At 59.4% G+C, this 57,671-nt stretch carries 46 protein-coding genes and 2 pseudogenes (1 of these 48 running past the window's edge); 31 read left to right on the forward strand and 17 right to left on the reverse strand.

Annotated features, from left to right (window positions below; translation table 11 throughout):
- From HKK55_RS04455 to HKK55_RS04470, 4 genes are all read left to right on the forward strand, one after another.
- On the forward strand, positions 1-819 hold the 3' portion of the coding sequence (locus HKK55_RS04455; protein ID WP_169353541.1) for an alpha-D-ribose 1-methylphosphonate 5-triphosphate diphosphatase. It extends 327 nt beyond the left edge of the window; the window shows 819 of its 1,146 coding nt (coding positions 328-1,146); the start codon falls outside the window, past its left edge; it ends in the stop codon at positions 817-819.
- Positions 819-1,382 carry a phosphonate metabolism protein/1,5-bisphosphokinase (PRPP-forming) PhnN gene (gene phnN / locus HKK55_RS04460; RefSeq protein ID WP_169353542.1) on the forward strand — a complete coding sequence of 188 codons (564 nt, stop codon included), beginning with the start codon at positions 819-821 and terminating at the stop codon, positions 1,380-1,382. The genes HKK55_RS04455 and phnN overlap by 1 nt, the downstream gene beginning before the upstream one ends.
- Positions 1,373-2,122, forward strand: coding sequence for a phosphonate metabolism protein PhnP (gene phnP / locus HKK55_RS04465; protein ID WP_169353543.1), 750 nt, complete (start codon positions 1,373-1,375; stop codon positions 2,120-2,122). Before phnN ends, phnP begins: the two co-directional genes overlap by 10 nt.
- Before the next feature lie 110 nt (positions 2,123-2,232).
- On the forward strand, positions 2,233-2,667 hold the full coding sequence (locus tag HKK55_RS04470; protein ID WP_169353544.1) for a hypothetical protein: 435 nt from the start codon (positions 2,233-2,235) through the stop codon (positions 2,665-2,667).
- Here HKK55_RS04470 and HKK55_RS04475 read toward each other — a convergent pair.
- Positions 2,630-3,370 carry a helix-turn-helix transcriptional regulator gene (locus HKK55_RS04475; RefSeq protein ID WP_169353545.1) on the reverse strand — a complete coding sequence of 247 codons (741 nt, stop codon included), beginning with the start codon at positions 3,368-3,370 and terminating at the stop codon, positions 2,630-2,632. The genes HKK55_RS04470 and HKK55_RS04475 overlap by 38 nt on opposite strands.
- Before the next feature lie 74 nt (positions 3,371-3,444).
- Here HKK55_RS04475 and HKK55_RS04480 point away from each other — a divergent pair, with 74 nt between their 5' ends.
- Together HKK55_RS04480 and HKK55_RS04485 are read left to right on the forward strand one after the other, a co-directional pair.
- On the forward strand, positions 3,445-4,587 hold the full coding sequence (locus HKK55_RS04480) for a cytochrome P450 (protein WP_169353546.1): 1,143 nt from the start codon (positions 3,445-3,447) through the stop codon (positions 4,585-4,587).
- Positions 4,584-4,928 carry an antibiotic biosynthesis monooxygenase gene (locus HKK55_RS04485; protein WP_169353547.1) on the forward strand — a complete coding sequence of 115 codons (345 nt, stop codon included), beginning with the start codon at positions 4,584-4,586 and terminating at the stop codon, positions 4,926-4,928. Before HKK55_RS04480 ends, HKK55_RS04485 begins: the two co-directional genes overlap by 4 nt.
- 18 nt (positions 4,929-4,946) lie before the next feature.
- Here HKK55_RS04485 and HKK55_RS04490 read toward each other — a convergent pair.
- Positions 4,947-5,525, reverse strand: a pseudogene (locus tag HKK55_RS04490) (substrate binding domain-containing protein); the annotation flags it as partial.
- Here HKK55_RS04490 and HKK55_RS04495 point away from each other — a divergent pair.
- Both HKK55_RS04495 and HKK55_RS04500 read left to right on the forward strand, forming a co-directional pair.
- Positions 5,526-5,810: pseudogene (locus tag HKK55_RS04495) on the forward strand (type II toxin-antitoxin system HicB family antitoxin); the annotation flags it as partial.
- Positions 5,811-6,345: 535 nt separating this feature from the next.
- The gene (locus tag HKK55_RS04500; RefSeq protein WP_169353549.1) at positions 6,346-7,854 is read left to right on the forward strand and encodes a M10 family metallopeptidase C-terminal domain-containing protein; all 1,509 of its coding nucleotides are present in this window, start codon (positions 6,346-6,348) and stop codon (positions 7,852-7,854) included.
- Positions 7,855-7,865: 11 nt separating this feature from the next.
- On the opposite strand, the gene HKK55_RS04505 is transcribed toward HKK55_RS04500, so the two are convergent.
- Positions 7,866-9,062, reverse strand: coding sequence for an MFS transporter (locus tag HKK55_RS04505; RefSeq protein WP_169353550.1), 1,197 nt, complete (start codon positions 9,060-9,062; stop codon positions 7,866-7,868).
- A 178-nt stretch (positions 9,063-9,240) separates the two neighbouring features.
- Between HKK55_RS04505 and HKK55_RS04510 the strand changes: the two genes are divergently transcribed.
- A complete protein-coding gene (locus tag HKK55_RS04510; RefSeq protein ID WP_169353551.1) occupies positions 9,241-9,855 on the forward strand; it encodes a DUF5666 domain-containing protein in 615 nt (204 codons plus the stop codon).
- A gap of 135 nt (positions 9,856-9,990) precedes the next feature.
- On the opposite strand, the gene HKK55_RS04515 is transcribed toward HKK55_RS04510, so the two are convergent.
- The 8 genes from HKK55_RS04515 to gcl all read right to left on the reverse strand — a co-directional run bounded on the left by HKK55_RS04515 (position 9,991) and on the right by gcl (position 19,506).
- Positions 9,991-10,995: a sulfate ABC transporter substrate-binding protein gene (locus HKK55_RS04515; RefSeq protein ID WP_169353552.1), complete on the reverse strand. Its 1,005-nt coding sequence runs from the start codon at positions 10,993-10,995 to the stop codon at positions 9,991-9,993.
- 93 nt (positions 10,996-11,088) lie between these two features.
- A complete protein-coding gene (locus HKK55_RS04520; protein ID WP_169353553.1) occupies positions 11,089-11,913 on the reverse strand; it encodes an ion transporter in 825 nt (274 codons plus the stop codon).
- 31 nt (positions 11,914-11,944) lie between these two features.
- Complete coding sequence (locus HKK55_RS04525; RefSeq protein WP_169353554.1) at positions 11,945-12,820, reverse strand: urea transporter; 876 nt, start codon at positions 12,818-12,820, stop codon at positions 11,945-11,947.
- 119 nt (positions 12,821-12,939) lie between these two features.
- A complete protein-coding gene (gene pyk, locus HKK55_RS04530; RefSeq protein WP_169353555.1) occupies positions 12,940-14,355 on the reverse strand; it encodes a pyruvate kinase in 1,416 nt (471 codons plus the stop codon).
- Positions 14,345-15,640 (reverse strand): glycerate kinase, encoded by a 1,296-nt coding sequence (locus HKK55_RS04535; RefSeq protein WP_169353556.1) that lies wholly within the window; start codon positions 15,638-15,640, stop codon positions 14,345-14,347. Before HKK55_RS04535 ends, pyk begins: the two co-directional genes overlap by 11 nt.
- Positions 15,641-15,829: 189 nt before the next feature.
- Positions 15,830-16,720 carry a 2-hydroxy-3-oxopropionate reductase gene (locus HKK55_RS04540; protein ID WP_169353557.1) on the reverse strand — a complete coding sequence of 297 codons (891 nt, stop codon included), beginning with the start codon at positions 16,718-16,720 and terminating at the stop codon, positions 15,830-15,832.
- A gap of 117 nt (positions 16,721-16,837) precedes the next feature.
- Positions 16,838-17,659: a hydroxypyruvate isomerase gene (gene hyi, locus HKK55_RS04545; protein WP_169353558.1), complete on the reverse strand. Its 822-nt coding sequence runs from the start codon at positions 17,657-17,659 to the stop codon at positions 16,838-16,840.
- Positions 17,660-17,730: 71 nt separating this feature from the next.
- The gene (gene gcl, locus HKK55_RS04550) at positions 17,731-19,506 is read right to left on the reverse strand and encodes a glyoxylate carboligase (protein WP_155583247.1); all 1,776 of its coding nucleotides are present in this window, start codon (positions 19,504-19,506) and stop codon (positions 17,731-17,733) included.
- 268 nt (positions 19,507-19,774) lie between these two features.
- Here gcl and HKK55_RS04555 point away from each other — a divergent pair, with 268 nt between their 5' ends.
- Positions 19,775-20,215, forward strand: coding sequence for a heme-binding protein (locus HKK55_RS04555; protein ID WP_155583246.1), 441 nt, complete (start codon positions 19,775-19,777; stop codon positions 20,213-20,215).
- 132 nt (positions 20,216-20,347) lie between these two features.
- Here HKK55_RS04555 and HKK55_RS04560 read toward each other — a convergent pair whose 3' ends face one another.
- Complete coding sequence (locus HKK55_RS04560; RefSeq protein ID WP_169353559.1) at positions 20,348-20,806, reverse strand: transposase; 459 nt, start codon at positions 20,804-20,806, stop codon at positions 20,348-20,350.
- Between the two features lie 210 nt (positions 20,807-21,016).
- Positions 21,017-21,622 carry a TetR/AcrR family transcriptional regulator gene (locus tag HKK55_RS04565; RefSeq protein ID WP_155583244.1) on the reverse strand — a complete coding sequence of 202 codons (606 nt, stop codon included), beginning with the start codon at positions 21,620-21,622 and terminating at the stop codon, positions 21,017-21,019.
- Between the two features lie 376 nt (positions 21,623-21,998).
- Between HKK55_RS04565 and HKK55_RS04570 the strand changes: the two genes are divergently transcribed.
- The 6 genes from HKK55_RS04570 (at position 21,999) to HKK55_RS04595 (ending at position 33,797) form a co-directional block, all read left to right on the forward strand.
- A complete protein-coding gene (locus HKK55_RS04570; protein ID WP_169353560.1) occupies positions 21,999-23,126 on the forward strand; it encodes an efflux RND transporter periplasmic adaptor subunit in 1,128 nt (375 codons plus the stop codon).
- Positions 23,127-23,139: 13 nt separating this feature from the next.
- The gene (locus HKK55_RS04575; protein WP_169353561.1) at positions 23,140-26,202 is read left to right on the forward strand and encodes an efflux RND transporter permease subunit; all 3,063 of its coding nucleotides are present in this window, start codon (positions 23,140-23,142) and stop codon (positions 26,200-26,202) included.
- Complete coding sequence (locus tag HKK55_RS04580; RefSeq protein WP_336604605.1) at positions 26,202-29,333, forward strand: efflux RND transporter permease subunit; 3,132 nt, start codon at positions 26,202-26,204, stop codon at positions 29,331-29,333. Before HKK55_RS04575 ends, HKK55_RS04580 begins: the two co-directional genes overlap by 1 nt.
- Positions 29,330-30,739, forward strand: coding sequence for an efflux transporter outer membrane subunit (locus HKK55_RS04585; RefSeq protein ID WP_169353563.1), 1,410 nt, complete (start codon positions 29,330-29,332; stop codon positions 30,737-30,739). Before HKK55_RS04580 ends, HKK55_RS04585 begins: the two co-directional genes overlap by 4 nt.
- 67 nt (positions 30,740-30,806) lie before the next feature.
- Complete coding sequence (locus HKK55_RS04590; RefSeq protein ID WP_169353564.1) at positions 30,807-31,721, forward strand: DUF808 domain-containing protein; 915 nt, start codon at positions 30,807-30,809, stop codon at positions 31,719-31,721.
- A gap of 66 nt (positions 31,722-31,787) precedes the next feature.
- A complete protein-coding gene (locus HKK55_RS04595; protein ID WP_169353565.1) occupies positions 31,788-33,797 on the forward strand; it encodes an FUSC family protein in 2,010 nt (669 codons plus the stop codon).
- 32 nt (positions 33,798-33,829) lie between these two features.
- Here HKK55_RS04595 and HKK55_RS04600 read toward each other — a convergent pair whose 3' ends face one another.
- A complete protein-coding gene (locus HKK55_RS04600; protein ID WP_169353566.1) occupies positions 33,830-34,618 on the reverse strand; it encodes a VacJ family lipoprotein in 789 nt (262 codons plus the stop codon).
- Complete coding sequence (locus HKK55_RS04605; protein ID WP_169353567.1) at positions 34,611-35,909, reverse strand: serine/threonine protein kinase; 1,299 nt, start codon at positions 35,907-35,909, stop codon at positions 34,611-34,613. Before HKK55_RS04605 ends, HKK55_RS04600 begins: the two co-directional genes overlap by 8 nt.
- A gap of 236 nt (positions 35,910-36,145) precedes the next feature.
- On the opposite strand from HKK55_RS04605, the gene HKK55_RS04610 reads away from it, so the two are divergent.
- A complete protein-coding gene (locus HKK55_RS04610; protein ID WP_169353568.1) occupies positions 36,146-36,517 on the forward strand; it encodes a hypothetical protein in 372 nt (123 codons plus the stop codon).
- Positions 36,518-36,692: 175 nt separating this feature from the next.
- Here the strand turns inward: HKK55_RS04610 and HKK55_RS04615 are convergent, their stop codons facing one another.
- On the reverse strand, positions 36,693-38,243 hold the full coding sequence (locus HKK55_RS04615; RefSeq protein ID WP_169353569.1) for a glycosyl hydrolase family 17 protein: 1,551 nt from the start codon (positions 38,241-38,243) through the stop codon (positions 36,693-36,695).
- A gap of 332 nt (positions 38,244-38,575) precedes the next feature.
- Between HKK55_RS04615 and HKK55_RS04620 the strand changes: the two genes are divergently transcribed.
- From HKK55_RS04620 to HKK55_RS04630, 3 genes are all read left to right on the forward strand, one after another.
- Positions 38,576-39,427 carry a glycine betaine ABC transporter substrate-binding protein gene (locus HKK55_RS04620; protein WP_155583238.1) on the forward strand — a complete coding sequence of 284 codons (852 nt, stop codon included), beginning with the start codon at positions 38,576-38,578 and terminating at the stop codon, positions 39,425-39,427.
- 216 nt (positions 39,428-39,643) lie between these two features.
- Positions 39,644-39,955: a DUF485 domain-containing protein gene (locus HKK55_RS04625; RefSeq protein ID WP_155583237.1), complete on the forward strand. Its 312-nt coding sequence runs from the start codon at positions 39,644-39,646 to the stop codon at positions 39,953-39,955.
- Positions 39,952-41,610 (forward strand): cation acetate symporter, encoded by a 1,659-nt coding sequence (locus HKK55_RS04630; protein WP_169353570.1) that lies wholly within the window; start codon positions 39,952-39,954, stop codon positions 41,608-41,610. Before HKK55_RS04625 ends, HKK55_RS04630 begins: the two co-directional genes overlap by 4 nt.
- A 256-nt stretch (positions 41,611-41,866) precedes the next feature.
- Here HKK55_RS04630 and gltA read toward each other — a convergent pair whose 3' ends face one another.
- A complete protein-coding gene (gltA, locus tag HKK55_RS04635; RefSeq protein WP_169353571.1) occupies positions 41,867-43,156 on the reverse strand; it encodes a citrate synthase in 1,290 nt (429 codons plus the stop codon).
- 364 nt (positions 43,157-43,520) lie between these two features.
- On the opposite strand from gltA, the gene sdhC reads away from it, so the two are divergent.
- From sdhC to HKK55_RS04690, 11 genes are all read left to right on the forward strand, one after another.
- The gene (gene sdhC, locus HKK55_RS04640; RefSeq protein WP_008433998.1) at positions 43,521-43,895 is read left to right on the forward strand and encodes a succinate dehydrogenase, cytochrome b556 subunit; all 375 of its coding nucleotides are present in this window, start codon (positions 43,521-43,523) and stop codon (positions 43,893-43,895) included.
- Positions 43,889-44,257: a succinate dehydrogenase, hydrophobic membrane anchor protein gene (gene sdhD / locus HKK55_RS04645; RefSeq protein ID WP_003210573.1), complete on the forward strand. Its 369-nt coding sequence runs from the start codon at positions 43,889-43,891 to the stop codon at positions 44,255-44,257. The genes sdhC and sdhD overlap by 7 nt, the downstream gene beginning before the upstream one ends.
- A gap of 3 nt (positions 44,258-44,260) precedes the next feature.
- Positions 44,261-46,036, forward strand: a complete 1,776-nt coding sequence (sdhA, locus tag HKK55_RS04650) for a succinate dehydrogenase flavoprotein subunit (protein ID WP_155583235.1) — start codon at positions 44,261-44,263, stop codon at positions 46,034-46,036.
- Positions 46,037-46,047: 11 nt separating this feature from the next.
- The gene (locus tag HKK55_RS04655; RefSeq protein WP_155583234.1) at positions 46,048-46,752 is read left to right on the forward strand and encodes a succinate dehydrogenase iron-sulfur subunit; all 705 of its coding nucleotides are present in this window, start codon (positions 46,048-46,050) and stop codon (positions 46,750-46,752) included.
- 259 nt (positions 46,753-47,011) lie between these two features.
- On the forward strand, positions 47,012-49,843 hold the full coding sequence (locus HKK55_RS04660) for a 2-oxoglutarate dehydrogenase E1 component (protein WP_169353572.1): 2,832 nt from the start codon (positions 47,012-47,014) through the stop codon (positions 49,841-49,843).
- Positions 49,844-49,887: 44 nt separating this feature from the next.
- Entirely contained in the window at positions 49,888-51,114 is a 1,227-nt protein-coding gene (gene odhB / locus HKK55_RS04665; RefSeq protein ID WP_155583232.1) for a 2-oxoglutarate dehydrogenase complex dihydrolipoyllysine-residue succinyltransferase, read from the forward strand.
- Between the two features lie 97 nt (positions 51,115-51,211).
- A complete protein-coding gene (lpdA, locus tag HKK55_RS04670) occupies positions 51,212-52,648 on the forward strand; it encodes a dihydrolipoyl dehydrogenase (RefSeq protein WP_169353573.1) in 1,437 nt (478 codons plus the stop codon).
- A 214-nt stretch (positions 52,649-52,862) separates the two neighbouring features.
- The gene (gene sucC / locus HKK55_RS04675; protein ID WP_094950711.1) at positions 52,863-54,029 is read left to right on the forward strand and encodes an ADP-forming succinate--CoA ligase subunit beta; all 1,167 of its coding nucleotides are present in this window, start codon (positions 52,863-52,865) and stop codon (positions 54,027-54,029) included.
- A complete protein-coding gene (sucD, locus tag HKK55_RS04680; protein WP_048729999.1) occupies positions 54,029-54,910 on the forward strand; it encodes a succinate--CoA ligase subunit alpha in 882 nt (293 codons plus the stop codon). Before sucC ends, sucD begins: the two co-directional genes overlap by 1 nt.
- Before the next feature lie 370 nt (positions 54,911-55,280).
- Positions 55,281-56,594 (forward strand): branched-chain amino acid transport system II carrier protein, encoded by a 1,314-nt coding sequence (gene brnQ / locus HKK55_RS04685; protein ID WP_169353574.1) that lies wholly within the window; start codon positions 55,281-55,283, stop codon positions 56,592-56,594.
- A gap of 283 nt (positions 56,595-56,877) precedes the next feature.
- Entirely contained in the window at positions 56,878-57,618 is a 741-nt protein-coding gene (locus HKK55_RS04690) for a DUF599 domain-containing protein (protein ID WP_169353575.1), read from the forward strand.
- The last annotated feature ends 53 nt before the right edge of the window (positions 57,619-57,671 follow it).

A 57,671-nucleotide genomic window follows, 5' to 3' on the forward strand; every position in this document is an offset into this window, starting at 1 on the left:
AATCGCATGCAGAAATTACCGGCGATGCTCAATGCCATTGCCTCGGCAGAAGGTGCCGGCCTGACCCGCGCCGAGCACCGTCTGCACCTGCGCTGCGAGCTGTGCCACCCGGATACGCTGAGTGTGTTCCGCGACCTGGTGGAAAACCCGTTGGTGCAACTGGTATCGGTGATGGACCACTCGCCGGGCCAGCGCCAGTTCGTGCTGGAGTCCAAGTACCGTGAGTACTACATGGGCAAGTACCACTTGAACGACGAGACCATGGATGCCTTTATCGTGCTGCAAATGGCCAATTCCAAGGAATACAGCGACCGCTACCGTGCCGCCATCGTCGAGCACTGCCTGGCGCGCGGCCTGTCGGTGGCCAGCCATGACGACGCCACCTTGGCCCATGTCGAGGAGTCGGCCCGCTACGGCATGACCATCGCTGAGTTCCCCACCACACTGGAAGCCGCCCGCGGCTGCCAGCAACTGAACATGAAAGTATTGATGGGGGCGCCCAACGTGGTGCGTGGCGGGTCGCACTCGGGTAATGTGGCTGCCGCCGGCCTGGCTGCGCAAGGATTGCTGGATATACTTTCCAGTGACTACTACCCGGCCAGCTTGTTGCAAGCGGCTTTTGCCCTGGCGGCACTGGACAATCATTGCGATCTGCCCCAGGCGGTCAAGATGATCAGCCTGGCGCCCGCACGAGCGGCGGGCTTGAGTGATCGCGGCGAAATTGCCATTGGCCTGCGAGCGGATCTGGTACAAGCCAGGACCCAAGACGGCCTGCCAGTGGTCCAACAAGTCTGGCGACAAGCGAAGAGGGTGTTTTGATGGCGGGCAGGTTGATCTATCTCATCGGGCCATCGGGTTCGGGCAAGGACAGCCTGCTGGATGCTGCACGTGCGCGGTTGGCCGAACGTGGCTGGCGCATTGTACGTCGGGTTATCACCCGCTCGGCGGAAGCGGTAGGCGAGGCGGCTCAGGGTGTCAGTCCTGAACAATTTGTCGCGATGGACGCTGAGGGCGCGTTTGCCCTCAGTTGGCATGCCAACGGCTTGTCCTATGGGATTCCACGGGAAATCGATGATTGGCTGGCGGCGGGGGAAGACGTGCTGGTCAACGGCTCCCGTGCCCACCTGGCGCAAACCCGGTTGCGTTATCCGACGTTGCTGGTGGTGTTGCTGACGGTCGATCAGGCGGTGTTGCGCCAGCGGTTGCTGGCGCGGGGCCGCGAATCCATCGCTGATATTGACGAGAGGCTGGCGCGCAATGTGCGGTTCAGCGACAGCCTGACCGCTGCGCCAGACGTGTTCCTGCTCGACAACTCCGGCGCGCTGGCGCTCACCGTCGAGCGATTGCTAGGTTGCCTCGATGGACATCCCGCATGCGCCTGACTCTGCTGGGCACGGGTGACGCCCGCCAAGTTCCGGTCTATGGCTGTGACTGCGCTGCCTGTGGGTTGGCCCGCAGTGATGAAAGCCTGCGCCGTCGGCCGTGCAGTGCGCTGATCGAGTGCGGCGACCAGCGTTGGCTGATCGACAGCGGGCTGCCGGACCTGACCGAGCGTTTCCCGCCGCGCAGCTTCAATGGGATTTTGCAGACCCACTACCACGCTGACCATGCCCAAGGCCTGCTGCATCTGCGCTGGGGCCAGGGCCTGATCATCCCGGTCCACGGCCCGGTGGATCCCGAAGGCCTGTCGGACCTCTACAAACACCCCGGCATCCTCGATTTCAGCCAACCCTTTGCCGAGTTCGAAACCCGTCAGTTTGGCGAGATGAACGTCACCGCGTTGCCACTGCAACACTCCAAACCGACCCTCGGTTATTTGTTCGAAGGCCAGGGCCGGCGGATCGCTTATCTGACCGACACCGTCGGCCTGCCACCGGCCACTCGTGCCTGGTTGCAACGCGAACCGTTGGACGTGCTGGTGCTCGACTGCTCCATGCCGCCACAGCCCCAGGCACCGCGTAATCACAACGACCTGACGTTGGCGTTGCAGTGCATTGACGAAGTGAAGGCCGAGTTGGGGGTGCTGACCCATGTTGGGCATACGTTAGATGCCTGGTTGATGCAGCATCGCCGCGAGCTGCCGAGGCATGTCACGGTGGGTTGGGATGGGCGGGTGATCTAGCGGACTTCCAGGCAGCGCCTGCAGTTGATCTTCACTTCTCCGGTTAGATCTTCAGCCTTTTGTCGCCCCTGTTTCCCGTTTACTCTCAGCATCTTTTCGGGAGAAAACCCATGGACGAACTGTTTTCCCACATCGCCCAATGGTTAGGCGAGTCCCATACGTCGTGGCGGGGGCGGACGTCTTATAACGTCGAGATAGTGTTGGCCATTGCGATGAGTATCGGCGGAGCCATCATTGCCAAGGACTATGCGGCGCAACGCAAAGCCAACCGGGAACGTACGCTTCTGGCCCTGTCATCGATTGAGTTAGTGGCGACTTCGTTCTCCGGACAAGACGGCCAACGGGTCAAGTATAGGGGGACGTTGCGTCAGGAGAATGAAGCCTATACCGTCAGCATCCTTCGGCAAAGTGACCTCGAACGTACCGAAACACACAGCCAGCCTTTGCCGTCATTGGAGGCCGTTGAGGCCTATCTCACCAGCCAGACGGTCTTCGTTCTGGCCGATTTCAAAGAACCGCCTGCATCTCACCCGCAGGCCGGGTGACGTCCACTCGGTCACTCCCTACCTCAATTCCAAACTGCTTGGCCAATGCTCTTTTTCCCTTGGCCGTCACTCCCAGTGCCCGACTATCCAGATCCTGCGTCAGCCATTGGCGGTCGAGGGTTATCTGCAGAAACGCCGCCCCCAGGGCCCCGGCCAGATGAGGACGACGCATGCTCCAGTCCAGGCAGGAACAGGCGAAGCGTCGGCGTTGTGCGCTGATAGTGGGAAGGTCTAGCCCGAGTCCGCTCATGGCTACTTCACCTTTTTGGGTCAACTGATAGGTACTGTCGCCAACCAGCCAGCCGGCGTCGATGAAGTGGTCGTGCAGGCGCACCGCCAAGCTGCCGGCCATGTGGTCGTAGCAGGTGCGGGCGAGTTGCAGGCGGCTGGGTGTCGCGGAGACGAATCGGGAGGCAGTGTTGGCGCTGAGTACCATCAAGGTTTCCAGTGTCTGGGCCACCTGAGAACTGGCCAGGCTGTAGTAGCGATGCCGGCCCTGAGTGTAGAGCTTGACCAGGCCATCGTCCTTGAGCCTGGCCAGGTGGGCGCTGGCGGTTGAGGCGCTGATGTCGGCAATAACGGCCATTTCGGTGCTGGTGCGGGCGTGCCCGTCCATCAGCGAACAAAGCATTTTGGTCCTGGCAGGCTCGGCAATCGCGCCGGCGATCCGGGACATGGCAGCATCATTGTCGTGGGAATCCATACTTCGCTCCTGGGCGAATCGTTACCGTGAAAGGTAGCTGATAGTAGCGGTTCTTTGTGAACAGGACGCCCGGAATGACACCGCTGGAAGCTGCGACCCATGCTGATCCTTACCCCTATTACGCACGCCTGCGGCAGGAGGCGGGCTTGCGGTTCGACACCGAGCTTGGCTTGTGGGTGGCCAGCCGCGCCGAGACGGTGCAGGCTGTTTTGGCTCATCCCGATTGTCGGGTGCGCCCGACCGGCGAGCCGGTACCGGGGGCCATTGCCCAGGGCACGGCGGGGCAGGTTTTCGGCCGTTTGATGCGGATGAACGAAGGCGAGCGGCACCAATGTCCCAGGAGGGTGATCGAGCCAGCCTTGTCTGCCATGGCGACTGACACCATCGCCGACTCCGTGACGCACCTTGTAAGTACAGCCGATAGCCTGAACGAGCTGATGTTCAGCGTGCCGGTTTCGGTCATGGCGGTGCTGCTGGGCTTTGCGCCCAAGCAACTGCGGGAAGTCGCACAGCGCACACGGGACTTTGTCGCCTGCCTATCGCCGCTGAGCAACGCGCTTCAACTGCGTAACGCCGATACCGCAGCGTCTCGCCTGGGCCAGATGTTCAGCGTATTGCTCGGGGACCCGGTGCAGCAAAGTGGCCTGCTCAAGGCGATCTGCCGCAACGATGCTGTCAGCACTTGGCAAGACCCTGAAGCCCTGGTCGCCAACCTGATCGGTTTGCTGTCCCAGACCTGCGAGGCCACCGCTGGCCTTATCGGCAATAGCCTGGTGGCGCTCCAGCGCCAACCGCAACGGTTTGAGGACATTCGACGGACACCCACCCTCGCCGTGGCATGGGTGGAGGAAGTGGCGCGCTACGACTCACCGGTACAAAACACCCGGCGATTTGTTGCCGAGCGTTGTGTGATTGGGCAGAGCGTGCTGGAAGCGGGGGATACCGTGTTGTTATTGCTGGCATCTGCCAACCGGGACCCTGATGTGAATCCCGATCCCGATCGTTTTTTGCTCGAGCGCCAGTCACGGCGAATCTTCAGCTTCGGGTCGGGAAAACATCAGTGCCCAGGCCAGCATCTGGCGTTTACCATCGCCTCGCAGGTCCTCCAGGCATTACTGCATCGCCAGCCGGCCTTACTGGCTCGTCCCTTTAGTTATTGGCCGTCGCTGAATGGCCGCATCCCGCGGTTCCACGATGGTCAGGAGACCGCACAATGATTGCCGTCATTTTTGAAGCTTGGCCGCATGAAGAGCAGTACGAGCGCTATCTGGACTTGGCTGCGGAGCTGAAGCCGTTGCTGGCGCAAATCGAGGGTTTTATTTCCATTGAGCGGTTTCAAAGTTTAAGTGAACCGGGGAAGGTTCTGTCGTTGTCCTTTTGGCGTGACGAGGACGCTATCCAGCAATGGCGCAGCGTTGAGTTACACCGCGCTGCCCAGGCCGCAGGGCGCGGGCGAGTTTTTGAGGACTACCACCTGCGCATTGCCCAAGTGGTACGAGATTACAGCCTTGAGGACAGGGCGCAGGCGCCGAAGGACAGTCGGCAAGCTCATGGGTAAGGGGAGTTGGCGTGAGCGTTAAGCCAGCAACCCTTGCACATACTCGACAAACGCCCGTGCCTTGGCGCTCGCCATCCGCCCGGTGGGGAACACCGCCCAAAGATCCCTGGGCGGCAGTTCCCAGTCGGTCAATACTGCCTTGACCTCGCCGCTGGCCAGCTCCGGAGAAAACATCCATTGCGATGCCATGGCCAGGCCCTGATGCGCCAGGACCGCAGCCCGCACGCCCTCGGCCGCCGTTACGCGCACACGACCCTTGGCGATCACTGGTTGCTCGTCCTTGCCTTGGGTGAAGTCCCAGCGTGCACCGCCGCCCAGGCTGTAGATCACTGCTTGGTGCTTGAGGATGTCTACCGGCGTCTGCGGCTCACCGAAGCGCTCGAAGTAGGTCGGCGTGCCGAGGATCAGGCAGGCGCTCTGGCCGATCTTGCGGGCGGTTAGGCTGGAGTCGCTCAGCGTGCCCATGCGCAGTGCGACGTCGATACCTTCTTCCACCAGATTCACGCTGTGATCGTTGAGGATTACGTCGATATTCAGGCCCGGGTGTTGGTCGAGGAACGGGCCCAGATGGGGAATGATGTGCAACCGGGCGAAGGTGTCGAAGTCGCTCACATCATGCTGCAAGAGATAGCCGCCGAAGGCCGGGCGATTCCGATGCCAACCTCGGTTGCCGCACACCACAGCAACGAGGAGTACGCCGGGATGGGCTGGGGAATGTTGGAGCTCGACATTTCGCCTTATCTGGGCAAGACCGAGAAGGTCAATGTGACCCTGCCGGGGTATGTCATCCAGCGCATTGACCGTTATGTGCGCGAGCACAAAGTGAAAAGCCGCTCGTCATTTCTGGCGGATGCGGCATTGGAGAAGTTGGTTCGATCGTAGTTCGGCATAATATTTCAGTATTTAGAGGCGTTTTTGGTTGTTGGAAAAATCTTTGGTTGAAGTATGAGCGGTGAATAGTATGTGTAAGGAGTTTTACTAGGATTTAATTTTAAGGAATACAACTTTTTAAGTGTATGAATTTTCCGGTGCAGATGTGATTCTTTGTTTTTTTGAGTGTATGACCAATGCGTGAAATGCAGGTGCCGAAATAGAGAATGTAGAGTTTGTGTTTCCTTATGGGTGATCTTGATATTTTTATTGGTGTTAGTTTTTTGTTTTAAATCAATGTTATATTTTATTGTTTTTATTAATGGCTCTGGAAAATATTGCAAGGGTAAATGTATTTTGTTAGTGGGGAAAACAAATGGGTAGGCACGTTTCAGCAAGAACTAAATATAAGGTGGTGTGATAGTTTTCTGCATGAAAGATTAAATGGGTATAGGAATTCTCTGATAGGAACCTGCCGCTGAGTGGTCAGCTATCAGCCTTGAATCCTGTCGTTTCAACCCTTTACTCGATGCGGAGAGTTACAGTTATGAATGAAGTAGGCAAAACCTCCATTAAACTGGCTTCATATCCTGCGGTAATAGACGAATCAGATAACCAGCTGTTTTCGTCGGCCCCAACGTTCACTGATAACTATGCAAGGCGCTCTTTCACCACGGATCAAGCAGCGACTCACCTCACTCGAAGCGGCGCACGCTTCTACGACCGTAACGGCGACAGTAAAACGGATGTCTCTTTCCGGCTCGAAGGCTTTAACGAGCAACAGAAACACTGTGCCCGGCGGGCTTTGCAGTCTTGGCAGGACGTCGCCACTATCCGTTTTCAGGAGAACGCCCAAGGGCCTGACGGATCGATCCAACTGACCGGCAGTAATCGAATGACCAGTGGTGTCGCCTGGGGGCCTACTCGGCAAAATCCTGCGGCCAGGGCGATGATCGGCACGCAGCCAGCGGAGAATGCCAACAAAATTGGCAGTTACTTCACGAATCTGCTTGTGCATGAGATCGGTCATTGCCTGGGCCTGGCCCACCCAGGTGAGTACAACGGCGGTGGCTCCTATGAGCGGGATGCGGTCTTTGTGCAAGACACCAGGGCCGGCAGTGTCATGAGCTACTGGTCCGAGAGAAAGCAGGCGGGCCACAATTTCAAGAACATGCAACCTTCGGCTCCAATGATGTATGACATTGCCGCGATTCAGAAACTGTACGGAGCCAACCTCAAGACCCGCGATACGGACACCACCTACGGCTTCAACTCCAATAGCGGGCGTGAAGCCATGAGCCTGGCAAACGCCGCAGACTCTGCGGTTTTCTGCGTATGGGACGGTGGTGGAAACGATACGCTGGATTTTTCCGGGTATCGGCAGGATCAGAGCATCAACCTCAATGCCGAGTCGTTCTCCGATGTGGGCGGGATGAAAGGCAACGTTTCCATTGCCAAGGGCGTTACGCTGGAAAACGCCGTGGGAGGGGCAGGCAACGACACGCTGACAGGCAATGAGGCGAATAACCGACTCAAAGGCGGTACCGGTGCGGACCGGTTACGAGGTGGGGGCGGCGCCGACACGTTTGTGTATGACAAGATCGCCGACTCTACACCGCTGAATACCGACCTGATCCTGGATTTCACCAGTGGCACCGACAAAGTCGATGTCTCTGGAGCGATGAAAGAGGCAGGGATCAAGGCCCTTAATTTCACCGACCGATTCAGTGGTCGTGCCGGTGATGCGGTGCTGAGCCACGATCCGAAGACGGGTCGCTCAAGCCTGGCCATTGATATGTCTGGCAGTGGCAAGGCCGACTTGCTGGTGGCAAGCCAGGGGGAAATGAAGTCGACGGATATCCTGGGGGGCGACCAGGTACCGACCCCGACCCCAGGCCCGGTGCCGCCCCATCCAGCACCGGAGATGGACCTGCTCGCGAGGTTGGTGAACTTTGTCGATGATGCGCTTGCGACGATTCAGCCGATATTGAGCATGTTCGAGAAGGTCCTGAGGCTGTTCTCTGGTAGTGGCGCTGGTAGAGAGCAGCACCCATAAGTGGGTTGCTGTCAGGCACTCACCGCGGCGGCCAGTCGGGGGGCACTCAAAAACCGCAACAACGCTACCAGCGGGAACGCACTGCCCACCAGCATCACTCCCAGCCAGCCGCCGTGTTCGTACACGCTGCTGGCAATCGCTGAACCGAAGGCGCCGCCGATGAAGATGCTGGTCATGTACAGCGCGTTCAGGCGGCTGCGGCTGTGGGCGTCGAGGGCGTAGACGGCGCGTTGGCCGAGGACCATGTTCATCTGCACGCAGAAGTCCAGGACCACGCCGGTCACCGCCAGGCCAATCACGCTGTAGAGCGGATGGATGAAAGCCGGCAGGAAGCTCAAGGCGGCAAACAGCATCGCCAGCAGTGAGGCTTTGTGGGTGTGGCCGGCATCCGCCAGGCGTCCGGCGATGGGGGCGGCGATGGCGCCGATGGCACCCACCAGGGCGAAGATGGCTATCTGGGTTTGGCTCAGGCCGTGGTTGCGTACCAGCTCCAAAGGGGCGGCGGTCCAGAACAGGCTGAAGGTGGCAAACAGGCAGCCTTGATAAAACGCGCGCTGGCGCAGTACTGGCTGTTGACGCAACAGCGTGCCCAGAGAGCGCAGCAACTGGCCGTAACTGGCGGAGTGATCGGGTTGGCGCTTGGGAATGGTCAACAACAGCACCACGCTGATCACCGCCATCAAGGCCGCTGCCGCCATGAACATCGCACGCCAGCCGAAGTGGTCGGCCACCACGCTGGACACGGGTCGTGCCAGCAGGATACCCAGCAGTAGGCCACCCATGATGCTGCCGACCACCCGACCACGGGATTCAGCCGGTGCAAGGTGCGCCGCCAATGGGATCAGGATCTGCACCGAGACTGAACTGAAGCCGATCAGCAACGACACCAGCAGGAACAGATTCGGCTGTTCGGTGAACGCCGCACCCAACAGGCTGGCGATAGCCACCACGGTCGTGATGATCATCAACCGGCGGTTTTCCAGCAAGTCGCCCAACGGCACCAGGAAGAAGAGGCCCAGGGCATAACCGATCTGCGTCAGGGACACGATCAGGCTGGCCAGCGTCGGGCTTATACCGATGTCCGGGGCGATCAGTTCGATGATCGGTTGTGCGTAGTAGATGTTGGCGACGATGGCGCCGCAACAGAACGCAAACAGCATCACCATTCCTCGGGTCATGGTGCTTGCAGTGTGAGGCGTGGCGTTCATGGCGTTCTCATAAAAGCGAAGGGAGATGGCGAGCGAGAATAGAGGCTGGACCCTGACGGGAGTAGGCCGTTTACGGTGATAACACTCATGCCGGGCATTAATGACTGAAACGTTAACTTTCGGGCCGTAGCTCAATGATACATTCAGTCACAACTGCAAAAACAGGAAATCGACTGCCATGAAGATGACATTCAACACAATGCTCCTGGCCTCAAGCCTGGCCGCGTTCATGACCCTGGGCGTCGCCCAGGCCCAGGACGCCCCACGTATTGGCGTACGCGGTGCCATTACGGCAATGGACGGCGATGCCATGCACGTCAAGGTCAACAGCGGTGAAGACGTCACCGTGCACCTGACCAAAGACACCCAGGTGCGTGCCGTGACCCTGGCCAAAATCGAAGACATCAAGCCTGGCAGTTACATTGGCTCGGCGGCCATGCCTAACGCAGATGGCACCCTGACCGCGCTGGAAATTCATGTGTTCCCACCCGCGATGGCGGGCACGGGGGATGGTCACCGGGCCTTCGACCTGAAAGAGGGCAGCAGTATGACCAACGGCACCGTGGGTGATCTGGTGGTCAGTAACGGCCGCACCCTGACTGTGAAGTACAAAGGTGGCGAGCAGAAAATTGTAGTGCCGGATGATGTGCCGATCGTCAACCTGGAACCTGGGGATCGCAGTTTGTTGAAGGCGGGGGTGAAGGTGGTGATGTTTGCGGCCAAGGGCGCTGATGGGACGATCACCGCTCAGGCTATCTCGGCTGGCAAGGATGGCGTGACGCCGCCGATGTAACGGCCAGGCCCGGAAAAAATGTGGGAGCTGGCTTGCCTGCGATAGCATCACCTCGGTCTACCTGATACACCGAGGTGATGCTATCGCAGGCAAGCCAGCTCCCACAGTGGACTGCATTTCTTCAGTTAGAGCTGATTATTGCCCGGTGTAGATCTGGTCAAACACCCCACCATCATTGAAGTGGGTCTTCTGCACCGTGCGCCAGTCACCAAAGGTCTTCTCCACCGACAAAAAGTCGACTTTCGGGAAGCGGTCGGTGTACTTGGCCAGCACTGCCGGGTCACGTGGACGCAGGTAGTTGTTGGCAGCGATTTCCTGGCCTTCTGGTGACCACAGGTACTTCAGGTAGTCCTCGGCGGCAGCGCGAGTGCCTTTCTTGTCGACCACCTTATCGACCACCGACACCGGCGGCTCGGCTTCGGCGGAGACGCTTGGGTAGATCACTTCGAACTGATCACGGCCGAATTCACGGGCAATCATTTCTGCTTCGTTTTCAAAGGTCACCAGCACGTCGCCGATCTGGTTGGTCATGAACGTGGTGGTGGCTGCGCGGCCGCCGGTGTCCAGCACTGGTGCGTGTTTGAACAGGTCGCCCACAAACTTCTTGGCCTTCTCCTCGTCACCGCCGTTCTTCAGCACGTAGCCCCAGGCCGACAGGTAGGTGTAGCGGCCGTTACCCGAGGTTTTTGGGTTAGGCACGATGACTTGCACGCCATCCTTGAGCAGGTCCGGCCAGTCTTTCAGGGCTTTGGGGTTGCCCTTGCGCACGATGAATACGGTGGCCGAAGTAAACGGCGCGCTGTTGTTCGGCAGGCGGGTGACCCAGTTGTCCGGCACCAGTTTGCCGTTGTCCACCAGAGCGTTGATGTCGGTCGCCATGTTCATGGTGATGACGTCAGCCGGCAGGCCGTCGATCACCGAGCGCGCCTGTTTGCTCGAGCCGCCAAAAGACATCTGCAAGGTGAGCTTGTCGTCCGGGTGTTCGGCTGCCCAGTGCTTCTGGAAGGCGGCGTTGTAGTCTTTGTAGAAGTCGCGCATCACGTCGTAGGAGACGTTGAGCAGGGTGGTCGGTGCGGCCTGGACGGCGCCAGCCAAGGCGAGGCCGGCGGTCAGAAGAGAGGCGCTAAGGAGTTTTTTCACTGCTCATTCCTTGTTGTTGGGTTACGTGAGGGCAATATGCCACCGACTATAGCTGTGCCTGCATAGTCGTTTAAAGATTAAAAAGAACTTTGCTTATTCCATTTTCTTGAAAAGCCCATTACCGCAGCGCGAACAAAACGCTGCGTTCGGTTCGTGGGTGTCTTTCTTGCACACTGGGCAGTCGTGTTGCAGCAGTTCGCCGCGCATGGCATTGGCCAGTTCGGCGGTGAAAATCCCGGTGGGCACGGCGATGATCGAGTAACCGGTGATCATCACCAGCGACGAAATCACCTGGCCTAGCGGGGTGACGGGCACGATGTCGCCAAAACCCACGGTGGTCAGGGTGACGATTGCCCAATAGATGCCCTTGGGGATGCTGGTAAAGCCGTGCTCCGGGCCTTCGATCACGTACATCAACGTGCCGAACACCGTCACCAGGGTGCAGACGCTGAGCAGGAACACCACGATCTTCTGTTTGCTGCCTCGCAGCGCCGACATCAGGTAATTGGCCTGCTTGAGGTACGGGCCGAGCTTGAGCACGCGGAAGATCCGTAGCATCCGGATGATGCGGATGATCAGCAGGTACTGGGCATCGCTGTAGTACAGCGCGAGGATCCCGGGGACGATCGCCAGCAAGTCCACCAGGCCATAAAAGCTGAAGGCATAGCGCCACGGTTTGGGCGAGCAATACAGCCGCAGCCCGTACTCGATAGCGAAGATGATGGTGAAGCCCCACTCGATGTAGGCCAGCACGTTGGCGTAGTTATCGTGGACCGACTGGATGCTGTCGAGGATCACGATCACAAGGCTTGCGAGGATGATCAGCAACAGGGTGCTGTCAAAACGTCGGCCGGCCGCAGTGTCGCTTTGGAACACCATCACGTAGAGCCGTTCACGCCAATGTTTGTTGCTGTCCATGAAAATCGCCTGAATCGAAGATCCGAGAAGCCTAGGGGGATTCGAACGGGCTGTCCACGCTGGCCCGCTGCATCAGCCTGCGGCTGGCGTGGACGAGCCAGCAGGCGAGGATAAACGGTGCGGTCAGCGCAGGTAGATTCAGGGCGGCGAAGCCAGGGGTGAGGATGATTGACAGGAGGATGCCGATCAGCGGCAGCCAGGGTTGGCGGCGTTGCTGACTGAGGGCCAGTGCCGCCAGTGCCGGGTTATAGCTGTTCAGGCCGAGCAGGGCGCTGGCGGGTTCGCCCAAGAGCAGGGCGATCAGTACGCCGAGGCTGGCGCCGATCAGCGCCCACAACGCGGCGCGGCGGTTGGCGAGCAGCAAACCGAGGGCGATCAGCAGCCCGGCCAAGGGTTGATCCAGCAGGATGATTTGCGCAAGCCCAGTGAATGGCGCACTGAGCAACGTCCATGTGTCAGGCTCAATGGCTACCAAAGCCGTCGCCGGGGACGCGCCGAGCAGCAACCAACCCAATGCGACAAAGGGCAGGGTGTAGGCGGGCAAGTCATCGGGATGCTTCGCGCGTTTGAGCCACTGGCGAATGAGGATCGCACTGAGGCCGCCGCTGGCGAGAATCAACGGCGGCAACAGGGCAGACCAGGCGAAATGCTGGCTGATCAGCAAACCCAGCAGCACACCGTTGTAGCTATAGAGCCCGGCCTGGCGCTCTGCTTTGGGATAGCCTCGGCGCTGGGCGGTGAGCAGGCCGGCAACCCCGCCCAGCAGTGCGCCGCCGAGTAAGCCCGGGGCGCCTATCAGGATGGCCAGCAAACAGAGCAAACCGCACAGGGGGTGACGCTGGAGGAAGATCTGGCTGAAGCCGTTGAGCAAGGCTTCGGCCCAGTCGGGGCAGGATTGGTTGGGCATGGTGGTGAGTCTGTGAGACCGAGTTGTCCCCTTCGCGAGCAAGCCCGCTCCCACATTTGATTGGGTTTACAAATCAAAATGTGGGAGCTGGCTTGCCTGCGATGAGGCCTGAGCAGGCGCTAAACCAATGTCTCTATACGCAACGAGTTAGTAGACCCGGGCTGCCCAAACGGCACCCCTGCGGTAATCACCAACGTATCCCCACGCTTCGCCATGCCTTGGGCCTGGGCAATTTCCAGCGCCGTGGAGCACACCTCGTCCACCTGCCGCAGCCGATCATTGACCACCGAATGCACGCCCCACGCCACGCTCAAGCGACGCGCCGTCGACAGGTTTGGCGTCAGGTTGAGGATCGGAACCGACGGCCGTTCCCGTGCCGCCCGCAGGCTGGATGCACCGGACTCGCTGTAGTTCACCAACACCGCCACCGGCAGGATGCTGCTGATACGGCGGATCGCACAGCTGATGGCGTCGGACACCGTGGCATCGGCCTTGGGCCGGCTGACATCCAGTTGAGTCTGGTAGTCCGGGCCGTTCTCTACCTGACGGATGATCTTGCTCATCATCTCCACCGCTTCCAACGGGTAATCCCCGGAAGCGGTTTCCGCCGACAGCATCACCGCATCGGCGCCTTCGGCCACGGCGTTGGCCACGTCGGTGACTTCGGCGCGGGTCGGGGCCGGTGAGAAACGCATGGATTCGAGCATCTGCGTCGCCACCACCACCGGTTTGCCCAACTGGCGACAGGTGCTGATGATGTCTTTCTGGATCTGCGGCACACTTTCGGCCGGGACTTCCACGCCCAGATCCCCTCTGGCGACCATAATCGCGTCGCTCAACGCGGCGATTTCCTGTAGGTGCTCAACCGCCGAGGGCTTCTCGATCTTCGCCATCAAGAAGGCCTTGTCGCCGATCAATCCGCGGGCCTCACGAATATCTTCCGGGCGCTGCACAAACGACAGCGCCACCCAGTCCACGCCCAGCTCCAGGCCGAAGCTCAGGTCGCGGCGGTCCTTGGCGGTCAGCGGGCTTAATTCCAGCAAGGCCTGGGGCACGTTCACCCCTTTGCGATCCGACAGCTCGCCACCATTGAGCACCGTGGTGTCGATGGCGTCGGCATATTTGGTGATCACCCGCAGGCGCAGCTTGCCGTCGTCCAGCAGCAGGTCCATGCCGGGTTCAAGGGCGGCGATGATTTCCGGGTGGGGCAGGTTGACCCGGCGCTGGTCGCCGGGTGTTTCGTCCAGATCCAGGCGCAGGGCTTGGCCACGAATCAGTTGCACCTTGCCGGCGGTAAAACGCCCGACCCGCAACTTTGGCCCTTGCAGGTCCATCAAGATGCCGAGAGGATAGTTGAGCTGTTTTTCCACCTCGCGAATCCACTGAAAGCGCTGGGCATGGTCGGTGTGTTCGCCATGGCTGAAGTTGAGGCGAAAGATGTTCACCCCGGCTTTTACCAGGTCGCGGATGTCTTCAAGGCTGTCGGTGGCCGGGCCCAGGGTGGCGAGGATTTTGACTTTCTTGTCAGGCGTCATGTTCAGGGGACTCTCTTTCAGGGCTCTCGAGGATCAAAATGGCGCGGAAGTCGTTGACGTTGGTACGGGTCGGCTCGGTGATGATCAACCCGTCGAGTGCGGCGAAGTAGCCATAGCCATTGTTGTTGTCCAGCTCGTCGCTGGCCGACAGGCCGAGGGCTTCGGCGCGGGCATAGCTGGTTGGGGTCATGATCGCCCCGGCGTTGTCTTCGGAGCCGTCGATGCCGTCGGTGTCACCGGCCAGGGCGTAGACGCCGGGCAGGCCCTTGAGGCTGTCGGTCAGGCTTAGCAGGAATTCGGCGTTACGCCCGCCACGGCCATTGCCGCGCACGGTGACGGTGGTTTCGCCGCCGGACAGAATCACGCAAGGCGCCGCCAGGGGCTGGCCGTGCAGGATGATTTGCCGGGCAATACCGGCATGCACCTTGGCCACGTCCCGGGCTTCGCCTTCCAGGTCGCCAAGGATCAGCGGGCTGAAACCGGCCTGGCGGACTTTGACCGCCACCGCTTCCAGGGACTGTTGCGGGCGGGCGATCAGTTGGAAGTGACTGCGCGCCAGGCACGGATCGCCGGGTTTGACGGTTTCCGATTCCGGGCTCTGCAACCAGCTGCGCACGGACGCGGGGATTTCGATCTGATAGCGCTTGAGAATCGCCAGGGCTTGTTGCGAGGTGCTCGGGTCGCCGACGGTGGGGCCGGAAGCGATGACCGTGGCCTGGTCGCCCGGCACGTCGGAAATCGCGTAGGTGTAGACCGTTGCTGGCCAGCAGGCCTTGGCCAGACGCCCACCCTTGATCGCCGAGAGGTGCTTGCGCACGCAATTCATCTCGCCGATGGTGGCGCCGGATTTGAGCAGGGCTTTGTTGATGGCTTGCTTGTCGGCCAGGGTGATGCCTTGGGCCGGAAGGGCGAGTAGTGCAGAGCCACCGCCGGAGAGCAGGAAGATCACCCGGTCGTCTTCCTCAAGGTGGCTGATCAGTTCCAGCACACGCTTGGCGACGGCCTGGCCTGCGGCATCCGGCACTGGGTGCGCGGCTTCGACCACTTCGATTTTCTTGCAGGGTGCGCCGTGGCCGTAGCGGGTGACCACCAGGCCTGAGACTTCGCCTTGCCAGGCGTTTTCCACCACCTGGGCCATGGCTGCCGCGGCTTTGCCGGCACCGATGACAATCACGCGGCCTGTGCGGTCGGCGGGCAGATAGGATTCGAGGACTTGCCGGGGGTGGGCGGCGTCGATGGCTGTGGCAAACAGCTCGCGAAGCAGGTGTTGCGGATCGACCGACATGAGCGGGCTCCCGGATTCTTGTTATTAGAGATGCATCCATTTCAAGCTTGGAATGCAATCAAGAATGTGGGAGCGGGCTTGCTCGCGAAGGCGGTGTGTCAGTCGACATCAATGCTGAATGTCAGACTGCATTCGCGAGCAAGCCCGCTCCCACATTTGGAGTGCATTCCAGGGTAGGAGCGGTGCCGCTTACTTATCGCGAATCGAAAAATTCGCCATATGTTCCAGGCCCTTGATCAGCGCCGAGTGGTCCCAGTTGCCGCCACCCAGACCTACGCAGGTGCTGAACACTTGCTGGGTGCCGGCGGTGTTCGGCAGGTTGATCCCCAGCTCCTTCGCACCGGCCAGGGCCAGGTTCAAATCCTTCTGGTGCAGGTTGATGCGGAAACCCGGATCAAAGGTGCCCTTGATCATCCGCTCGCCATGCACTTCCAGGATCTTCGATGAGGCGAAGCCTCCCATCAGTGCCTCACGTACCTTGGCCGGGTCTGCGCCGTTTTTCGAGGCGAACAGCAGCGCTTCGGCCACCGCCTGGATGTTCAGCGCAACGATGATCTGGTTGGCCACTTTGGCGGTCTGGCCGTCGCCGTTGCCGCCCACCAGCGTGATGTTCTTGCCCATGCTCTGGAACAGCGGCAGGGCGCGTTCAAAGGTCTGTGGCTCGCCGCCGACCATGATGCTCAAGGTCCCGGCCTTGGCGCCGACTTCACCACCGGACACCGGGGCGTCGAGGTACTGCGCGCCGGTTGCGTTGACTTTGGCCGCGAAGGCCTTGGTGGCAGTGGGTGAGATCGAGCTCATGTCGATCACCACTTTGTTTGGCGACAGGCCGGCCGCAACACCGTCGGCGCGGAACAGCACGTCGTCGACCTGCGGGGTGTCGGGCACCATGACGATGATGAATTCGGCTTCCTGCGCAACCTGCTGCGGGTTGGCCAAGGCTACTGCGCCGGCAGCGACCAGCGCTTCTGACGCCTTGCCGTAGTGCTCGGAAAGGAACAGTTGATGACCTGCTTTTTGCAGGTTTGCGGCCATGGGCTCACCCATGATGCCGGTGCCGATAAATCCGATTTTAGCCATGAAGAAATCCTCTTGTTTTTAGATGTAGGAGCTGAGCACGGTCTGCCAAACACAGCTGATCCAAATGTGGGAGCGGCGGTGCGACGATTCGACTTGCTCGCGAAGGCGGTGTGTCAGTCAAACAGGTGTTAACTGACCCGCCGCTTTCGCGAGCACCGCCGCTCCCACATGGCTTTTCAGCCAACCTAAACCTGCTTCAGTGGTGGTCAACGGCTTGTACTCACACCCAACCCAACCCTGATAACCAATGCGGTCCAAATGTTCGAACAGGAAGCGGTAGTTGATCTCACCGGTACCCGGCTCATTACGCCCTGGGTTGTCCGCCAACTGGATATGGTTGATCTCACCCAGGTGTGCCGACATGGTCCGGGCCAGGTCGCCTTCCATGATTTGCATGTGATAGATGTCGTATTGCAGGAACAGGTTGGCACTGCCCACTTGCTCGCGAATCGACAGGGCTTGCGCCGTGTTGTTGAGGTAGAAACCTGGAATGTCGCGGGTGTTGATGGCTTCCATCACCAGCTTGATGCCCACCGCTTGCAGCTTGTCGGCAGCGTATTTGAGGTTGGCGACGAAGGTTTTTTCCAGGGTCGCCTCGTCAACGCCTTGTGGACGGATACCCGCCAGGCAGTTGATCTGGGTATTGCCCAGCACCTGGGCATAGGCGATGGCCAGGTTCACACCGGCACGGAACTCCTCGACACGATCCGGGTGGCAGGCCAGCCCGCGCTCACCCTTGGCCCAATCACCGGCTGGCAGGTTGAACAGCACTTGGGTCAGGCCGTTGGCATCGAGTTGCGCCTTGATTTCGGCAGAGCTGAATTCGTAGGGAAACAGGTATTCCACACCACTGAAACCGGCGTCGGCGGCAGCTTTGAAACGGGCAAGGAAGTCCTGTTCAGTGAACAGCATGGACAGGTTGGCAGCAAAACGCGGCATGGGAGTCTCCTCAAAAGCGTCAGCGTTCCCGCGCTTTACACGGGAACGCATACTCTTTAATAAAGCGTCATTTAATCGAGCAACGAAATCGCGGTAGGGGCATCGTTACCCACCAGCGCCAGGTCTTCGAACTCGTTGACGGCGTTGATCTCGGTGCCCATGGAAATATTGGTCACCCGCTCCAGAATAATCTCAACGATCACCGGAACCTTGAACTCTTCCATCATTTCCTGGGCGCGGCGCAAGGCCGGCTGGATCTGATCCGGCTCGAAAACCCGCAGGGCCTTGCAACCCAGGCCTTCGGCGACGGCGATGTGGTCGACACCATAACCGTTGAGTTCCGGGGCGTTGAGGTTATCGAAGGACAACTGCACGCAGTAGTCCATCTCAAAACCGCGCTGCGCCTGGCGAATCAACCCCAGGTAGGAGTTGTTCACCACCACGTGGATGTACGGCAGCTTGAACTGCGCACCTACCGCCAACTCTTCGATCATGAACTGGAAATCATAGTCGCCAGACAGCGCGACAACCTTGCGCGTCGGGTCGGCCTTGACCACACCGAGTGCCGCCGGAATGGTCCAGCCCAATGGGCCGGCCTGGCCGCAGTTGATCCAGTGCCGTGGCTTGTAGACGTGCAGGAATTGCGCACCGGCAATCTGCGACAAACCGATGGTGCTGACGTAGCAGGTGTCTTTGCCGAACACCTGGTTCATCTCTTCGTACACGCGCTGCGGCTTGACCGGCACGTTGTCGAAGTGGGTCTTGCGGTGCAGGGTGGCTTTGCGCTGCTGGCAATCGTTGAGCCAGGCGCTGCGGTCCTTGAGCTTACCGGCGGCTTTCCATTCGCGTGCTACTTCAATGAACATGGTCAGGGCTGCGCCGGCGTCGGAGACAATGCCCAGGTCCGGGGTGAACACACGACCGATTTGCGTCGGCTCGATATCGACGTGAATGAACTTTCGGCCAGCGGTGTAGACATCTACCGAACCGGTGTGGCGGTTGGCCCAGCGGTTACCAATGCCCAGCACCACGTCCGATTTGAGCATCGTCGCGTTGCCATAACGGTGGGAGGTCTGCAGGCCGACCATGCCCACCATCAGCGGGTGATCGTCGGGGATGGTGCCCCAGCCCATCAGGGTCGGGATCACCGGGATACCGGTCAGTTCGGCGAACTCCACCAGCAACTCGCTGGCGTCGGCATTGATCACGCCACCCCCGCTGACCAGCAGCGGACGCTCGGCCTGGTCCAGCAGGGCCAGGGCTTTTTCCACCTGGATACGGGTGGCCAGCGGTTTGGCCAGCGGCAGTGGCTGATAGGCGTCGATATCGAATTCGATCTCGGCCATTTGCACGTCGAATGGCAAGTCGATCAGCACTGGGCCGGGACGGCCGGAACGCATTTCATAAAAGGCTTTCTGGAACGCGTAAGGCACTTGGCCGGGTTCCATCACCATGGTCGCCCACTTGGTCACCGGCTTGACGATGCTGGTGATGTCGACGGCCTGGAAGTCTTCCTTGTGCATCCGGGCCCGTGGTGCCTGGCCGGTAATGCACAGGATCGGGATCGAGTCAGCCCAGGCGCTGTACAGGCCAGTGACCATATCAGTACCGGCTGGGCCGGAAGTACCGATGCACACGCCGATATTGCCGGCCTTGGTGCGGGTGTAACCCTCGGCCATGTGCGAAGCGCCTTCAACGTGGCGAGCAAGGACGTGATCGATGCCACCGACCTTCTGCAAGGCCGAATACAGCGGGTTAATCGCGGCGCCCGGGATGCCGAAGGCGGTGTCGACCCCTTCACGGCGCATCACCAGAACGGCGGCTTCGATTGCTCTCATTTTGCTCATGGTTTTGGTGCCTCTTGCGTTTTGTAATTGTATACAAGTTGTGTTGCATTGAAGTGTATTCACGGCGAGCCGCGCAGGTCAATCCATTTTCTTCGTTGGCCTAGGCGTTCGTCGGAAGCCTTTTATGCAGGACTATTTCGACGCGTGGTGTGTATGTTTCGAAATATTGTATACAAAAAATAAATCTATTGTGTTCTATTTGTTTTATCCGGCTTCTGATCAATCAGAGCCCAACGGCTTTCCCAATAACAAGATAAGGACGGCACCCATGAGCGCTTTAACCTTGAAAGTCGCAGTCAACCTGGCCAGCCAGGCCATCGCCGCAGGTCGCACGATTTCGGCGGCACCGCTGACCATCGCGGTACTCGACAGCGGCGGGCACTTGATCACCTTGCAGCGTGAAGACGGCGCCAGTTTGCTACGCCCGCAAATCGCCATCGGCAAGGCCTGGGGCGCGATAGCTCTGGGCAAAGGGTCACGGCTGCTGGCGCTGGATGCGCAGCAGCGTCCGGCGTTTATCGCGGCATTGAACAGTCTGGGGCAGGGCAGCGTGGTGCCGGCACCGGGTGGGGTATTGATTCGGGATCAGGATGGAAAGGTGTTGGGGGCAATCGGGATCAGCGGGGATACGTCGGACATTGACGAGCAGTGTGCGATCAGCGCGATTGAAGGGCAGGGGTTGTTGGCGGATGCGGGGGTTTCTGCTTGATTTTGCAGTGACGATGCGGGCCTCTTCGCGAGCAAGTCCGCTCCCACATTTGATTGGGGTCACACATCAAAATGTGGGAGCGGCGGTGCGACGACTCGACTTGCTCGCGAAAGCGGCGACTCGCTCTCGAATCTATACCCAAATCGCATCCCACAGCGGATAGTCGCCAACTCGCTTCACCAGCCCCGCTCGCAGAGGATTGGCCACTACATACCTGGCAACTTTCACCAAATCCTCTTCCTTACGCAGCGCGTGATCATGAAAGCTGGTTTGCCAAAGTCGACCTTTGCGGCCTGTGGTGCCGTTCACGGATCGAGTGCTTTTGGATTTCACTTGGCACATCAAGTCGCCCAGTGAGCCTCTTTGTAGTTCGATGAGCCCGTGGAAGTGGTCAGGCATCACCACCCAGGCGAGAGAGTTCGCCAACCCTTGATACTGGGCCAGCCTGAATTGCCAAACCACCAGGCGGCCCAAGTGAAAGTCACTGAATATAGGCGCGCGTTCGTGGGTGTTGGTGGTGATCAAGTAGATACGATTGGGTTCGCTGAACCGACCGATGCGCAGGCGGTGTGAGGTGGCTAGGTCAGGCATTCCGTTGCCTCTCTTCAGAAGGTGTGCTGAGAGGCTAGATCGGGGAGTTTGAGGCTGATGGGCAGGCTTTTGGCAGGATGTGTCTGAGAGGGCGCTTTCGCGAGCAAGCCCGCTCCCACAGAGGGTCGGCGGTGTTCATACATTGTGTGTCAGGCACGGACCAAGTGTGGGAGCGGGCTTGCTCGCGAATCTTGGCCGCACCACGGTCTATCAGTCCGGCTCACATCCTTTAAGCACCAACCGAATAATCGTCTGCGCCGCCGCCTCGTAATCGGCCTCATCCAGCTTGGCCTTGCCCGTTATCGCCGAAATCTGCCAATCAAAATCAGCATACGTCTGCGTCGCGGCCCAGATGCTGAACATCAGGTGATTGGGATCAATCGCCGCAATCAGTCCTTTATCCACCCAGCTCTGGATGCAGTCGATGTTGTGCTTGGCCTGGGCGTTGAGCTGCTCGACCTGCTCGGGGCTAAGGTGCGGGGCGCCGTGCATGATTTCGCTGGCGAACACTTTGGAGGCGAAGGGCAGGTCGCGGGAGATGCAGATTTTCGAGCGGATGTACCCGCTCAGCACTTCCTTGGGATCACCGTCCGGGTTGAACGGCGTAGAAGCCGCCAGGATCGGCTCGATGATGCTTTCGAGCACCTCGCGGTAGAGGTTGTCCTTGGACTTGAAGTAGTAGTAGACGTTGGGCTTGGGCAGCCCGGCCTTGGCGGCGATGTCGCTGGTTTTGGTCGCGGCGAAGCCCTTGTCGGCAAACTCCTCACTGGCAGCCCGCAGGATCAGTTCTTTGTTGCGCTCGCGAATGGTGCTCATAGGGTGTCCAGTCTCACAGATACAGTTTCTTTTTGACGGCGTCTGTTGCCGCCATGCTGCGTCGCCGCTCCTCCCCATAGCGAGCTATGAGTCGTCGCGGCTCCTTGCCTGGCGACAACAGCCACTCGCCAAAAGAGAAACGTATCTATGAAACTGGGCACTAGGTATTTCCTTGCCGAGACAGGCGGTTGCGCATGGTAGCACCGGCTTTGCACAGGGCTCAAGAATCCCGCCTGAGCCCTTGCTTGGCGGGGGTTGTAGCTGACTTTGTCTGTCTTGATGCTGAACGCATTCACGGTCGTACAGGCATACACCAGGCACGCTGCTAGAGTTCAGTCAGTGATCAATCCTGATTTCGGCGTTCGAGAGAGTAACTGTGGAGAAAAGCAGACGACGTACGTTCGCCTGGGTAGTCGGCAGTGTGTTGCTGATAGCGTTATTGATTGCCTTGGGTTTGCACTTCTTTGCAGGTGGGCACAAAGGCAAGCCACCCACGCCGGGCGAGCCGGTGGCTGTGGTGCCCGTTGCCTTGCAGGACGTGCCGGTGTACATCGATGCCCTTGGCACTGTCACCCCGACCCGCAGCGTGACGGTGGTGACCCAGGTCGATGGCATCCTCAGCAGCGTGGAATTCAAGGAAGGCCAGCGGGTCAGCAAGGGTCAGGTGATTGCACGGATCGATGATCGCGCATTAAAAGCTCAACTGGCCGTGGCCAAGGGCAACCTGGCGCACGACCAGGCGGTGTTGAGCAATGCCCAGCGCGACCTGGCACGCTACCGTGAACTGGTCAAGGCCGGTTCCACCAGCCAACAAACCGTCGACACCCAGGCCTCGTTGGTCCAGCAGCAGTTGGGCACCGTGGCTGCCGACCAGGGCAATGTGCAGAACCTTGAGGTGCAGGTGGGTTATTGCACCATCACCTCACCGGTTGACGGTGTGGTCGGCCTGCGCCAAGTGGACCCTGGCAACTACGTCACCACCGCCAGCACTACCGGTATCGTGGTGATCACCCAAATGAATCCCGCCACGGTGGTGTTCGCGGTGCCCGAGGATGACTTGGGCTCGATCAACCAGGCCCTGTCCCATGGCCCGGTGACGGTATTGGCCTACGACCGCAACAAAAAATCCCTGTTGGCCACCGGCAGCCTGTTGGCCCTGGATAACCAAGTCGACACCAGCACTGGCACGATCAAGGTCAAGGCGCAGTTCGACGATTCGGGCAATGCGCTGTTCCCCAACCAGTTCGTCAACGCGCGCCTCAAGGCCGATACCCTGGCGCAAATTACCGTGGTACCGACCCGCGCGATCCAGCATGGCAGCAAGGGCGACTTCGTGTTCGTGGTGAACGGCGACAAGGCCACCTTGCGTAACATCAAGACCGGTCCAGCCATGGGCGATGTCTCGGTGGTTCTCGAGAATGGCGTCAAGCCGGGCGAGCAAGTGGTCACCGAGGGCGCCGACAAACTGGATGATGGCTCGCCGGTGAAGGTCGTCGCCCAGTGAGGAGCTGCCGTTCATGAACGTCTCGCGGCCCTTTATTGAACGCCCGGTGGCGACCACCTTATTGATGGTCGCGGTGCTGTTGCTGGGGATGCTGGGGTATCACTTGTTGTCGGTGTCGGCGCTGCCCGAGGTGGATTACCCGACCATTCAGGTCTTCACCCAATACCCTGGCGCCAGCCCGGATGTGGTCAGTTCCTCGATCACCGCGCCCCTTGAGCGTCAGTTAGGGGAAATGCCCGGCCTTAAATCCATGAACTCCACCAGCTCCGATGGCGCCTCGGTGGTGACCCTGCAATTTGACCTGTCGCTGTCCCTGGATGTTGCCGAGCAGGAAGTGCAGGCGGCGATCAATGCGGCCGGTACCTTCTTGCCGGCCAACCTGCCGTATCCGCCGGTGTACAGCAAGGTCAACCCGGCGGATGCGCCGGTGCTGACCCTGTCCCTGACGTCCGATGTGTTGCCACTGACCAAGGTCGAAGACCTGGCTGACACCCGTCTGGCGCAGAAAATCTCGCAGATCACCGGCGTCGGCCTGGTGAGCATCAGCGGTGGCCAGCGTCCAGCGGTTCGGGTTGAAGCCAACACCTCGGCGCTGAACAGCCTCGGCCTGTCCCTGGATGACTTGCGCACGTCCCTGGGCACAGCCAACGTCAATCAGGCCAAGGGCAATATCGACGGCAAGTTCCAGGCCTATTCCATTGGGGCCAACGACCAATTGCAGTCGGCCGAGGAATACCGCGATCTGGTGATCGCCTACAAAAACGGCGCGCCGATTCGGCTGTCGCAGATCGCCAGTTCTACCCAGGGCCCAGAGAACCCACGTCAGGCAGCGTGGACCAACAGCACACCGTCAATTGTGCTGAATATCCAGCGCCAGCCCGGCGCCAACGTGATTGAAGTAGTCGACCGCGTGCAGCAATTGCTGCCCAAGTTGCGGGCCAGCCTGCCGGGCACCTTGAAGGTCGCGGTGCTCACCGACCGCACCCAAACCATCCGTGCCTCGGTCACCGATGTGCAGTACGAACTGGCGCTGGCAATCTTGCTGGTGGTGATCGTGATTTTCATCTTCCTGCGCAATATCGCCGCCACGATCATTCCCGCCGTCACGATACCGCTGACGCTGGTGGGTACCCTGGCGGTGGCCTATGCGCTGGGGTTTTCCCTGAACAACCTGACGCTGATGGCGCTGACCATCGCCATCGGTTTTGTGGTGGATGACGCCATCGTCATGATCGAAAACATCACCCGCTACCTCGAAGCCGGTGACTCGCCGCTGGTAGCGGCACTCAAGGGTTCGGAGCAGATCGGCTTTACCATCATCTCGCTGTCCATTGCCCTGATTGCGGTGATGATCCCGCTGCTGTTCATGGGCGATGTGGTGGGCAGGCTGTTCCGCGAATTTGCCATGACCGTGGCGGTGACCATCGTTATTTCGGCGCTGATCTCGCTGACCCTGACGCCGATGATGTGCGCGCGGATGCTGAAGCATAAGCCTCAGGAACGTCGTGCGGATTTCTTTGACCGCATCAATACCCACTATGTCCGAGGCCTGGACTGGGTGTTGGCCCACCGCACCCTGACGCTGATTTCGGTGGTGCTCACCGCCGTGCTGACATTGATGACCCTGGTGATCATGCCCAAGGGCTTTTTCCCCGACCAGGACACCGGTCTGATCCAGGGTATTTCCCAGGCTTCACCGACCATTTCCTTCCAGCAGATGCAGATTGAACAGCAACGGTTGGCGGCGCGGATCCTCAAGGATCCGGCGGTCGAAAGCCTGTCTTCCTTCGTCGGCATCGACCAGACCAACCCGACCATCAACCAAGGCAACTTGCTGATCAACCTCAAGCCACGCGGCGAGCGTGACAGCGCCACCGAGGTGATCCGTCGCCTGGCCGATGCCAACGCCGACGACGCCGGAATCCGTCTGTACCTGCACTCGGTGCAGGACTTGACCCTGGACGCCACCGTCTCCACCACCAGTTACCGCCTGGGCCTGCAAGCCACCGACCCGGATGAACTGGAACAGTGGACCACCAAGCTGCTCGCCGCCGTCAAACAAGACCCGATGTTCACCGATGTGCAAAGCCAGGCCATGCAGTTCGGCAACCAGATCCAGCTGACCTTCGACCGCGCCACCGCCTCACGCCTGGGCATCACGCCGCAAGCTATCGATGACGTGCTCTACGACGCGTTCGGCCAGCGCCAGGTCTCGACCATTTACACTCAACTCAACCAGTACCATGTGGTGATCGCCACTGACCATCCACCGCGTAACTTGCCGGACCTGCTGACCGGTTTGTACGTTGATATTCCCGCCGGAGGTGTGGCTCCGTTGTCGAGCATGGCGACCCTGCAGGTGGTGCGCACGCCCATCACCATCAACCGTCTGGGGCAATTTCCCTATGCCGATGTGTCCTTCAACCTCGCGCAGGGGCAAACCCTCGGCGCTGCGGTAACTCGGCTCAAGGACATTGAGGCCAAGGTCGGTTTACCGCTGTCGGTGCAGGCCAACCTGGAAGGCGCGGCGGCGACGTTCGAGTCGTCGTTGTCCAATCAGGTGTTCCTGGTAGTGGCGGCGATTGTGGTGGTGTACCTGATGCTGGGGATTCTCTATGAGAGTTTCGTGCACCCGGTGACGATCCTGTCGACGCTATTGTCAGCGGCCCTCGGCGCCTTGCTGGCGCTGCTGGTGACGGGCACGCAGTTCGACATCATTGGCCTGATCGGCATCGTCCTGCTGATTGGGATTGTGATGAAAAACGGCATCATGATGGTCGACTTCGCTCTGGAGTTATTGCGCAAGGGCGGCCTGAGTCCGGCGGCGGCGATTCGCCAGGCGGCGGAGTTGCGGTTCCGGCCGATCCTGATGACCAGCATGGCTTCGCTGTTCGGCGCGGTACCGCTGGCGCTGGGCACCGGCATCGGTTCGGAGCTGCGCCATCCACTGGGCATCGCGATTATTGGCGGCCTGTTGCTGAGCCAGTTACTGACGCTGTTTTCCACCCCGGTGATCTTCTTGGCGATGCACAGCCTGGGGGAGCGTTTCAGCCGTCGCCCGGTTGAAACGGACTGATGGCAATGAACCTCAGCGCGCCGTTTATTCATCGCCCCATTGCCACCACGCTGCTGGCGGCGGGGCTGGCTCTGTTTGGCGCGCTGGCGTTCAATCTGTTGCCGGTGGCGCCGCTGCCGGAAGTGGACTTTCCGACGATCAGCGTCAGTGCGTCGCTGCCGGGGGCCGATCCGACCACCGTCGCCAGCTCCGTGGCCACGCCATTGGAACGCCAGTTCGGGCAGATCGCCGGGATCACGCAAATGACCTCCTCCAGCAGCCTGGGGTCGGCGCGGATCATCATGCAGTTCGACTTGAACCGCGACATCGACGGCGCCGCCCGGGACGTGCAGGCGGCGATCAACGCGGCACGTAGCAACTTGCCCAGCGACTTGTCCGGAAACCCGACCTACCGCAAGGTCAACCCTGCGGATTCGCCGATCATGATCATCAGCCTGACCTCCGACAGCGCCACGCCGGGGCAGATGTATGACGTGGCATCGACCCTGCTGGAGCAACGCCTGTTGCAGACCACCGGCGTCGGCGACGTGACGGTGGGGGGCGGCGCGCTGCCGGCTGTGCGGGTGGAGCTGAACCCGGATCGGCTCAATCAGTACGGCGTCAGTCTGGAACAAGTGCGCCAGGTGATCAGCGCCTCCAACGCCAACCTGCCCAAGGGCAATGTAGCGATCGGCGACCGCTCCTACGGCATTGGTGCGAATGACCAACTACTTAACACCGATGACTACGGGCCGCTGGTGGTCAAGGAGCACAACGGTGACCTGATCCGCATTTCCGATCTCGGCTACGTGCGCGAAGACGTTCAGGACCTGCGCAACTTCGGCCTGTCCAACGGCAAGCCGGCGGTACTGCTGGTGGTGTTCAAGCAGCCGGGGGTCAACGTGATCGAGACGGTGGATGCGGTGAAGGCGTCGCTGCCGTTCCTGCAAAGCTCGATCCCTGCGTCGATCAAGCTCAACCTGCTGATGGATCGCACCACGACCATCCGCGCCTCGCTGCACGACGTTGAAGTGACGTTGCTGGTCTCGATTCTGTTGGTGACCCTGGTGACCTTCGGTTTCTTCCGCGACTGGCGCAGTACGCTGGTGCCGGCGATTGTCGTACCGCTGTCATTGCTGGGCACGTTCGGTGCCATGTATTTCCTCGGCTACAGCCTGAACAACCTGTCGCTGATGGCGTTGACCATTTCCACCGGCTTTGTAGTGGACGATGCGATCGTGGTGGTGGAAAACATCATGCGCCACCTGGAGCGTGGCAAGACTCGGGTGGAGGCCGCTCTGGCCGGGGCTCGGGAGGTGGGTTTCACGGTGCTGACCATCAGCGTGTCGCTGGTGGCAGTGTTTATTCCGCTGTTGTTGATGGGCGGGGTGGTCGGTCGGTTGTTTCGCGAATTCTCGGTGTCGCTGTCGGTGGCTATCGTGATTTCGATGCTGATCTCGCTGACGGTCACGCCGATGCTCGCCAGCGTGCTGCTGCGGGCTCCGGCCACGATCACCGAGGGCAACGAACACCCGGATTCGCGCTTTCATCGCTTTTATGACCGGACGCTGGGTTGGGTGATCGACCACTCGATTCTGATGGGGCTGGTGACGGTGCTGGTGATCGTCCTCGCCGGTGTGCTGTACGTGCTGGTGCCCAAGGGCTTCTTTCCCCAGGAGGATACCGGGCGTTTGCAGGGCAGCATCCTGGCGGCCCAGAGTATTTCCTACGGGGCGATGCAGAAGGACTTCACCGAGATCAACCACAAGGTTATGAACAACCCCAATATCGAAACCACTGCCGGTTTTGTCGGCGGTGGTGGCGGCGGAGGAGGGGCGGTCAACAGTGCGCAGTTGTTTGTGCTGCTCAAACCCCTGGATCAGCGCAAAGACAGCGCCACCGACGTGATCGGGCAGATCCGCCGCACCCTCGGCGACTTGCCAGGCACCAAGCTGTACCTGCAATCGGCCCAGGACATTACCGTGGGTGGCCGGCAGAGCGGCGCGCAGTACCAGTTCACCCTGACCGCCGACGACCAGGCCTCGCTGGATGAATGGGTGCCCAAGGTGGTGGAAGTGCTGCGCAAGTTGCCGCAACTGACTGACCTCAACACGGATCAGCAAGACAACAGCCTGTTGGCCAATGTGACGGTCAATCGTGATACCGCGGCCAGGCTCGGAGTCGGCATGTCGGCGGTGGACCAGACGCTGTACGACGCCTTTGGCCAGCGTCAGGTGTCGACCCTTTACCGCGCGGCCAACCAGTACCATGTGGTGATGGAAATCGCCCCCGAATACTGGACCGACCCGTCGGCGCTCAAGGGCATTTATGTGCCAACCGGCAGCGAGGCCACGTCGACCAAGGGCAGCACCGCGCCGCCCAATCTGGCGACCCAGCAGCCCTTGGTGCCGCTGTCGGCGCTGGCCGATAACTCAGTGGCGCGTACGGCCATTTCCATCAGCCACCAGGGTACTTTTCCGGCGGTCACCGTCTCGTTCAACCTGGCGCCCGGCACCTCCATCGGGCAGGCCACCGCATTGGTGGATGATGCGGTGAAGCAGTTGCGCATGCCGGCCAGTGTGGTCGGCCAGTTCGCCGGCACCGCTCAGGTGTTCCAGTCGTCAGTGGCCAGCGAGCCGTTACTGATCGTCGCCGCGCTGCTGTCGGTGTATATCGTGTTGGGCATCCTCTACGAAAACCTGATGCACCCGCTGACCATCCTCTCGACCTTGCCCTCGGCGGGCGTCGGTGCCTTGATCGCCTTGCTGGTGACCGGCACCGAGCTGTCGATCATTGCGCTGGTGGGGGTGATTCTGTTGATTGGTATCGTCAAGAAGAACGCAATCATGATGATCGACTTCGCCATTACCGAGCGCCGGGAGTTCGGCCTGACGGCCAAGGAAGCGATTCGCCGGGCGTGCCTGATTCGTTTCCGGCCGATCATGATGACCACCCTGGCGGCGATCCTCGGCGCGCTGCCGTTGGTGGTGGGCACCGGCTACGGTTCGGAACTGCGCCGGCCCTTGGGGATTTCGATTATTGGTGGCTTGCTGTTCAGCCAGGTGCTGACGCTGTACACCACCCCGGTGATCTACTTGTGGCTCGACCGGGCGTCCCAGCGCCTGGGTCGGCGGAAGGAAGCCAAATCATGAACCTGAAATACAGCGTGCTCTTGATCAGCCTGGCGCTCGGCGGCTGCATGGTCGGCCCGGACTACCAGCAGCCGGCCATGGCGCTGCCGCAATCGTTCAAGGAAGGCGCACAGTGGCAGCGGGCGGCGGCCAATCCTCAGGGCGCCATGGACAGTCAGTGGTGGCTGGCTTATCAGGATCCGGTACTGAACGACTTGGTGGCGCGGTCGGCCAAGGCTAATCAGTCGATCATTGCGGCTGAAGCGGCTTATCGGCTGGCCCAGGCCCAGGTGGCGTCCAGCCGAGCCGGGTTGTGGCCCACCGTCGGTGTGGGGTTGTCGGGTTCGCGAGGCTCGAGTGGCAGCAGTACCACCAGCACGACTTCCAGCGGTGTTTCGAACAGCGTCAGCGCCACCTTGACCGCCAGCTGGGAGCCGGACCTGTGGGGTGAAGTGCGGCGCGGTATCGAGTCGAGCCAGGCGACGGCCCAGCAGTCCGTTGCCTTGCTGGCCGGGGTGCGGTTGTCCATCAGTTCCAGCGTGGCTAGTAATTACCTGGGCTTGCGGCAGATGGATATCGATATCGGCCTGTTGCAACAGCAGCAAAAGATCAACCAGCAGTTACTCGACATGATCCAGGCCCAGTACACCCAAGGCGTCGCCACCAATGACCAACTGCTGATCGCCCAGGATCAGTTGACCACCTCGATTGCCGACTTGCAGACCTCGCTGCGCGATCGCGAGCAGTTCGAGCATGCGTTGGCGGTGCTGGTGGGTGTGGCGCCGGCTGAGTTCAGCGTGGCCGCGCGTAACGACTTCACTTTCGTCCTGCCCCGGCCGCCGCTGACGTTGCCGTCGACCTTGCTCCAGCGCCGTCCCGATGTGGTTGCAGCCGAACGCTCGGCGGCAGCGGCCAACGCGAAAATCGGTGTCGCCGAGGCGGCCTTTTTCCCCACCCTGGACCTGACGGCCCAAGTCGGCTATCGCGGCAGTGCCCTGGGCGGTCTGTTTTCCTTGCCTAATCGCATCTGGACCCTGGGGCCGGCGCTGGCCGAAACCCTCTTCGACGGCGGCGCCCGTGAAGCTGCGGTCAAACAGGCCGAGGCCAGTTATGACCAGATCGCGGCCAATTACCGTGGCACGGTGCTCGGCGCCTTGCAGAATGTGGAAGACAACCTGTCGGCCATCAACCACCTGCAAACCCAGGCCGATGCGTTCCAGCAGATTTACCAACGCAACCAGCAACTGTTCGGCAGCCAGGAAGCGCAGTTGCGCGCCGGCACCGTCAGCCAACAGGCCGTATTGACCCAGCAATTGATCCTGCTGCAAACCGAGCAGAACCTGCGTGATACCCAGGGCCAACTCAGCCAGGGTAGTGTGGCGCTGATCCAGAGCCTGGGCGGCGGCTGGCAACCGACAGACCGCTGAACGGACTCGCCTGCCAGGCAGGCGCCGCGTTATTCTCGGCGCACTTTAACGACAGGAAGCCTGAACCATGGCAGGAAGCAGTTTGCTGGTGCTGATCGACGATATTGCGGCGGTGCTGGATGACGTCGCGCTGATGACCAAAATGGCCGCCAAGAAAACCGCCGGCGTGCTCGGCGACGACTTGGCGCTCAATGCACAGCAAGTCTCCGGCGTGCGCGCCGAACGGGAAATTCCCGTGGTCTGGGCGGTAGCGAAAGGCTCGTTCCTCAACAAGCTGATCCTGGTGCCCGCCGCCTTGCTGATCAGTGCCTTCGCCCCTTGGGCGGTGACGCCGTTGCTGATGCTGGGTGGCGCGTACTTGTGTTTCGAGGGCTTCGAAAAGCTGGCGCACAAATTCCTTCACAGCAAGGCCGAAGACCAGGCCGGGCATGCCCAGTTGGTCGAGGCTGTGGCGGACCCGGCGACGGACTTGGTGGCCTTTGAGAAGGACAAGATCAAGGGCGCGATCCGTACCGACTTCATTCTCTCGGCAGAAATCATCGCCATCACCCTGGGCACCGTGGCCGATGCGCCGTTGATGCAACAGGTGATCGTGCTGTCGGGCATCGCGATTGTCATGACCATCGGCGTCTATGGATTGGTGGCCGGTATCGTCAAGCTGGACGACTTGGGCTTGTGGTTGACACAGAAGCCTGGGCAGATGGCACGCAGCATCGGCGGCGGAATTTTGCGGGCAGCCCCGTACATGATGAAAAGCCTGTCGGTGATTGGGACGGCGGCGATGTTCCTAGTGGGCGGTGGAATTCTGACCCACGGTGTGCCGGCGGCGCATCACTGGATCGAGACCGTGAGTCAAAGCGCTGGTGGCCTGGCGTGGTTGCTGCCGAGCTTGCTCAATGCAGTAGCGGGGATAGTCGCCGGAGCAGTGGTGTTGGCGGTGGTATTACTGTTCAGCAAAGTGTGGCGCACAGTCAAAGGCTAGGATTGGCATTCAGCGGGAATATAGATACGATGCTAATCATTAGCTTGCTATCTATGTGTTCGTTGAATGAAAACGCTCACCTTTCAACTCCCCGATTTCTGGCAAGCCGTCCTCGCACCCTCGCGTAGCGATCTGTTGTTTGCCCTGCGCAACATCATCGCCGGCGGGGTCGCGTTGTATCTGGCCTTCTGCTTCGACCTGGAGCAGCCACAATGGGCCTTGACCACCGTGTTTATCGTCGGCCAGTCCACCAGCGGCATGGTGCTGGCCAAGGGTGCCTATCGGCTGGTGGGCACTTTGGTGGGGGCCGTGGCATCTGTCGCCATGGTCGCGGTCTTCGGTCAGGCGCCGTTGTTGTTCCTGTTGTGCATGGCGCTGTGGCTGGCGTTCTGCACCACCGGCGCCTCATTGCTGCGCAATCACACTTCTTATGGTTTTGTGCTGGCGGGTTATACCGCCGCAATCATTGCGCTGCCCGCCACCTCGGCGCCGTTGACGGTATTCGATCAGGCGTCTGCCCGTTGTCTGGAGATCGGCCTGGGGCTCGTCTGTGCCTCAGTGGCGAGCACGGTGTTGTGGCCGCGGCATGTAGAGCAGGCTCTGGCCGCACAAGGCCGGGCCGCTTGGCTGGCGGGAATGCGTGCGGCGGCTTCGGAGCTGTTGGGCACTGATCAACGTAAAGGTTTATTGGAGGCCTTGGGCCGGCTCGTGGCGGTGGACACCCAGCGCGATCACGCCTGGTTCGAAGGCCCCAAGGGGCGCCGTCGCTCCCAGGCGTTGCGGGTGCTTAGCCGCGACTTGCTCAGTTTGCTGCGCGCGGCGCGCGGGGTGGCGCGGCAACGGTTGATGCTCAATGAGACGGCACGGGTTCTGCCGTTGGTGGAAGAGGTGGCCGCCACCTTGCAACAAGAGCGACACCAGGATCTGCCTGACCTGGCTCTTCGCCTTGGCTTGGCGCTGGAGGATCCGGCGCTGAGTCAGGAGGCGCACTTTTGCCTGATGCAATTGGCGCAGGTGCTGCGTTTGATCGATCAAGGCGCCTTGACGTTGGTGGCCGTTGAGCAGGGCAGGGTGCCACCGGGTGCGCCGGGCGCAATGTCCTGGCACCGAGATATTGAACAGGGCCTGCTTGGCGGCTTGCGCAGTGCCTTGGCGTTTCTGGCTGTTGCAGCCTTCTGGATTTTTACCGCCTGGCCATCGGGGCTGGGCGCAGTGTCGATTTGCGGGGTGGTCCTGAGCCTGTTTGCTGCGCGGGAAGACCCCTCGGCGTCCAGCCTGAACTTCTTCAAAGGCATCGCTTTGTCGGTCCCGGTGGCGGCTGTTGTGCACTTTGGCCTGCTGCCCGGTTTTGATGCCTTCCCGTTGCTGTGCCTGGGGCTGGGTGTACCGCTGTTTTTCGCCTCGCTGTGTATGAGCCGCGTCAAACTGGCGGCTACGGCTTCGGCGTTCTGCATCTTCTTCGTCAACAACGTCGGGCCCAGCAACCTGATGACCTATGACTTCGCGGCCTTTCTCAATAAGGCCATCGCGACGCTGGTAGGGGTCGGTATTGCGGTGGTGGTGTTCCGTCTGATCCAGCTTAATCCGGGCGAGCACCACTATCGGCGGATGTTCAAGGCGTCACTGTTTGACCTGGCGCAACTGACCGTGCGCCCGCTGGAGCAGGCCGAAAGCTGGTTTGGCGGGCGCATGGCAGACCGCTTGATTCGCCTGTCGCGCTACAGTGAAACCCTGCCGGCCGAGCGTCGCAGCCATTGGGATAATGGGTTGCTGGGGTTGGATCTGGGGGATGAGTTGCTGGAGTTGCGGGCGTGCCTGGCGAACAGTCAGGGCACGTTGGCGGTTGCGCGTGATCGCTATTTGCGGGGATTGGCGGTTGCCCTCAAGCGCGGCGGACCGACTTTGGCGAGCGTATCCGTGATGGATGGGCCGAGCGTGGCGTTGCTCAAGGCACTTGAGCAGCCTTCCATGTTGCCAGAGCAGGAGAGGGAGATGGCAAGGGCGGCGATCCTGCAATTGCAGTTCACCTGGCAGAAGTGGTGTCGACGGGGAACTGATTTGAACCCCGACTTGTAGGCGCCGGTAAGCCAGCGCCTACAAGGGGATGGTTACTCGGCAATCTGCAACTTGCGCGACTCGGTATACACGTACCGCACTTTTTCATACTCAAACGGCGAGTTCATCTGGCCATAGCGGAAGCTGGTCTGGTAGCGCTTGTCGACGGCGCGCAGGGCCCAGATTTCCGGGTGGTTTTCGCTGACCTTGGACACGTTGAGGAAGTTGATCTGGGATTCGGCTGTGTAGTCGACGGCCAGGCCGGCGGTGTCCCGCAGGTTGGAAGGGCCGAAGATCGGCAGTACCAGGTAGGCGCCGCCCGGCACGCCGTAGAAGCCCAGCGTCTGACCGAAGTCTTCGCTCTGGCGCGGCAGGCCCATGGCGGTGGCCGGGTCCCACAGGCCGGCGATGCCGATGGTGGTGTTGAGCAGCAGGCGCCCGGTGGTTTCCAGGGAGCGGTGGCCCTTGAGTTGCAGCAGGCTGTTCACCAGGTTGGGTACATCGCCCAGGTTGTTGAAGAAGTTGCTCACGCCGGTGCGCAGGAAGCTCGGGGTCACATAGCGGTAACCGTCGACCACCGGCAGGAAGACCCATTGGTCAAACCGATAGTTGAAGTGATAAACCCGACGGTTCCACGACTCCAGCGGGTCGTAGATGGTGAGGGCGGTGAGGGTCGAGCGCTCGAATTCACGCTGGTCCAGGCCCGGGTTGAACTTGAGTTTGCTGAGTGGTTCCTTGAATCCGTCGGCATCTGCCACCGTCGGCGTATGGGCCTTGCTGTTGTCGGCATTGGCCGCGCCCGCGCAGAGTAACGCAGCGATAAGCAGGAGATATTTAGCCACGGAAGAACTCCAGCATGGCGTCGGCGTTGACGCGGTAGTTGAGGTTGCCGCAATGGCCGCCCAGGGGGTAGACGGTCAAGCGATCGCCGAAGGTTTTGCGCAGGAAACCGAGGTCGCCAGGGCCGAGGATTACGTCGTCGGCGTTGTGCATGACCGCGATTTTCGGGCTGTCGTGCAGATAGTCCTTGAGGGCATAGAGGCTGACCTGATCGATCAACTGCAACAGGCTGCCACCGTCGGAGCGGGCGCGCCACATCGGGATCACTTGTTCGGTGAGGTAGCAGTCGAAGTCACATTGCAGCGCACGTTTGAGGAACGGCGTGAGGCTGGTGCCTTCGGTGATCGGGTATTTCGGTGGGGTGATCAGGCCGCGGCGATTGATCAGGTCCGAGGTGAAGGCAATGTCGGCCGCCGAGAAGCGGAACGAGGTGCCGATCAGCATGGCCATCTGTTCGTTGGTCAGGTGTTCCTTGGAGTTCTGGAAGTCGTAGAGCAGGGCATCGTTAAGGTCGATGTAGCCCTTTTGCTGGAAGTAGCGGGTCAGTTTGTTCAGCACCAGTTCATAGAAAGTGGTGCTGTTGTTGATGCCCTTGACCTCGGTTTGCACCAGCTTGTCGAGATTGGTGATCGACGTATAGAGGTTGACCGGCGGGTTGAGCAGCAGCACTTTCTTGAAGTTGAAACTGCGCCGGGTTTCGTCCAGTTTGCTGACGAAGGCCGCGTCGAGTGCGCCAAGGCTGTAGCCTGTCAGATAGAAATCGGTCACCGGCAGCGTCGCGTTTTGTGCGCGCACGGCTTGCATTACGCGGTACATGTCCTCGGCATCTTCTGAGGTCACGCCCGGAGTGGCGAAGCGGGAGGCGGCGCTGATGAAGTCGAAGCTGGTGGGCGACGACAGCTGTACCACATGGTAGCCGGCCTTGTAGTAGAGCTTTTTCAGGTACTCGTTGATGGTGCTGTCAAAGCGTGCGCCGGTGCCGGAGATCAGAAAGATCAGCGGTGCGGCGCGGTCCTGCTTGGCGATGCGGTAGGTGAGTTTCTTCACCGCCCAGAAGTTGTCCGGCAGGCTGAACTGGCGCTCTGGGCGCATTGTCAGGCTGTAGTCGGACTGATTGATCTCGTCATCGCTCGGCAGTTCAGGCCGAAGATTCGGTGGGGTGGTGGCGATGGTCGCTTCAAACGGATTGGTCAAAGGGTAGCCATAGCTGGCTTGGTCGACGTCGACCGCCAGTGCTGACGCACTCAAAAAAAGGCCGCCCAGCAGGGCCGCACAGCGCAAGGAACGGAGCATGACTAAATCCCTAAGAGGAAAACGTGCTGAATGAAGTTCGCAGGCTATGACCACCGCGTTGCATCCGAAGTGCCAGCTCTCGGCACGAAAAGTCGGAAATAACCGCGGGAATCGGGGTAATAGTAGCTAGACGATACACTTTGGCACGCATTGATGAACAGTTATCTGCGTACAAGCCTTGCCAACGGCCACCGGGGGATTAAGCTGGGCGCCGTTTTCGCCTATCGGAGTGCCCCATGTCCCGCCGTTTGCCGTTGATCCTGCTGCTCATTGCCTTACCGTTGTGGCTGGCCGCCAGTTATGGCGCGCGTTACGGCTTTATGGAGGATGGCCAGTGGGTTGGTCTCTGTGCTGACGAGGCCAGCCGTTGGGAATGCCAGGTGCGCTCGAACCTGGGGTTGATGATTCACTTCAAAGTGATGGGCTGGGCGGCTTTGGTGACGTCGGTGCTGGCGTTTTTTGTGCCGGGTCGGGCAGGGTGGGCGTTGGCAGTGTTGGGGCTGGTGTTCGGGTTTCCGGCGTTGGCGTTGTACAACACCACGTTTGCGGTGTTTGCCGTAGTGATTTCCGGGCTGCGGTTGGTCAGAAAGCCGCCTGCTACCGAGTAACCTGTGGCGAGGGGGCCTGTTGTGGCGAGGGGGCTTGCCCCCGTTGGGCTGCGCAGCAGCCCTAAAATCTACACCTCGGTACTATCTGAAGAAATGCGGCGTTCTTATTGGGGCTGCTTCGCAGCCCAACGGGGGCAAGCCCCCTCGCCACAACAAACCACCTGCCACAAAAGCATTATTTGCGTACCCGCAAGCACCGCCACAACGCCACCACCATCAACACACTCACCAACGCCCAACTCAGCGCCTGCTGGTTCATCAAGCCTTCGCGGTACAGCTGCGGCGCAATGCCGGCACCGATGATGAAGGTCAGCAAGGCGATCTCACGACGAGGACCGGTCACCGGGCGTACCAGGTACACCAGCGCCGGCAGCAACAGTGCTGCGCTTGGAAAGCTGCGATAACGCGGATCAAACACCAGCGCAAGCATCATCACCGCGCCGGCAAATCCGGCCACAGCTACCAGCCAGCCGGCGCGTTGCTCAAGCCAGTTGAAACTGCGTTCGCGCCAGCCTTCTCGGGCACTCAGCGCCAGGGCGGCATGCGCCAGCACCAAAAGGTTCAAGACCACCAGTAATCCGGCCCAGACCCATTCGTCAGTAAAACGCGCCGTCACGCGGGTCAATTCGGCCCAGGTGCCCATCGAGCAGGCTGCAACCGCGCCAAGCAATGGCAAGAGCAGGGCGGCACGGGTGCTGCGAACACGACCGCCGAGCAGCAGCGTGCCCAGCAGGATAATCCCGCCAACCCCCAGCCATGTCGTCCAGAACGGCACATTCGTCACAGGCCCTGCCAGCACGCCCTTGTCCTGGCGATCGGCATCAAACAAGCCCCAGTAACCACCAACGGCACCTTCACTGGCACGCTTCCACGGTTGGTCGAAGGCTTCGATCAGGTTGTAGTGCCAGCCGTTCTGTTCGGCCATTTCCACAAAACCACGGATGAACTTGGCTTCGTTGACGCGACTCGGCACGGCAGTTTCGCGCTGGCGGCCTTCGCTCGGCCAGCCGGTCTCACCGATCATGATGTCTTTGGGGGCGAATTGGTTACCAAAGGTCTGGCGAATGTCACCCACATGCTTGAGGGCCTGGTCGATCCCGGCGGGGTCATCTTCCCAATACGGCAGCAGATGAATGGTCAGGAAGTCCACTGCAGGGGCGATTTCAGGGTGTTGCAACCAGAACTCCCAGACATCGGCATAGGTGACGGGCTGCTTGATATGGCTTTTGACCTGATGGATCAGTTTCACCAACTGCGTGGCGGTGATTTCCTTGCGCAGCAGGGTTTCGTTGCCGACGATTACCGAGGTCACTACGTCGGGGTTGGCGTTGGCCGAGGCGATCAACGCGTCGACTTCCTTGGCTGTGTCCACCGGGTTGCTGTTGACCCAGGCGCCGATCATCAGCTTCAAACCGTGCTTGCGCGCCAGGTCCGGCAGGGCTTCGAGGCCGGTCATGGAATAGGTGCGAATGCATTCAAAACGGGTGGACAGCAAGGCCAGGTCGGCATCCATGCGCTCGGGGCGCAGTTTGAACGGCTGGTCGAAGGGCGATTGATCCTTGTCGAAGGGCGTGTAGGACGCGCATTGCAGCTTGTGCGTGGCGCTGGCCACATCGGGCAGCACCACCGGCTGGCCGAGGCCATACCAGTAGCCGCCGAGGGCAAACAGGCTGAGGATCAGGGCGAATAAATAGGGCAGCACAGGGAAGCGGGCAGTCGCGGGCATGGTCAGGCCGTCTGGGGGAGCAAAGCCGCGCATCTTACCTGTATTTGGTACCTGCCAGTGGGGCCGCATAATTTTGACATGCAAAGTTCGGGCGGAATTGGCACAAGAGCGCCTACAAAGGTTATGGATGGCGATGTGATGTCGTTTCTTGCTTACCTGAGGTCGTAGTCAGAGCAGGTCCGCTCCGGCAGCAGGTTGATGATCGAAGTGTCAGCACTCCACTGATGTCGCCAAAGCATGATCGATGCGCGTGAAGGGGGCGCGGTGCACCATATAACAATAGGTTGACGTCGCTCGGCATCCGTCGGGCGCAGCACTTTCGGGGAAGCACTATGAAGATGCGACGACTCTTGGGCGCAGCTGCCACTTTGGTAGTTGCGATGGGCTCCACACTGGCCAGCGCCGACAGCAAAACCCTGAGCATCGGCTATGTGGATGGCTGGTCGGACAGTGTCGCCACCACCCACGTGGCGGCAGAAGTGATCAAGGAAAAGCTCGGCTATGACGTCAAGCTGCAAGCCGTTGCTACCGGGATCATGTGGCAGGGCGTGGCCACCGGTAAGCTCGACGCGATGCTCTCGGCCTGGCTGCCGGTGACTCACGGTGAGTATTGGGCCAAGAACAAGGACAAGGTGGTCGACTACGGCCCTAACTTCAAGGACGCCAAGATCGGCCTGATCGTGCCGGAGTACGTCAAGGCCAAGTCCATTGAAGACCTCAAGACTGACACCACCTTCAAGAACAAGATCGTCGGTATCGACGCCGGTTCAGGTGTGATGCTCAAGACTGACGAAGCCATCAAGGCCTATGGCCTGGACTACAAGCTACAAGCCAGTTCGGGCGCTGCGATGATCGCCGAGCTGACCCGCGCCGAAGACAAACAGGAGTCCATTGCGGTCACCGGTTGGGTGCCACACTGGATGTTCGCCAAGTGGAAACTGCGTTTCCTTGACGATCCAAAAGGGATTTATGGTGCTGCTGAAACCGTCAACAGCATCGGCAGCAAAGGCCTGGAGAAGAAGGCGCCGGAAGTGGCGGCTTTCCTGAAGAAATTCCAGTGGGCCTCCAAGGACGAAATCGGCGAAGTCATGTTGGCGATCCAGGAAGGTGCCAAGCCTGACGCGGCGGCCAAGGATTGGGTGGCCAAGCATCCAGAGCGTGTTGCCGAATGGACCGCTAAATAACCTGAGAAGCCTCTAAATCGCACCTTACAGGCCCGTCTGGCGTTTTCGTCAGGCGGGCTTTGTCGTTTCTGGGTTAAAGGCTGTCAATTTAATCAGTTCAGCGGTGGCGTGTTCCGGTATCTCGTTCTAATACTAAGGTCGTCTGGAACCTGTTCCGCAGCCGCATACAGTGGATACGTTCCAATAATAAAAAGCTGTGCTGCGAGGATAAAAACAATGAACGACAGCATTTACCTCAAGATTCAAGACAGCCCGCGTTTCAAGGAGCTGGTGAGTAAAAGGGAAAGATTCGCCTGGATTCTCTCGGCGATCATGCTTGGGCTGTACTCCGGATTCATCCTTCTGATTGCCTATGGGCCACAAATACTGGGGGCCAAACTGAGCCCCGGTTCGTCCATTACCTGGGGAATCCCGATCGGGGTCGGGCTGATTGTTTCAGCCTTTATCCTTACCGCTATCTATGTGCGACGTGCCAACGGCGAATTTGACGACCTGAACAATGCGATTCTCAAGGAGGCTGCGCAATGATCCGTCGTCTATTGGCAGTATTCGGCATCATGGCCTTTGCTCCCGCCGTTTGGGCGGCTGACGCATTGACCGGCGAAGTACATAAACAACCGCTGAACATCGCAGCGATCCTGATGTTCGTCGCCTTCGTCGGCGCCACCTTGTGCATTACCTACTGGGCCTCCAAGCGCAACAAATCGGCGGCCGACTACTATGCGGCCGGCGGCAAGATCACTGGTTTCCAGAACGGTTTGGCGATTGCCGGTGACTACATGTCGGCGGCGTCCTTCCTGGGGATTTCCGCGCTGGTGTTCACCTCTGGCTATGACGGCCTGATCTACTCGATCGGCTTCCTGGTGGGCTGGCCGATCATTCTGTTCCTGATCGCCGAGCGCCTGCGTAACCTGGGCAAATATACGTTTGCCGACGTGGCGTCCTATCGCCTTGGGCAAACCCAGATCCGCAGCCTGTCGGCGTGTGGTTCGCTGGTGGTGGTGGCGTTCTACCTGATCGCGCAGATGGTAGGGGCGGGCAAGCTGATCCAGCTGCTGTTCGGCCTGGATTACCATGTTGCGGTGATCCTGGTGGGTATCCTGATGTGCCTCTATGTGTTGTTCGGCGGCATGCTGGCGACCACCTGGGTGCAGATCATCAAGGCAGTACTGCTGCTGTCGGGTGCCTCGTTCATGGCGCTGATGGTGATGAAGCACGTCAACTTTGACTTCAACATGCTGTTTGCCGAGGCGATCAAGGTTCACCCTAAAGGTGAGGCGATCATGAGCCCGGGCGGCCTGGTGAAAGATCCGATTTCGGCGTTTTCCCTTGGTCTGGCACTGATGTTCGGTACCGCCGGCCTGCCACACATCCTGATGCGCTTCTTCACCGTGAGTGATGCGAAAGAAGCCCGCAAGAGCGTGCTGTATGCCACAGGCTTCATCGGTTACTTCTACATCCTGACCTTCATCATCGGCTTCGGCGCGATTCTACTGGTGAGCACCAACCCGGCGTTCAAGGACGCTGCAGGTGCCTTGCTGGGCGGTAACAACATGGCGGCGGTGCACCTGGCCAACGCGGTGGGTGGCAGTATCTTCCTGGGCTTCATCTCGGCCGTGGCGTTTGCCACCATCCTCGCGGTGGTTGCCGGCTTGACCCTGGCCGGTGCTTCGGCGGTGTCCCATGACCTGTACGCCAGCGTGATTAAGAAGGGCAAGGCCAACGAGAAGGATGAGATTCGCGTCTCGAAGATCACCACCATCGCCCTGGCGGTGCTGGCCATTGGTCTGGGTATCCTGTTCGAAAGCCAGAACATCGCGTTCATGGTCGGCCTGGCGTTCTCCATTGCCGCCAGCTGTAACTTCCCGGTGCTGCTGCTTTCCATGTACTGGAAAAATCTCACCACCCGCGGTGCAATGATTGGTGGCTGGTTGGGCTTGATCAGTGCCGTTGGCCTGATGATCCTGGGTCCAACCATCTGGGTATCGATCCTGCATCATGAGAAAGCCATCTTCCCTTATGAGTACCCGGCGCTGTTCTCGATGATCATTGCGTTCGTCGGTATCTGGTTCTTCTCCATCACCGACAAGTCGGCGGCGGCAGAGAAGGAGCGTGCGCTGTACTTCCCGCAGTTTGTGCGTTCGCAGACTGGTTTGGGGGCGAGCGGGGCGGTTTCTCACTAAGGTTGTATCGAGGTAGCTACCTATAGAAATGCCCCGGTCGAGAGACCGGGGCATTTTTTATGGCTGATTAGCTGCCGGGTGAGTTTCTGTGGCGAGGGGGCTTGTCCCCCGTTGGAGTGCGTAGCGCTCCCAGGATTTTGGGGCCGCTGCGCAGCCCAACGGGGGACAAGCCCCCTCGCCACAAATGCTCCTGGGCACAAACAAATACGGCCTCCATATAGGAGGCCGTACTCAATGCAATCAAGCAGCTAACTGCTTACTTGCGATCTTCCAGCTTGGTAATGTCACGCGACTCGTAGCCGGTGTACAGCTGGCGCGGGCGGCCAATCTTGTACGGGCTGGAGAGCATTTCTTTCCAGTGGGAGATCCAGCCCACGGTCCGCGCTAGGGCGAAGATCACGGTGAACATGCTGGTTGGAATGCCGATCGCCTTGAGGATGATCCCCGAGTAGAAGTCGACGTTCGGGTACAGCGAGCGTTCGATGAAGTACGGGTCAGTCAGGGCGATCTCTTCCAGGCGCATGGCCAGTTCGAGTTGCGGATCGTTCTTGATGCCCAGTTCTTTCAACACTTCGTCGCAGGTCTTCTTCATCACGGTGGCGCGCGGGTCGCGGTTCTTGTAGACCCGGTGACCGAAGCCCATCAACTTGAACGGATCGTTCTTGTCCTTGGCCTTGGCGATGAATTTGTCGATGTTGGACACATCGCCGATTTCATCGAGCATGGTCAATACGGCTTCGTTCGCACCGCCGTGGGCAGGGCCCCACAGTGCGGCGATACCGGCGGCGATACAGGCGAACGGGTTGGCACCCGAAGAGCCTGCCAGGCGTACGGTAGATGTCGAGGCGTTCTGTTCGTGGTCGGCGTGGAGGATGAAGATCTTGTCCATCGCTGCGGCCAGCACCGGGCTGATCGGTTTGATCTCGCACGGGGTGTTGAACATCATGTGCAGGAAGTTTTCCGCGTACGTCAGGTCGTTGCGCGGGTACATCATGGGTTGACCCATGGAGTACTTGTAAACCATTGCGGCCAGGGTCGGCATCTTGGCAACCAGGCGGATCGCGGAAATTTCGCGATGCTGCGGGTTATTGATGTCCAGGGAGTCGTGATAGAAGGCCGACAGGGCGCCGACCACGCCGCACATGACGGCCATCGGGTGGGCGTCGCGACGGAAGCCGTTGAAGAAGGTCTTCAACTGCTCGTGCACCATGGTGTGGTTCTTCACGGTGCTGACAAACAGGGCTTTCTGCTCGGCTGTTGGCAATTCGCCATTAAGCAGCAGGTAGCAGGTTTCCAGGTAGTCCGACTTCTCGGCCAGTTGCTCAATCGGGTAGCCGCGATGCAGCAAAATGCCGTTATCGCCGTCGATATAGGTAATCTTCGACTCGCAAGAGGCGGTCGACATGAAGCCTGGGTCGAATGTGAAACGGCCCGTGGCCGTCAGGCCCCGTACGTCAATAACATCGGGACCAACGGTGCCGGTTAAAATGGGCAGCTCGACGGGGGCTGCGCCCTCGATGATCAACTGCGCTTTTTTGTCAGCCATGTGGCCTCCTATTTATGCTTCAAATCATCAGACAGACCCCCCACGCAGGGCCCGCACCACTATAGTGAGATAAATTCAGATGTCAATTTGCCTAAAGTCTTGCTCCAGAAGGCTTTAACCGTACTTTTTCCTCGAAATTGCCTGCCATTTACGCCTTTTATCCCGCCAGCGCAATCAGCTATTAGGGTGAGGAGCGCGCGTTGTCATTAGTTGCCTAACTGTCTATACTCGGCCACCGACCGCCAAGGGCTTTTGGGCTTGCTTTCATTGGGGGTCGCACTCCCTGGGTGGTGCTTACCTGACCAGTGCACTCCCCAACAACTTTGCCCTGATTGTTAGGGGCTCTTCAGTGTGAAAAAAAGCCGTGAATAGCCAACGACCTGTAAACCTAGACCTAAGGACCATCAAACTCCCCATCACCGGCGTAACGTCATTCCTGCACCGTGTTTCCGGCATCATCCTGTTTCTTGGCCTGGGCATCATGCTTTATGCATTGAGCAAATCCCTGGGTTCGGAAGAAGGGTACGCCGAGGTGAAGGCATGTCTGACCAGTCCGCTGGCCAAGTTCGTGGCGTGGGGCCTCCTGTCCGCTCTGCTGTATCACCTGGTGGCCGGTATTCGCCACTTGATCATGGACATGGGTATCGGTGAGACGCTGGAAGGCGGCAAGCTGGGCTCGAAAATCGTCATCGCCATTTCCGTGGTGTTGATCGTTCTGGCGGGAGTTTGGATATGGTAACCAGCGTTACGAACCTGTCGCGTTCGGGCCTCTATGACTGGATGGCGCAACGTGTGTCTGCGGTTGTTCTCGCGGCTTATTTCATTTTCCTGATCGGGTACCTCGCTGCGAACCCTGGCATTGGCTACGCCCAATGGCATGGCCTGTTCGCTCACAACGGGATGCGTATCTTCAGTCTGCTGGCCCTTGTAGCCCTGGGCGCTCACGCCTGGGTTGGCATGTGGACCATCGCGACCGACTACCTGACGCCGATGGCGCTGGGCAAGTCCGCGACTGCAGTACGTTTTCTCTTCCAGGCAGTATGCGGCGTCGCGATGTTCGCTTACTTCGTCTGGGGTGTGCAGATTCTTTGGGGTATCTGATTCATGGCTAACACAGTTAATACGCTTTCATTCGACGCCATCATCATTGGCGGCGGCGGTGCCGGCATGCGCGCTGCGCTGCAACTGGCCCAGGGCGGTCACAAGACTGCCGTGATCACCAAGGTGTTCCCGACCCGTTCCCACACCGTTTCGGCCCAGGGTGGCATCACTTGCGCCATCGCCTCCGCCGATCCAAACGATGACTGGCGCTGGCACATGTACGATACCGTCAAGGGTTCCGACTATATCGGTGACCAGGACGCTATCGAATACATGTGCTCCGTAGGCCCGGAAGCGGTCTTCGAGCTGGAACACATGGGTCTGCCGTTCTCCCGTACCGAACAGGGCCGTATCTACCAGCGTCCGTTCGGCGGTCAGTCGAAAGACTTCGGTAAGGGTGGCCAGGCCGCTCGTACCTGCGCCGCAGCCGACCGTACCGGTCACGCGCTGCTGCACACCCTGTACCAGGCCAACCTCAAGGCCGGTACCGTATTCCTCAACGAATACTACGGTGTTGACTTGGTCAAGAACGAAGACGGCGCCTTTGTCGGCATGATCGTCATCTGTATCGAAACCGGCGAAACCTCCTATGTACGTGCCAACGCCACTGTATTGGCGACCGGCGGTGCAGGCCGTATCTACTCGTCCACCACCAACGCCCTGATCAACACCGGTGACGGTATCGGCATGGCCCTGCGTGCAGGCGTTCCGGTACAAGACATCGAAATGTGGCAGTTCCACCCGACCGGTATCGCCGGCGCCGGTGTGCTGGTTACCGAAGGTTGCCGTGGTGAAGGTGGTTACCTGATCAACAAGAACGGCGAGCGTTTCATGGAGCGTTATGCTCCGAACGCCAAAGACCTTGCCGGTCGTGACGTTGTAGCCCGTTCCATGGTTAAAGAGATCATCGCCGGTAACGGCTGTGGTCCTGATGGCGACCACGTGATGCTGAAGCTCGATCACCTTGGTGAAGAAGTGCTGCATAGCCGTCTGCCAGGCATCATGGAGCTGTCCAAGACATTTGCTCACGTTGACCCAGCTGTTGCGCCGATTCCGGTTGTTCCAACTTGCCACTATATGATGGGCGGCGTTGCCACCAATATTCATGGCCAGGCGATCACCCAGGACGCCGAAGGCGTTGACCAGATCATCCCAGGTCTGTTCGCAGTAGGTGAAGTGGCGTGCGTATCGGTTCACGGTGCCAACCGTCTGGGCGGCAACTCGCTGCTCGACCTGGTGGTATTCGGTCGTGCCGCCGGCCTGTTCCTGGAACAGACCTTGAAGGAAGGCGTTGATTACGCCCGTCCACGCCAGTCCGACATCGACGCTGCCCTGGCGCGTCTGGATGGCCTGAACTCGCGTACCGACGGCGAAGACGTCGCTTCCCTGCGCAAAGAACTGCAAAGCTGCATGCAGAACTACTTCGGTGTGTTCCGTACCGGCGAATACATGCAGAAAGGTATTGCCCAACTGGCTGACCTGCGTAAGCGCATTGCCAACGTCAAGATCAACGATAAGAGCCAGGCGTTCAACACCGCTCGTATCGAAGCCCTTGAGCTGCAAAACCTGCTGGAAGTGGCTGAAGCAACTGCCATCGCCGCAGAAGTTCGCAAAGAGTCCCGCGGCGCTCACGCCCGTGAAGACTTCGAAGAGCGCGACGACGTCAACTGGCTGTGCCACACCCTGTACTTCCCTGGTGACAAGCGCGTGGCCAAGCGTGCCGTGAACTTCTCGCCAAAAACAGTCCCGACCTTTGAACCAATGATTCGGACTTATTAAGGGTGGCCGATATGTTGAAAGTCAGTGTTTATCGCTACAACCCTGATCAGGACGCCGCGCCGTTCATGCAGGAATTCCAGGTCAATACCGGTGGTAAAGACCTGATGGTCCTGGACGTACTGGCCCTGGTCAAAGAGCAGGACGAAGGTTTCTCCTATCGTCGCTCTTGCCGTGAAGGTGTCTGCGGTTCCGACGGCATGAACATCAACGGCAAAAACGGCCTGGCGTGCATCACGCCGCTGTCCGCCGTGGTCAAGGGCAACAAGCTGATCGTTCGTCCACTGCCAGGTTTGCCGGTTATCCGTGACCTGGTCGTCGATATGAGCATCTTCTACAAGCAATACGAGAAGGTTAAGCCATTCCTGCAGAACGACACGCCGGCTCCGGCCATCGAACGTCTGCAGACCCCGGAAGAACGCGAAAAGCTCGACGGTCTGTACGAGTGCATCCTGTGCGCTTGTTGCTCGACTTCCTGCCCATCGTTCTGGTGGAACCCGGACAAATTCCTGGGTCCAGCTGCCCTGCTGCAAGCGTACCGCTTCCTGGCAGACAGCCGTGACACCAAGACGGCCGAGCGTCTGGCTTCACTGGATGACCCGTTCAGCGTATTCCGCTGCCGTGGGATCATGAACTGCGTCAACGTATGTCCTAAAGGCCTGAACCCGACTAAGGCCATTGGTCACGTACGTAGCATGCTGCTGCAAAGCGGCGTGTAACTGACGTTGTAGCAAAGCAGAACCGTTGTGCCCGTAGATGCTGCGGCGCAGGCTTCAACCGGCGCCGTAGTTTTAACCTGAGCAGCGACTTACAAAGCGCGGCTCTTATTTTGAAGAAATGAGACAAGCAGGGGCATCCGGGTTGGTACCCGGACTATCAGCGTGATCCTAAGTGGCTTGTTTTGGTCGCTGCACTCGGACTTTGCAAGCAGACTCGGTGTCTTCGCCGGTGGTGTCCCCTAACCGAGGGTGACCAAGCATGCAAGAAAGCGTGATGCAGCGCATGTGGAACAGCGGCTATCTTTCAGGTGGTAACGCTGCCTATGTGGAAGAGCTTTATGAGCTCTACCTGCACGACCCTAACGCTGTGCCAGAAGAATGGCGCACCAAATTTCAGACGTTGCCCGCTGACGGCAACGCTGCCACCGATGTATCGCACGCTACAATTCGCGATCAGTTCGTGCTGCTGGCAAAGAACCAGCGCCGCGCCCAACCGGTTTCCGCCGCAAGCGTGAGCAGTGAGCACGAGAAGAAGCAAGTTGAAGTATTGCGACTGATCCAGGCCTACCGTATGCGTGGCCACCAGGCAGCCCAGCTTGACCCGCTGGGGCTGTGGCAGCGTCCTGCACCTGCAGACCTGTCGATCAATCATTACGGCTTGACCAATGCCGATCTTGATACGACCTTCCGTGCCGGCGACCTGTTCATCGGCAAAGAGGAAGCGAGCCTACGCGAAATTCACGAAGTGTTGCAGCAGACATATTGCCGCACCATCGGCGCTGAATTTACGCATATCACCGATTCCGAGCAGCGCCACTGGTTCCAGCATCGTCTGGAAGGCGTGCGTGGCCGTCCGGTATTGTCTGCCGATGTGCGCAGCCACTTGCTCGAGCGCGTGACCGCAGCGGAAGGCCTGGAAAAATACCTGGGTACCAAATACCCAGGCACCAAGCGTTTCGGCCTGGAAGGCGGCGAGAGTCTGATTCCGATGCTCGACGAGCTGATCCAGCGTTCCGGCTCCTACGGTACCAAGGAAATCGTCATCGGCATGGCCCACCGCGGTCGTCTGAACGTACTGGTCAACACCTTCGGTAAAAACCCGCGCGACCTGTTCGACGAGTTCGAAGGCAAGAAGAAGGTCGAACTGGGTTCCGGTGACGTTAAATATCACCAGGGCTTCTCGTCCAACGTCATGACTGTAGGCGGCGAAGTCCACCTGGCCATGGCGTTCAACCCGTCCCACCTGGAAATCGTTTCTCCAGTGGTCGAGGGTTCGGTGCGTGCCCGTCAGGATCGTCGTAACGATCTGACCGGTGAAAAAGTGCTGCCGATTTCCATCCACGGTGACGCGGCATTTGCCGGTCAAGGCGTGGTCATGGAAACCTTCCAGATGTCGCAGACTCGCGGCTTCAAGACCGGCGGTACGGTTCACATCGTCATCAACAACCAGGTTGGCTTCACCATCAGCAACCCGGAAGACTCGCGTTCGACCGAGTACGCCACCGACGTCGCTAAAATGATCCAGGCGCCGATCCTCCATGTGAATGGTGATGATCCGGAAGCCGTATTGTTCGTGACTCAGTTGGCTATCGACTACCGCATGCAGTTCAAGCGTGACGTCGTGATCGACCTGGTCTGCTACCGTCGCCGCGGCCACAACGAAGCGGACGAGCCGAGCGGCACCCAGCCGTTGATGTACCAGCAGATCACCAAGCAGCGCACCACCCGTGAGCTGTACGCTGAAAGCCTGATCAAGTCCGGTGTAGTGGACGAGGCACGCGTTCAAGCGAAGATCGACGAGTACCGCAACGCGCTGGACAACGGTCTGCACGTAGTGAAAAGCCTGGTCAAGGAACCGAACAAAGAGCTGTTCGTTGACTGGCGTCCGTACCTGGGCCACGCCTGGACTGCGCGCCACGACACCACCTTTGATCTGAAGACCTTGCAGGAACTGTCTGCCAAACTGCTGGAAATTCCAGATGGTTTCGTGGTGCAGCGCCAGGTTGCGAAGATCTACGAAGACCGTCAGAAAATGCAAGCCGGCGGCCTGCCGATCAACTGGGGTTATGCCGAAACCATGGCATACGCGACCCTGGCGTTCGAAGGTCACCCGATCCGCATGACCGGCCAGGATATTGGCCGTGGTACGTTCTCGCACCGTCACGCGGTATTGCACAACCAGAAAGACGCGGGCACCTACATCCCGTTGCAACACCTGTACAAGGGCCAGCCACGTTTCGACCTGTACGATTCGTTCCTGTCCGAAGAAGCCGTATTGGCGTTCGAATACGGTTACTCGACCACCACGCCTGAGGCGCTGGTGATCTGGGAAGCCCAGTTCGGCGACTTCGCCAACGGTGCGCAGGTGGTTATCGACCAATTCATCACCAGCGGTGAGCACAAGTGGGGCCGTCTGTGCGGTCTGACCATGTTGCTGCCTCACGGTTATGAAGGTCAGGGGCCGGAGCACTCCTCGGCCCGTCTGGAGCGTTACCTGCAGCTGTGCGCCGAGCACAACATTCAGGTGTGCGTGCCGACTACCCCGGCCCAGATCTACCACTTGCTGCGTCGCCAGGTGATTCGTCCCCTGCGCAAGCCACTGGTAGTCCTGACTCCGAAATCGCTGTTGCGTCACAAATTGGCCATCTCGACCCTGGAAGATCTGGCTGAAGGTTCGTTCCAGACCGTTATTCCGGAAATCGATGCGCTTGACCCGAAAAAGGTCACCCGTCTCGTGCTGTGTAGCGGCAAGGTCTACTACGACCTGCTGGAAAAACGCCGTGCCGAAGGTCGTGACGACATCGCCATCGTGCGTCTTGAGCAGCTGTACCCATTCCCTGAGGACGACTTGATTGAAGTCCTGGCTCCTTATTCCAACCTCAAACACATCGTTTGGTGTCAGGAAGAGCCAATGAACCAGGGTGCCTGGTACTGCAGCCAGCATCACATGCGCCGCATCGTGGGTGGTCACAACAAGTCTCTCGTACTTGAGTACGCGGGCCGTGACGCCTCTGCTGCACCTGCTTGTGGTTATGCATCGATGCACGCCGAACAGCAGGAAAAACTGCTGAAAGATGCTTTCACTGTTTAACGCCTTCGCGCTGACTGAAACCGAATTTTAAGGACCTACAGACAATGGCTATCGAAATCAAAGCCCCCTCATTCCCGGAATCGGTTGCCGATGGCACCGTTGCTACCTGGCACAAGAAACCAGGCGAGGCCGTCAAGCGTGACGACCTGATCGTCGACATCGAGACCGACAAAGTCGTACTCGAAGTGTTGGCCGAAGCCGATGGCGTGCTGGGCGCAATCGTTGCTGAAGAGGGCGCTACCGTCCTGTCCAACCAGGTACTGGGCTCGATCGAAGAGGGCGGTGCTGCTGCCGCCGCTCCAGCCGCCGCCGCTGCACCGGCTGCTGCTTCTGCTCCAGCCGCCGCTCCGGCTGCTGCTGACGAAGATGCTATCGCCGCGCCTGCTGCTCGCAAGCTGGCCGAAGAAAACGGTATCAACCTGGCTTCCGTCAAAGGCACCGGCAAAGACGGCCGTGTGACCAAGGAAGACGTGGTTGCTGCTGTTGAAGCCAAGAAAGCCGCTCCGGCTGCCGCACCTGCCAAGGCTGCTGCACCAGCTGCCGCTGCTCCTGTGTTCGCTGTTGGCGACCGCACCGAGAAGCGCGTACCGATGACCCGCGTTCGCGCCACCGTGGCCAAGCGCCTGGTTGAAGCACAGTCGAACATGGCGATGCTGACCACTTTCAACGAAGTCGACATGACCGAAGTCATGGCCCTGCGTTCGAAGTACAAGGACCTGTTCGAGAAGTCCCACAACGGCGTACGCCTGGGCTTCATGTCGTTCTTCGTGAAAGCGGCCACCGAAGCGCTGAAACGCTTCCCGGCAGTCAACGCTTCCATCGACGGCAGCGACATCGTGTACCACGGCTACGCAGACGTCGGCGTTGCCGTGTCCAGCGACCGTGGCCTGGTGGTACCGGTTCTGCGTAACGCCGAACTGATGAGCCTGGCTGAAATCGAAGGCGGCATTGCCAACTTCGGCAAGAAAGCCCGTGACGGTAAGCTGACCATCGACGAGATGACCGGTGGTACCTTCACTATCACCAACGGTGGTACTTTCGGTTCGATGATGTCGACCCCGATCGTCAACCCGCCACAAGCCGCGATCCTGGGCATGCACAACATTCTGCAGCGTCCTATGGCGATCAACGGTCAAGTGGTCATCCGTCCGATGATGTATCTGGCGCTGTCCTACGATCACCGCCTGATCGATGGTAAAGAAGCCGTGACTTTCCTGGTGACCATCAAGAACCTGCTGGAAGACCCGGCTCGTCTGCTGCTGGATATCTGATAAAGCAGCCGTGAGCTGCAAGTTTCAAGCTGCAAGCAATTGCAGCCTGGCTTGCGGCTTGTGGCTTGAAGCTTTTTGCTAAAGAGGATTTTTTTTCATGTCGCAGAAATTTGACGTTGTAGTGATTGGTGCAGGCCCTGGCGGCTACGTTGCCGCCATCAAGGCTGCACAACTGGGCCTCTCGACTGCTTGCATCGAAAAATACACTGACAAGGAAGGCAAACTGGCGTTGGGCGGTACTTGCCTGAACGTTGGCTGCATTCCTTCCAAGGCGCTGCTGGACAGCTCCTGGAAATTCCACGAAGCCCAGGACGGTTTTGCCATCCACGGCATCAACCACGCTGGCGTGACCATGGACGTGCCAGCAATGGTCGGCCGCAAAGCCAACATCGTCAAAGGTCTGACCTCCGGCGTTGCCACCCTGTTCAAGGCCAACGGCGTCACTTCCCTGCAAGGTCACGGCAAACTGCTGGCAGGCAAGAAAGTTGAAATCACCAAGCCTGACGGTTCGGTAGAAATCATCGAAGCCGAGAACGTGATCCTGGCTCCAGGTTCGCGTCCAATCGACATTCCACCTGCTCCTGTGGACAACAACGTTATCGTTGATTCCACCGGTGCCCTTGAATTCCAATCGGTTCCAAAACGTCTAGGCGTGATCGGCGCTGGCGTGATCGGTCTGGAACTGGGTTCGGTGTGGTCCCGTCTGGGCGCTCAAGTGACTGTTTTGGAAGCCCTGGACACGTTCCTGCTGGCTGCCGACACCGCTGTGTCCAAAGAAGCGCTGAAAACCCTGACCAAACAAGGTCTGGACATCAAGCTGGGCGCTCGCGTAACCGGTTCCAAGGTCAACGGCGAAGAAGTAGTCGTGACCTACACCGACAAGGATGGCGAACAAACCATCACTTTCGACAAGCTGATCGTAGCCGTTGGTCGCCGTCCAGTGACCACTGATCTGTTGGCTTCCGACAGCGGCGTGAACCTCGACGAGCGCGGTTTCGTGCATGTTGACGATCACTGCGCTACCACCGTGCCAGGCGTCTACGCCATCGGTGACGTGGTTCGCGGCATGATGCTGGCGCACAAGGCTTCCGAAGAAGGCATCATGGTTGTCGAGCGCATCAAGGGTCACAAGACCCAGATGAACTACGACCTGATTCCATCGGTTATCTACACCCACCCGGAAATTGCATGGGTCGGCAAGAACGAACAGCAGTTGAAAGCTGAAGGCGTTGAAGTTAACGTCGGCACCTTCCCGTTTGCCGCTTCTGGCCGTGCCATGGCAGCCAACGACACCGGTGGTTTTGTCAAAGTCATCGCTGATGCCAAGACTGACCGCGTATTGGGCGTCCACGTGATTGGCCCAGGCGCTGCAGAGCTGGTTCAGCAGGGCGCAATCGGTATGGAATTCGGCACCAGTGCCGAGGACATCGGCATGATGGTCTTCTCCCATCCGACTCTGTCCGAAGCGCTGCACGAAGCCGCGTTGGCAGTGAATGGCCATGCCATCCACATCGCCAACAAGAAAAAGCGCTAAGCGAGATAATAAGAAACCACGGCGGTTGCCCGTCGTGAGCCTTGTGCGCAAGACTCACCGCGGAATATCCGCTGGACGCAGTCTTGCGCAGTTTCACCGCCCTGGGCCCAGGCCTTTGGTGGTTTGACTGTGCAAGCAGCAGTCACAGGTGGCGCGGCACTCAATAAAGAGCGCAGCGCCGAATGCGCAGTACCTAACGAAGACGGTAATAAGCATGAATCTTCACGAGTATCAGGGTAAGCAGCTGTTCGCTGAATACGGCCTGCCAGTATCCAAGGGTTACGCAGTAGACACCCCGGAAGCAGCAGCAGAAGCCTGCGACAAAATCGGCGGCACCGAGTGGGTTGTCAAAGCCCAGGTCCACGCTGGTGGTCGCGGTAAAGCGGGCGGCGTTAAGCTGGTTCGCAGCAAAGAAGACGCCAAGGCCTTCGCACAGCAGTGGCTGGGCAAGCGTCTGGTGACTTACCAGACTGATGCCAATGGCCAGCCAGTCACCAAGATCCTGGTTGAATCGTGCACTGATATCGCTAAAGAGCTGTACCTGGGCGCTGTCGTTGACCGTTCGAGCCGTCGCATCGTGTTCATGGCTTCCACCGAAGGTGGCGTGGACATCGAGAAGATCGCTCACGAAACCCCTGAGAAAATTCTCAAAGCTACTATCGATCCACTGGTTGGCGCTCAGCCATTCCAGGGTCGCGAGTTGGCATTCCAGTTGGGCCTGGAAGGCAAGCAAGTTACTCAGTTCGCCAAGATCTTCGTAGGCCTGGCCAAACTGTTCAAGGATCACGATCTGGCCCTGCTGGAAGTGAACCCGCTGGTGATCAAGGCTGATGGCGATCTGCATTGCCTCGATGCCAAGATCAACATCGACGCCAACGCCATGTACCGTCAGCCTAAGCTGAAGACTTTCCACGATCCGTCGCAAGACGATCCGCGCGAAGCGCACGCTGCCAAGTTCGAACTGAACTACGTAGCCCTGGAAGGTAATATCGGTTGCATGGTCAACGGTGCTGGCCTGGCCATGGGTACCATGGACATCGTCAACCTGCATGGCGGCAAACCAGCCAACTTCCTCGACGTGGGCGGCGGTGCTACCAAAGAACGCGTTACCGAAGCGTTCAAGATCATCCTGTCCGACTCCAACGTCGCTGCAGTATTGGTCAACATCTTCGGCGGCATCGTTCGTTGCGACATGATTGCCGAAGGCATCATCGGTGCAGTGAAAGAAGTCGGCGTTAAAATCCCGGTTGTTGTTCGCCTTGAAGGCAACAACGCTGAGCTGGGCGCTAAAGTACTGGCAGAAAGCGGTTTGAACATCATCGCTGCTACCAGCCTGACCGACGCTGCTCAACAAGTTGTCAAAGCTGCGGAGGGCAAATAATGAGCGTCCTGATCAATAAAGACACCAAAGTTATCTGCCAGGGTATTACCGGTTCGCAAGGTAGTTTCCACACCCAGCAAGCCATCGAATACGGCACCAAGATGGTCGGTGGCGTTACTCCTGGTAAAGGCGGCACCGAGCACCTGGGTCTGCCAGTGTTCAACACCGTGAAAGAAGCAGTAGAAACCACTGGCGCTACCGCCAGCGTGATCTACGTTCCTGCTCCTTTCTGCAAGGACTCGATCCTGGAAGCGGCATTCGGCGGCATCAAGCTGATCGTGTGCATCACCGAAGGCATTCCTACCCTGGATATGCTGGACGCCAAGGTCAAGTGCGACGAACTGGGTGTGGTCCTGATCGGCCCTAACTGCCCAGGCGTGATCACTCCAGGTGAATGCAAGATCGGCATCATGCCAGGTCACATTCACTTGCCAGGTAAAGTCGGTATTGTTTCCCGTTCCGGCACCCTGACCTACGAAGCTGTTAAGCAAACTACTGACGCCGGTTTCGGTCAGTCGACTTGCGTCGGCATCGGCGGTGACCCGATCCCAGGCTCGAACTTCATCGACATCCTGAAATTGTTCCAGGAAGACCCGAAGACCGAAGCGATCGTGATGATCGGTGAGATCGGCGGTTCGGCTGAAGAAGAAGCGGCTGCCTACATCAAGGCACACGTGACCAAGCCGGTTGTTTCCTACATCGCTGGTGTGACTGCCCCTGCTGGCAAGCGCATGGGCCATGCTGGCGCAATCATCTCTGGCGGCAAAGGCACTGCAGACGAGAAGTTTGCTGCCCTGGAAGACGCAGGTGTTAAAACCGTGCGTTCGCTGGCAGACATCGGCAAGGCTTTGTCCGAGCTGACCGGTTGGGCTGTCAAGTAAGCCTCGCGCTTAGCTGACGCTTCACCCACACAAAGGCCACCTTCGGGTGGCCTTTGTGCATTCTGGGGTTACTCAAATATTTGACCTGGTGAAGATCAAAATGTGGGAGCGGGCTCAGCTCCCACATTCGATTGCATTCCACTATTTAAGTATGAAAACGCGACATATAAATGTCGCTTATCGGACAGTTCGCCCTGCAACAGTGCGTTTGTCAGGCAAATTCGTTAGGCTACCCGCCTCTTTATGCGTCCACAGCCCACAAGGTCGTGGCGCGCTAGACCGGTCAGTCCCCATCCGGCCTGACAGTATTTCCCTCATCCATAGGGAAGCCCTCTCTAAATTCCGATTCAGTAGTGTGGTATTTCCTCAAATGAAAGTGTTGAAAAGCCAGGATATCCTGGCGTTGGGCTTTATGACTTTTGCCCTGTTCGTGGGCGCCGGTAACATCATCTTTCCGCCGATCGTCGGTTTGCAGTCCGGGCCTCATGTCTGGATGGCGGCGCTAGGCTTCCTGATTACTGCTGTTGGCCTGCCCGTGGTCACCGTGGTTGCCCTGGCCAAGGTTGGTGGCGGCATGGACGCGCTGAGTAGTCCCATCGGCAAGATCGCCGGTGGCTTGCTGGCAGCGGCTGCGTACCTGGCGGTAGGCCCGTTGTTCGCGACTCCTCGTACCGCGACGGTCTCCTTTGAAGTTGGCCTGGCGCCGCTGACCGGTGAAAGTCCGCTGGCACTGTTCCTCTACAGCTCGGTGTACTTCCTGCTGGTGTTCTTCATTTCCCTGTACCCGGGCCGTCTGCTGGATACTGTGGGTCGCTTCCTGGCGCCATTGAAGATCATTGCCCTGGCTGTATTGGGCATCGCTGCCTTTGCGTTGCCGGCCGGTGATGTGGGTGTCGCTACCCCTGAGTATGTGGCTGCGCCGTTCTCCCAGGGTTTTATCAATGGGTACCTGACCATGGATACCCTGGGCGCGCTGGTGTTCGGCATCGTCATCGTCAATGCCATTCGCTCCCGTGGTGTTGAGTCGCCGCAACTGATCACCCGCTATGCGATCATCGCCGGGCTGATTGCCGGCGTGGGCCTGGCGCTGGTGTACATCAGCCTGTTCCGCCTGGGCTCGGGCAGCCATGAAGTGGCTGCCGGTGCTGCCAATGGCGCAGCGGTGTTGCACGCCTATGTGCAACACACCTTTGGTTCCCTGGGCAGCGGCTTCCTGGCGGTACTGATTTCCCTGGCGTGCCTGGTGACAGCGGTTGGCCTGACCTGCGCCTGCGCCGAGTATTTCAGCCGCGTACTGCCGCTGTCCTACAAAACCCTGGTGGTGATCCTGGCGGTGTTCTCGCTGGTGGTGTCCAACCTGGGTCTGACCAAGTTGATCGCGTTCTCGATCCCGGTACTGACCGCGATCTACCCACCGTGCATCGTTCTGGTGGCACTGAGTTTCTGCAAGGACTTCTGGCAGGAGCAGGGGCGGATCGTCGGGCCAGTCATGCTGGTGTCGTTCATCTTTGGCTGCATCGACGCGCTGAAGGGTGCTGGCCTGGCGGACTGGATGCCATCGCAGTTGGCCCACCTGCCGCTGAGCGAGCAGGGCCTGGCGTGGTTGGTACCCTCGGTGATGATCCTGGTCGTGGCGGTGGTTGTAGACCGTATGTTGGGCAAGCGCAGCGAAGCCATCGCCTAAAGCGCTTGGTCATACGCTGACATCGAAATGCCCCGTATCAAACGATACGGGGCATTTTTTATGGGCGGCGCGCAGTGTCTTTTTCCCTGAGCTAACGTCGAAGGGGTTATCAACTTCTTCAGCTGGAGCGCGGTCAGTGTGGGAGCGGGCTTGCTCGCGAATGCGGTGGATCAGTCAATGTATGTGGTGACTGTCCCACCGCATTCGCGAGCAAGTCGAATCGTCGCACCGCCGCTCCCACAGGGATCTGCGTTCGCAAAACTTACCTTGCATGAGGACCCGCATGTCGTTCGTCGAAGCCAATCTGATCCACTTGCTTGCCGCCCTCTGGTTTGTCATCTGCTGGGGCGGTTACACCCGCTATGCCAGCTGGAAAGCCCGTGATACGGCGTGCCTGGCCAGTGTGTTGCACCTGTACCGCGAAGACTGGATGCGTCGCATGCTACTGCGGGACAACCGCATCGCCGATGCCAGTGTGATCGGCAATCTGGAGCGCAACGCGTCGTTTTTTGCCTCCAGTACCCTGATTATCCTCGCCGGTATTCTCACCGTGCTGGGTGCATCGGAGCGGGCGGTGTCGTTGCTGGCGGACATTCCTATGGTGCAGCAAGCGTCCCAGGGCATGTCGGAGATCAAGTTACTGTGCCTGGCCTTGGTGTTTGTCTACGCCTTCTTCACCTTCAGTTGGTGCATGCGTCAGTACAACTTTGCGGCGGTATTGGTGGGGTCGGCACCGATGGTCGGTGAGCGGCATGTGTCTGAGCAGGAGCGCAAAGCGTTTGCTTCCCGGGCTGCACGAGTGATTTCGATGGCCGCCAACCAGTTCAACCTTGGCCTGCGATCCTATTACTTCGGCATGACTATGCTGGCCTGGTTTGTCAGTCCGTGGTTATTCATGCTGATGAGCACTGGGGTCGTGCTGGTGTTGTATCGACGGGAATTTCATTCCGATGTGCTGGACGTAATGGTCTATACCCCGACTGAGGCGCCCTTGCCTGAGTTGAATAAGGAGACGACTTCGTAAGCCTTGCGTGTTCATTATCCTTTGAACAAATACTCCAGACAAAGTAAAGCCCG

The sequence above is a fragment of the Pseudomonas sp. ADAK18 genome (assembly GCF_012935695.1).
Classification (GTDB): domain Bacteria; phylum Pseudomonadota; class Gammaproteobacteria; order Pseudomonadales; family Pseudomonadaceae; genus Aquipseudomonas.

Excerpts from the sequence above, each read along its gene's own strand:
- phnN (WP_169353542.1), top strand. The coding sequence starts at position 819 with ATGGCGGGCAGGTTGATCTATCTCATCGGGCCATCGGGTTCGGGCAAG.
- phnP (WP_169353543.1), top strand. The coding sequence starts at position 1,373 with ATGCGCCTGACTCTGCTGGGCACGGGTGACGCCCGCCAAGTTCCGGTC.
- HKK55_RS04470 (WP_169353544.1), top strand. The coding sequence starts at position 2,233 with ATGGACGAACTGTTTTCCCACATCGCCCAATGGTTAGGCGAGTCCCAT.
- HKK55_RS04475 (WP_169353545.1), bottom strand. The coding sequence starts at position 3,370 with ATGGATTCCCACGACAATGATGCTGCCATGTCCCGGATCGCCGGCGCG.
- HKK55_RS04480 (WP_169353546.1), top strand. The coding sequence starts at position 3,445 with ATGACACCGCTGGAAGCTGCGACCCATGCTGATCCTTACCCCTATTAC.
- HKK55_RS04485 (WP_169353547.1), top strand. The coding sequence starts at position 4,584 with ATGATTGCCGTCATTTTTGAAGCTTGGCCGCATGAAGAGCAGTACGAG.
- HKK55_RS04500 (WP_169353549.1), top strand. The coding sequence starts at position 6,346 with ATGAATGAAGTAGGCAAAACCTCCATTAAACTGGCTTCATATCCTGCG.
- HKK55_RS04505 (WP_169353550.1), bottom strand. The coding sequence starts at position 9,062 with ATGAACGCCACGCCTCACACTGCAAGCACCATGACCCGAGGAATGGTG.
- HKK55_RS04510 (WP_169353551.1), top strand. The coding sequence starts at position 9,241 with ATGAAGATGACATTCAACACAATGCTCCTGGCCTCAAGCCTGGCCGCG.
- HKK55_RS04520 (WP_169353553.1), bottom strand. The coding sequence starts at position 11,913 with ATGGACAGCAACAAACATTGGCGTGAACGGCTCTACGTGATGGTGTTC.
- HKK55_RS04525 (WP_169353554.1), bottom strand. The coding sequence starts at position 12,820 with ATGCCCAACCAATCCTGCCCCGACTGGGCCGAAGCCTTGCTCAACGGC.
- pyk (WP_169353555.1), bottom strand. The coding sequence starts at position 14,355 with ATGACGCCTGACAAGAAAGTCAAAATCCTCGCCACCCTGGGCCCGGCC.
- HKK55_RS04535 (WP_169353556.1), bottom strand. The coding sequence starts at position 15,640 with ATGTCGGTCGATCCGCAACACCTGCTTCGCGAGCTGTTTGCCACAGCC.
- HKK55_RS04540 (WP_169353557.1), bottom strand. The coding sequence starts at position 16,720 with ATGGCTAAAATCGGATTTATCGGCACCGGCATCATGGGTGAGCCCATG.
- hyi (WP_169353558.1), bottom strand. The coding sequence starts at position 17,659 with ATGCCGCGTTTTGCTGCCAACCTGTCCATGCTGTTCACTGAACAGGAC.
- gcl (WP_155583247.1), bottom strand. The coding sequence starts at position 19,506 with ATGAGCAAAATGAGAGCAATCGAAGCCGCCGTTCTGGTGATGCGCCGT.
- HKK55_RS04555 (WP_155583246.1), top strand. The coding sequence starts at position 19,775 with ATGAGCGCTTTAACCTTGAAAGTCGCAGTCAACCTGGCCAGCCAGGCC.
- HKK55_RS04560 (WP_169353559.1), bottom strand. The coding sequence starts at position 20,806 with ATGCCTGACCTAGCCACCTCACACCGCCTGCGCATCGGTCGGTTCAGC.
- HKK55_RS04565 (WP_155583244.1), bottom strand. The coding sequence starts at position 21,622 with ATGAGCACCATTCGCGAGCGCAACAAAGAACTGATCCTGCGGGCTGCC.
- HKK55_RS04575 (WP_169353561.1), top strand. The coding sequence starts at position 23,140 with ATGAACGTCTCGCGGCCCTTTATTGAACGCCCGGTGGCGACCACCTTA.
- HKK55_RS04580 (WP_336604605.1), top strand. The coding sequence starts at position 26,202 with ATGGCAATGAACCTCAGCGCGCCGTTTATTCATCGCCCCATTGCCACC.
- HKK55_RS04585 (WP_169353563.1), top strand. The coding sequence starts at position 29,330 with ATGAACCTGAAATACAGCGTGCTCTTGATCAGCCTGGCGCTCGGCGGC.
- HKK55_RS04590 (WP_169353564.1), top strand. The coding sequence starts at position 30,807 with ATGGCAGGAAGCAGTTTGCTGGTGCTGATCGACGATATTGCGGCGGTG.
- HKK55_RS04595 (WP_169353565.1), top strand. The coding sequence starts at position 31,788 with ATGAAAACGCTCACCTTTCAACTCCCCGATTTCTGGCAAGCCGTCCTC.
- HKK55_RS04605 (WP_169353567.1), bottom strand. The coding sequence starts at position 35,909 with ATGCTCCGTTCCTTGCGCTGTGCGGCCCTGCTGGGCGGCCTTTTTTTG.
- HKK55_RS04610 (WP_169353568.1), top strand. The coding sequence starts at position 36,146 with ATGTCCCGCCGTTTGCCGTTGATCCTGCTGCTCATTGCCTTACCGTTG.
- HKK55_RS04615 (WP_169353569.1), bottom strand. The coding sequence starts at position 38,243 with ATGCCCGCGACTGCCCGCTTCCCTGTGCTGCCCTATTTATTCGCCCTG.
- HKK55_RS04620 (WP_155583238.1), top strand. The coding sequence starts at position 38,576 with ATGAAGATGCGACGACTCTTGGGCGCAGCTGCCACTTTGGTAGTTGCG.
- HKK55_RS04625 (WP_155583237.1), top strand. The coding sequence starts at position 39,644 with ATGAACGACAGCATTTACCTCAAGATTCAAGACAGCCCGCGTTTCAAG.
- HKK55_RS04630 (WP_169353570.1), top strand. The coding sequence starts at position 39,952 with ATGATCCGTCGTCTATTGGCAGTATTCGGCATCATGGCCTTTGCTCCC.
- gltA (WP_169353571.1), bottom strand. The coding sequence starts at position 43,156 with ATGGCTGACAAAAAAGCGCAGTTGATCATCGAGGGCGCAGCCCCCGTC.
- sdhD (WP_003210573.1), top strand. The coding sequence starts at position 43,889 with ATGGTAACCAGCGTTACGAACCTGTCGCGTTCGGGCCTCTATGACTGG.
- sdhA (WP_155583235.1), top strand. The coding sequence starts at position 44,261 with ATGGCTAACACAGTTAATACGCTTTCATTCGACGCCATCATCATTGGC.
- HKK55_RS04655 (WP_155583234.1), top strand. The coding sequence starts at position 46,048 with ATGTTGAAAGTCAGTGTTTATCGCTACAACCCTGATCAGGACGCCGCG.
- HKK55_RS04660 (WP_169353572.1), top strand. The coding sequence starts at position 47,012 with ATGCAAGAAAGCGTGATGCAGCGCATGTGGAACAGCGGCTATCTTTCA.
- odhB (WP_155583232.1), top strand. The coding sequence starts at position 49,888 with ATGGCTATCGAAATCAAAGCCCCCTCATTCCCGGAATCGGTTGCCGAT.
- lpdA (WP_169353573.1), top strand. The coding sequence starts at position 51,212 with ATGTCGCAGAAATTTGACGTTGTAGTGATTGGTGCAGGCCCTGGCGGC.
- sucC (WP_094950711.1), top strand. The coding sequence starts at position 52,863 with ATGAATCTTCACGAGTATCAGGGTAAGCAGCTGTTCGCTGAATACGGC.
- sucD (WP_048729999.1), top strand. The coding sequence starts at position 54,029 with ATGAGCGTCCTGATCAATAAAGACACCAAAGTTATCTGCCAGGGTATT.
- brnQ (WP_169353574.1), top strand. The coding sequence starts at position 55,281 with ATGAAAGTGTTGAAAAGCCAGGATATCCTGGCGTTGGGCTTTATGACT.
- HKK55_RS04690 (WP_169353575.1), top strand. The coding sequence starts at position 56,878 with ATGTCGTTCGTCGAAGCCAATCTGATCCACTTGCTTGCCGCCCTCTGG.